Below are 57164 nucleotides of genomic sequence, written 5' to 3'. Positions count from 1 at the left end.
CCGGCCAGCAGCTCGCTCTCCTGGGCCAGCTGGGAGGCGGCCTGGGACATCTCGAGCGCCGAGTCGTTGATGCCGCTGACGTTGCGGTTCATGTCTTCCGCCACCATGCTCTGCTGCTCCGCCGCCGTGGCTATCTGGGTCGCCATGTCGCTCACGTGCTGGATGTGGTTGACGATGAGGGAGAGATCCTGCCTCGCCTTCTCGGACTGGCCGACGCTGCTCTCCGCCAGCTTGCGGCTGGCATCCATGGCGCTGGCGGCGGTCACCGCCCGCTGCTGCAACTGGGTGATGGTGCTTTGGATCTCCTCGGTGGAGTGGCGGGTGCGGCTGGCCAGCTGGCGCACCTCGTCGGCCACCACGGCGAAGCCGCGACCCTGCTCGCCGGCCCGGGCCGCCTCTATGGCGGCGTTGAGGGCCAGCAGATTGGTCTGATCCGAGATGGCGCTGATGACGGCGGTCACCTCCCCTATCTGCATCACCCCCTCCTTGAGTCGATTGACCTGATGGGTAGCCTGCTCCACCTCGGTGGCGAGCGCCTGGATGCCGTGCACGCTGGCGTGGACGTCTTCGTTGCCGAGCCCGGCCTCGCTGGTGGCGTCCCGGGTGTCGCGGGCGGTGTTCTCGGCGTGGCCCGCCACATCCGAGATGGTGGCGCTCATCTCGTTCATGGCGGTGGCGAGCTGGGCCAGCTGATCCCGCTGGCTGTTGACCGCCTGGTTGGTCTGCTCGGCGGAGGCGGCGATGCGCAGGGCGGCATCCGCCACGTTGCGGGCACCCTGGCTGGCTTCCAGCAGGGCGCGGCGAATGGCGTCTAGCCCCTGATTGGTGCTGGTGGCGACGGCCCCCAGCTCATCCTTGCCATGCACCGGGATGCTCACCACCAGATCCCCGGCAGCCACCTGGGCCATGGCCCCCTTGATCTCGGCGAGCGGCCTGACGATGGAGCGGCTGATGGCCACCCCAAGCCACCCCATCAGCAGGATCACCAGCAGGGTGGCCCCTCCCATCAGCTCATACTGGGACCAGATGGTGGCCTCTATGTCCTGCAGCAGCACGCCCGAGCCCAGGATCCAGCCCCAGGGCTGGTAGCCGGCCACCAGGGACATCTTCTGGGCCGCCTCACCGGAGGGGGAGAGCCACTGGTACTCCAGGCGGCCCTGATGGCCGCCCTTGCCGAGATCCACCATGCGCTGCCAGTGGGATTCGGCGGGCGTCCCGCCCATCTGCTGGCCGACCAGCTCGGGCTTGGCAGGGTGCACCACCACCCGGCGATCCTCGTCCAGCACGAACAGATAGTTGTCCCCATCGAAGCGCATGCTGTCGAGCATGGCCTTGGCTTGCGCCTGGGCCTCTGGGGCGGGCAGGGTGGCGGCCAGGGTATGGATCCGGCTCATGGCGAGATCCAGCACCGCCTGCAATCTGGCTTCCCGCTCACTCATCAGGTTGCGATGCAGGGCACTGGCGGAGATGAGCAGCAGTGCGATGAAGCCGACCAGCGCCACCGAGAGCAGCAGCATCAGTTTGCGACTCACGGCGATATCACCGAGCTTGAACATAGTCTTTTCCTTCTTTCCCGTGCGGATCTGGTGAGGGCCAGTCAGCTGGCTGGCCTTGATTGTTTTGTGTTTAACATTTATTTAACTTTCAAGAGGTTGTGATGGTTGATTGCCAATTGAGTGTGTTGGCAACCAGTATAGCCAGCAGACAGAAACCCTCGCTTTTGGTAGCGTGGTCTGGCGCATCCCGGCGCACCATTTGCCGACTCTATTTGCAGGAAGTGTGAATGAGTTGGCATTTCACCAAAAAGGAGTGGGTGCCCCCGTGGCCGCCCCATAACAAGAGGGAATTTATGAGTTCCATTGCCAGGAATTACTTGAATCAGCTCAACGCCGACTACCTGCGAGTACACAGGCGCAAGGAGGATCTCTTCTGGTCCACCTACATGGGCATCAGCGACGATCAGGCCGGCTTCACCGCCGCCGAGCAGGCCTACAAGGCGTTCTGCGCCGATCCTGCTCGTCTGCCGGTGCTGCGGGAGATGCTTGCCCAGGCCGAGGAAGAAGAGCTCAAGCGCGGTCTGGGAGGCTGGATAGCCTTCTTCGAATGCAACGTCATCGAAGATCCGGCCGCCGCCGCCCTGATGGACGAGCTGGTGGCCGCCGAGGCGGATCTGTTCGCCCGCCGCAAGGGGCTCAAGCTCACCCTGCTGGACGAGCAGGGCCAACAAGTGGCCGGCAGCCTGCCCGCCGCCAGCACGGCGCTGGCCGCAAGTAGCGACGAGCAGGTGCGCCAGAGTGCGCTCGCCATGTTCCACACCCTGGAGCAGTGGGTGGTCGGCAACGGTTTTCTCGAGGTGGTGGCCCTGCGCAACCGCTTCGCCCGGGCCATGGGCTATCGGGACTACTTCGACTACAAGGTGCACAAGAACGAGCAGATGAGCCCGGAGCAGCTGTTCGCCGTGCTCGACGACTTCATCGCCCGCACCGAGCAGCGGGTGCACCAGAGCCTGGCGGAGCTGAAAGCCGCCAAGGGGGAGGCCGCGCTGCTGCCCCACAACCTGCGCTACAGCGTGAGCGGCGACGTGACCCGCCAGCTCGACCCCTATGTTCCCTTCTCCCGGGCGCTGAAGGATTGGGTCCAGAGCTTCCGCCGCCTCGGCATCCAGTATCGCGGCGCCACCCTGACCCTGGATCTGCTGACCCGGGAGGGAAAATACGAGAACGGCTTCTGCCATGGCCCGGTGCCAAGCTTCTGGCAGGAGGGGGAGTGGGTGCCGGCGGTGGTCAACTTCACCAGCCTGGCGGATCCTGCCCAGGTGGGCAGCGGCTGGAGCGGTCTCAACACCCTGTTCCACGAGGGGGGCCATGCGGCGCACTTTGCCAACGTCACCGGCAACGCCCCCTGCTTCTCCCAGGAGTTTCCGCCTACCTCCATGGCCTATGCCGAGACCCAGTCGATGTTCTGCGACAGCCTGCTGGACGACGCCGACTGGCTCAAGGGCTACGCCAGGAACGCGGTGGGGGAGGCGATCCCCGACGAGCTCATCAAGGGGATGATAGAGGCGCGCCAGCCGTTTCGGGCCTTCAACGAGCGCCAGATAGCGCTGGTGGCCTACTTCGAGCGGGATCTCTATGCCATGGCCGAGAGCGAGCGCACTCCAGAGGCGGTGCTGGCGCTGGCCCGCCGCTGGGAGCGCCAGATCCTGGGGGTGGAGAGTCCGCGTCCGCTGCTGGCCATTCCGCACCTGCTGAATCAGGAGTCGGCCTGCGCCTATCACGGCTACCTGCTGGCGCTGATGGCGGTGGAGCAGACCCGTGCCTACTTCCTGGGGCGCGACGGCTACCTCACCGACAACCCGCGCATCGGGCCGGATCTGGCCGCCCACTACTGGGGGCCGGGCAACGGCATGACCCACGATGAGACGCTGCGCAGCCTCACTGGGGAAGGCTTCAGCGCCGCTCCCCTGGCCGAGGCGTGCAACCAGAGCGTGGCGCAGGCGTGGGCGACGGCCGCAGCCTGCATGACGGCGGCGAGCCAGCGCCCGCCGGCAGGGGAGGGGACGCCCCTCGACGCCCACATCCGGGTGATGCACGGCGCCGAGCTGATAGCCGACAACCTCGAGTCGGAGACCCGCATGCTGGCCGACTTCGAGGTCTGGATCCGCCAGCATTATCAGCGCGAGCCCGCCGCCGCCCGGTGAGGCGCGCCTCGACCAGCAAGCCCTGCCCATCGGCAGGGCTTGTTCATTTCAGCGGGAAGCAAGCCTGGCGAGGCGGGACGGGATCTTGGCCGCGGCGCCGAGTCGGGGCGCAAGGTGCGTCTGTTTTTTGCGCCATCTATCTGTTTTGGCTATTAATTATGGTGATGCGCAGAGGCTTTGGCTGAGCGCTGGCGAGGCGGGTCACAGATATGTTTCTCTGGATATATTGAGTATTCACGGCGATCCCATATCATGGCGCTCGCTCGCCGCCAGAGAGTGGCGACATTCAGATGATTAGCTAAATACAAAGCCCTGAAGGCTTGTCGAGGGATGGAAATTGAGAGCCGTATTGTTGTGTTTGCTGGGGCTGTGGCCCGCATTGAGTTTTGCCACCCTGTCCGCCGACATGGTGGTGGTCAAGAAGTCGAGCTATAGCCTGACCCTGATGAAGGATGGCAAGCCGGTCAAGCGCTATTGGGTCGCCCTGGGGCCGGCTCCCAAGGGGCACAAGCTGCAGGAAGGGGATCAGCGTACCCCGGAAGGGCGCTACACCCTCGACTACAAGAAGAGCAATTCCGGCTTCTACAAGGCTATCCACATCAACTACCCGAATCTGGACGACATCAAGCGTGCCAACGAGCTGGGAGTGCGCCCGGGCGGCATGATCATGATCCATGGTCAGCTCAACCGCATGGGGGATCGCAGGGTACAGCCGTCCAACTGGACCAATGGCTGCATCGCCGTGCTCAACCACGAGATGGACGAGATCTGGAACGCCGTCGAGCCTGGCACCCCCATCATCATCGAGCCCTGATCCTCGCCCCTCACGCCCGCTGCCCAGCGGGCGTTTTATTTCCGCCCTGGATGGCGTGACAGCCCATCCCGCGCCGTGCTAGTTTTTCCGGCTCGCGTTGGAAGTCACAAGGATGATCCCATGATGTCAGGAACGAGCCTCCCTGCGCCCGAGCGCACGGGCGTGCTCTGGTGGCGCGCCACCCTGGATATTCTCCCCCTCTCCATTTCCGTGATCCCCTGGGGGATACTGTGCGGCGCCCTGGCGTTGCAGGCGGGCCTGAGCCCGGTGCAGGCCCAGCTGATGTCGCTGCTGGTCTATGCCGGCGCCGCCCAGCTCTCGGCCACCACATTGTTCGGGGCGGGCACCCCCTTGCTGCCCATCATGGGTTCCACCATGGTCATCACCTCCCAGCATCTGCTCTACGGCTTCACCTTCCGCCGGGACGTGCTGCCGCTCTCCCTGCGCTGGCGTGCCAGCCTCGCCTTCTTCCTGACCGACGAGATGTTCGCGGTGGCACTCAAGGACAGGGAGCGCCACGGCGTCTTCAACCCCGCCTATGCCCTGATCGCGGGCTTCGTGTTCTACCTGTTCTGGAACCTGGCGACCCTGCTCGGCATCGCCGCCGGCCAGTACATAGAGGGGCTGGACAAGATGGGGCTGGACTTTGCCATCGCCGCCACCTTCATCGCCATGACCATACCCGCCATGAAGAACCTGCCCATGGTGGCGGCGACTGTGGTGAGCGGCGGCACTGCGCTGCTCACCAAGCCGCTGCTGGCGGAGATCCACATCATCATCTCGGCCCTGGCCGGCATGGTGGTGGGCTATGTATTGCACCGGATGAGGAGATGACCATGGGCTGGCTGATGATAGGCCTGCTGGCCCTGATCACCTTCTTCAACCGCTTCGCCTTCTTCTCGCGGCTGACCCGCTATCAGCCCGGTGCCGAGATGGGGGCCTTCCTCAGCTTCTCGGCCCAGTCGGTGCTGACCGCCATCTGGCTGCCCATCGTCTTCAGCTATGAGCCGGGCAAGGGGCTGGAGTGGGATCCGGATTACCTGGCCGCGACCCTGCTGGTGACGGTGCTGACCCTGCTGCGGCTGCCGACCCTGGTGGTGGTGGTGGTCGGCATGGGGGGCTTCTTCCTGCTGCGCTGGCAGGGGGGACTGGCGGCGCTGCTGCCCTGGTTGGGTTGAGCCGTGATCCCGCCTAACGGATGTCTCTATCAGACATCCGTTATGTTATGAATGTCACTTCAAAAAAGGCCTCTCGAGAGTGAGGATTTAGGGACTGTCCGCCAAGGAGCTCCTCATGTCTTTCACCGAAACCTGTCAGCGCATAGTGCGCGACCCCCTGCTCTCCCCGGCTCAGAAGAGCCATGCCCTGGCGCTCGCCGCCGAGAATGCGCTGCCCTATCCCGCGCTCCCTGCCGAGGTGAGCGAGGCGATGGCGCAAGGGGTGCTGTGCGACATGTTCGAGGGACATGCCCCCTACAAGCCGCGCTATGTGCTGCCGGACTACCAGAAGTTCCTGCGCCAGGGCTCGGCCTGGCTGGAGCTGGCACCGCCGCAGGATTTCGACGAGGCGCTCGATGCCCTGCGCATCCTCTATCACCATGTGCCCTCGGTCACCGGCATGCCGGTCTGGCTGGGGCGCCTCGATCACCTGCTGCTGCCCTTCGTCGGGGAGCTGGATGACGAGACGCTGTATCGCAAGCTGAAAGGCTTCTGGATCTACCTGGACAGGGTGCTGCCGGATGCCTTCATGCACGTCAACATAGGCCCGGATGACAACAGGATCTGCCACCTGATCCTGCGCATCGACGGCGAACTCAGGCAGGTGGCGCCGAACCTCAGCCTGTTTCACGATCCCGCATCGACCCCTGACAGCCTGCTGATGCAGGGGGTGCAGAACATAGCCCTGTGCGGCAAGCCCCACATAGTCAACTACCCGATCCACAGGGAGACCTTCGACGAGCGGGGCTTTGGCATCGTCAGCTGCTACAACGCCCTGCCGCTCGGGGGCGGCGCCAATACCCTGGTGCGCCTCTCCCTCAAGGGGATGGCCGAACAGAGCGCCGACCTCGAGGAGTTCATGACGCGCTGGCTCCCCCACTACTGCGAGCAGGCCTCCCGGCTCATCGAGGCAAGGGCCGCCTTCCTGCACGAAGAGTCCGGCTTCTTCGCCAGCTTCCTGGTGGAAGAGGGCTTGATCGAGGAGGCGCGGTTCGTCCCCATGTTCGGCATCTTTGGCATGGCGGAGGGGGTGAACCTGCTGATGGATAAGGCGGGGCTGCCCGGGCGCTATGGCCACGACGAGGGGGCCAACCAGCTCGGCCATCGCATCTCGGCCCGGCTCTCGGCCTGGGTGACGGCCCGGCCCCAGCCCCACGCCTGGGGCGGGCGTGCCCTGCTGCACTCCCAGGGCGGGCTCAGCCTGGACAAGGGGGTCACCCCCGGGGTGCGCATCCCTTATGGGGATGAGCCGGATCCCGCCAGCCACCTGCTGGCCCTGGCCCCGCACCACGGTTTTTATCACTCCGGGATCAGCGAGATCCTGACCCTGGATCCCACCATACGCCAGAACCCGCAGGCGCTGCTGCAGCTCTGCAAGGGGGCCTTCGCCCTCGGCATGCGCGAATTCAGTGCCAACGTGGCGGACAGCGATCTGGTGCGGGTGACCGGCTACATGATCCGCAAGAGCGACCTGGCCCGCTTCGCCGCCGAAGGGTCGCGGTTGCAGACCACCTGCCTCGGCGCCGAGGCGAGCGAGCTGACCGGGATCCGCCAGCGGGCGCCGCGGGTGCTGGGCCTTGAGGCAAGCCTGTGTGACTACTGAGGATGACAAGGGAAGGCGCACGGCGACGGTCAGTCGCTGGTTGCCCTTTTCCTGCGTGGACGGCCCCGGCAACCGGCTGGTGCTCTTCCTGCAAGGGTGCAACTTTCGCTGCCCTGGCTGCCACAACCCCCACACCATAGGGCGGTGCGATCACTGTGGCGACTGCGTGCCCGGCTGCCCGAGCGGGGCCCTGACGCTGGTCGAGGGCCGCCCTGGCGAGAGCCGAGTGCGCTGGCAGGCGTCGCTCTGCACCCATTGCGATCGCTGCCTGGATGCCTGCCCCCGCAGCGCCAGCCCCAAGACCCACCAGATGTCGGTGGCCGAGGTGCTGATCCTGCTGCGTCGCTACGGCCCGCTGCTCACCGGCATCACAGTCTCCGGCGGCGAGGCGACCACCCAGCTGCCGTTCGTGATCGACCTGTTTGCGGCCATCAAGGCCGCGCCCGACCTAGCCCACCTGAGCTGCCTGCTCGACAGCAACGGATCCCTTGGCGAAACGGGCTGGCAGCGGCTGCTGCCGGTGCTGGACGGCGCCATGATCGATCTCAAGGGGTGGCGCGAGTCGGCGCACCAGGCGCTCACCGGTCAGGGCCGCGAGCGGGTGCTGGCGTCGCTGCAACTGCTTGCGCGGGCGGGCAAGCTGGCGGAATTGCGGCTGCTCCAGGTGCCGGGGCGCACTGATTTCATCGATGCCGATGGCAAGCTGGAGGCGGGCCTGGCCACCTTCTTGCAGACCCTGGGACCCGTGCCCATTCGTCTCAACGGCTTTCGCCATCACGGGGTGCGCGGGGAGGCGACGCTCTGGCAGGAGGCCGCCATGGAGGAGCTTGAAAGGTTGTCCAACGCATTGAAGGTGAAAGGATTTGGCCCTGTTTCCCTGCCGCCGCTGTGACGGGAACCGAATGTTCTGCCTCCTGAGACCCGATATGACGCAACTGTGAAGTCTGTCTATTTGGTGTGCGCAACGTGGCGGCTAGAATGGGAAAACCGCCCACCATCAACAGATACCCATGAGTGAAGCCAACGCCATTTATCGAGTGCAGTTTATTTGTCACAACGAGCGTTACGAGGTCTATGTCAGAGACGTGAATCAGGGCCAGCTGTTTGGCTTCATCGAGATCGCGAACTTCGTGTGGGACAACCACACGGCGCTCATCGTCGATCCCAGCCACGAGAAGCTCAAGAGTGAGTTTGCCGACGTCAACCGCACCCTGATCCCCATGCACCAGGTGCTGCGCATCGATCAGGTGCGCAAGCAGGGGGCTGCTCGCATCACTGAGCTTGGCAACAACGTCGCCTCCTTCCCGAGCCCCATCTACACCAAGAAGCCCTGAGCCGCCCGGCACTCTCAGGCACCCAGCTCCCGGGCGAGCTGCAGGATCCGCTGGCGGAACCAGTGCAGGGCGGGATCTTCCCCCAGAGGGCCGTACCACACCAGGCTGTGGGTCACGGCGCCGTAATCGAAGGGGACGGGCCGGCTTACCAGCCCGGACGGCCTGGCCTGCCCGGCCCAGCCGTCGATGGCGGTGAGGATGAGATCGCTCTGGCGCAGCAGGGCGGCGGCACTGCCAAAGTCCGGCAGGGTGGCACCAATCTGGCGCCTTACCTGGTGCTGGGCCAGGCTCTGCTCGAAGAAGGGGTCGGCCAGCTCGCTGTCGCGAATGACGATATGGCGCCAGCTTAAGTAAGCATCCAGATCCCAGGGCTGATCCTGCGCCGGATGATCCGCGCGCAGCAGGCAGACCAGCTTGTCTTCCCGCAGCGTCTCCCATACCAGGCCCGGCTGGCTGGGCAGGGGCTGGCTCTGATCGTGGGGCAGGATCACGAAGTCGAGCTTGCCCGCCGCCAGCGCCGCCAGTCCCTGCTGATCCTTGTTCCAGATGACGGGCACCAGCCCGGGCACCTCCCGCATCAATTTCCCCAGCACGGGCCCCATGGGCCAGATCATGCTGCTTTCCCGCATCGCCAGATTCAGCTCCCCCTGCCAGCTGGCGGGGTTGAAGCCCTCCGGACTGGTGAGGCCGTTCAGCTCGCTCAGCAGCCGGCGCAGGCTGGGGCCGAGCCGCTCGGCAAAGGGGGTCAGCAACAGCTGGTTGCCCTGGCGGTAGAGCAGCTGATCCCCCAGCAGCTCCCGCAGCTGGTTGAGGGTCTTGCTGACGGTGGAGGGGGTGGTGCAGAGGCGCTCGGCGCTGCGGGTGACGCTCTGGGTGTCCAGCAGCAGGTGCAGGGTCACCAGATGGCGTCCGCCGAGGCGTGAGAGCGCGATGAGATCCATGAAACCTCCCGGGATGAAGCCCGTGCGGGCGAGGATGAGGGGGGCGTCTGCCCTTCCAGCCGGAGCAAACAAAAAGCCCCGCTTGAGCGGGGCATGGGGATTAACCCTTGAGCACGGCGGCCATGGCGTCCGCCACGTAGTCGACGTTGCGGCTGTTGAGGCCCGCCACGCACATGCGGCCTGAGCGCACCAGATAGACGGCGAACTCTTCGCGCAGGCGGTCCACCTGCTCCGGCGTGAAGCCGGTGTAGCTGAACATGCCGCGCTGGCTGATGAAGTAGCCGAAGTCGCGGCCCGGCACCTTGGCGCTAAGCACCTCGAACAACTTCTGGCGCATGGCCTTGATGCGGGTGCGCATCTCTGTCACCTCCCCGACCCAGAGGGCGTGCAGCTCGGGCTGGCTCATCACGGCCGCGGCTACCTGACCACCGTGAGTGGGGGGGCTGGAGTAGTTGCGGCGCACCGTGGCCTTCATCTGACCCAGCACCCGGCTCGCCTCTTCGGCATCCTGGCAGATCACCGACAGGCCGCCGCAGCGCTCGCCGTAGAAGGAGAGGTTCTTGGAGAAGGAGTTGCTGACGAAGAAGCTGACACCGGCGGCCACCATGGCGCGGATGGCGTAGGCATCCTCTTCCAGCCCGTCGCCGAAGCCCTGATAGGCGATATCCATGAAGGGGATCAGGTTCTTCTCGACCACCAGGGCGATCACCTGGTCCCACTGGGCGCGGGAGAGATCCACCCCGGTCGGGTTGTGACAGCAGGGGTGCAGCAGCACTATGCTCTTCGCCGGCAGGGTGCCGAGGCAGTCGATCATGGCGTCGAACTGCACGCCGCCGGTGGCCGCGTCGTAGTAGGGGTAGTCGTGCACCTTGATGCCGGCCCCCTCGAACATGGCCTTGTGGTTGTCCCAGGTCGGATTGCTGACCCACACCTCGGAGGTCGGGAAGTAGCGCTTGAGCAGATCGGCGCCGATCTTCAGGGCGCCGGAGCCGCCGATGGTCTGGATGGTGGCGATGCGACCCGCCTTGACCGCTTCATGGTTGGCACCAAACAGCAGGTGCTGTACCGCGGTGCGGTAGTTGGCGGCCCCTTCCATCGGCTGATAGGGGCGCGGCGCCGGCGCGGCGGCGCGCTGGGCTTCGGCCTGCTGCACCGAGGGCAGCAGCGGAATGCGGCCCTGCTCGTCGTAATAGAGGCCGATCCCCAGGTTCACCTTCTGCTCGCGGGTGTCTTTGTGGAAGGTCTCGACGAGCGTGAGTATGGGGTCGCCAGCATAGGCATCGACGTGTTCAAACATGGGGGGTCCTTGAAGTTGACTGTCCAATTTTCGCCGGCCCTGGGCCGGGGCCGTTATCATGGCGTAATCTGGAAGTGGCCTCAAGTTGTTCGGCATGGCGGCAAGGATGACAGCTGTTGTCGTAGCAAGCGGGCGGCGTGGTTCCTGCAGAAAAGGCCAGCCATAAAATTAATCCCCCCATTTTGGTCGCTGAGGATGCCTTTTATAGTGTCACTTGGATAACATTATCCTGTATCTGGCGCTCAATCACGACGGTCACCGGGTTGCCCGCATCTTATGCAGGGCCCCCTGAGACAAGTGATTAGTTGCATAATAAACCGAGAATTTTCTGACAACACATTGCAGTGTGCCTGGGTCCCGTTGCGGGGCCCCACCATAACGGGTGACCCATCGCCGATGACTCGACACGTTTCTAATGCCTCTTCCCCCTGGCTGGACTGGCACGGCCTGGGTGGCTGGAATATCTATTTCCTTGCCAAGTTTGCCCTGCTCTGGGCGGGCTACCTCAATTTCCATCCCCTGATCAATCTGGTGTTTGCCACCTTCCTGATCTTCCCCCTGCCCCGGGCTGGGCTGCGGCGCATCCGGCACTGGCTGGCACTGCCTGTCGGGGTGGGGATCTTCTATCACGACACCTGGCTGCCGGGCATGGAGAGCATTCGCGCCCAGGGGGCGCAGGTCTTCTCCTTTACCCTGGATTACTGGCTTGAGCTGCTCGGCCGCTTCATCAACTGGGAGATGGTCGGCGCCGGCTTCGTGATGCTGACCCTCTATCTGTTCATCGCCCAGTGGCTGCGCTTCACCCCCTGGATCCTGCTGGCCCTGCTCTGGCTGTGGCTCTCGCCCCTGGTGGGGGATCCCTTTGCTTCGCAGGCAACCCAGGTCGCCAGCACCGACAAGGGCCGCGAGCCGACGGCTGAGCCTGTGGACAAGAAGGTATCCATGGCGGAGCAGCTGGATCAGAGCGCCCCGCCGACCAACCAGAATCTCAATGCCTACCTCGACAGCTTCTACGCGCAGGAGCGGGACAGGGTCGTGCATTTCCCGCAGCAGTTGCCGGCGGATGCGGCCCCCTTCGACGTGCTCATCATCAACATCTGCTCCCTGGCCTGGAGCGACGTGACGGCCAGCGATCTGATGGCTCACCCCATAGGTCGCCACCTGGACCTGATGTTCAAGCACTTCAACTCGGCCACCTCCTACAGCGGCCCGAGCTCCATCCGGCTGCTGCGGGCCAGTTGCGGACAGACCAGCCACCAGGGGCTCTACACGACAGCGCCCAGCCAGTGCCTGCTGTTCGACAACCTGGCCCAGCTCGGGTTTGAGAAGCAGGTCGCCATGGATCACTCGGGGGCATTCGGCAACTACCTCAAGGATCTGCAGCAGTATGCCAGCCTGGATGTCCCCCTCATGAGCAAGGAGGGGATGCCCCACGATCTCGCCTCCTTCGATGGGGAACCCATCTATCGGGATGATGCCCTGTTCGCCCGCTGGCTGAGTGAGCGGCAGAAGAGCAAGGCCGAACGCAATGTGACCTTCTTCAACCTCATCGCCCTGCACGACGGCAACCGCTACGCGGCCACCCGCCAGATTGCCCCCTACAAGGCGCGACTGCAGACCCTGCTCGATCAACTGGATCAGTTCCTCACCTCGCTGGAGCAGTCTGGTCGCAAGGTGGCGGTGATCCTGGTGCCCGAGCACGGGGCGGCCATCGCCGGCGACAAGATGCAGATGGCCGGTCTGCGGGACATCCCCAGTCCCAGCATCACCCAGGTGCCGGTCGGGGTTGCCCTGATCGGTGCCAAGGGCGGCCATGGAGCGACCAAGGCCATAGATACCCCCAGCAGCTTCCTGGCCATCTCTGAGCTCATCTCGCGCCTGGTCGGCGGCAACACCTTCGGCAGTGCCACCATAGATTGGGACGGGCTGCTCAAGGGGTTGCCCGAGACGCCAGCAGTCTCGGAGAACCAGGGCTCGGTCGTGCTCGAATATCAGGGCAAGTACCACATCAAGCTGGGGGAGGGGGACTGGGTCCCCTATCCCCTATGACACCGGAGGCTGAGATGCAGAGTGAACGGCGACCCGTGACGCCCACCCCCTTCGGTGTGCCGGTCGAAGGCGGCATGATGAGCGATGTGGCCATGGTGCAGCAGGCCTTCGGCGTGAGCCTCTCCTATCAGGACATCGCCTTCAGGGAGCGGCTCGTCGCCTTGCGCGAGCGTTTCCCCCTGCTGGCGGAACTGGAGATGAGGGGGCCTGAATGAATTGCGTTGCCCTGCAAGGGATCCGTGGCGGCGTGGGCACCAGCTCCCTCGTCGCCGGCCTGGCGCTGGCGGCCCGGGAGCAGGGGGCCAGGGTGCTGGCGGTGGATCTGTGCCATGACAACCTGCTTGGCATCCATCTGGGGTTGCCCCATGCCGATGCCAGGGGCTGGAGCCGGCTGGCGGATCCGGCGCGGGAGTGGCGCTCGGCACTCTATCACTATGAGGAGGGGCTGGATCTGCTGCCCCATGGCGGCCAGCCGGGAGCATCCGCAGGGGAGTGGCTGCAGGCCCTCGACGGTTATGATCTGGTGCTGCTGGATCTGCCCCTGGGCCCGGTTCCCGCGCTCCCTTGCCGGCTGCTGACCATAGTCAATGCCGATGCCAACTGCCATGTGCGACTCCATCGCCATGCCTGGGCGGCCGGGGAGCGGCTGCTGGTGACCCAGTTCAGCAGCCGCCGGGCCCTGCAGCAGGATCTGCTGGATCTCTGGCAGGCGGCCGGCCTGCCCCTGCTCGGCCTGCGGCTGCACCGGGACGAGGCGATGGCCGAAGCCATGGCCGCCAAGCAGCCGGTGGGCCGCTATGCCCCCACCAGCCTGATCGCCCACGAGCTGGCCTCCCTGGCCAGCTGGTGTCTGGGCGCCGGGGGCGACGACCCATGCTAGCCCGGCTGTTGACGCCGACGGCGAGCCTCTGGTGCTCCCGGCATTACCAGGGGCTGCGCCGCCAGGGCGGCTCCCGGCTGGGATCCGCCGGTCTGACCCTGGTGTGGCTGCTGGCCTGGACCCTGTTTCCTCTGGAGCGCCATGGCTGGCAGTGGGTGCTGAGCCATGCAGAGGGGCTCTATCCCCACCTGGCCCGGCCCCGGGTCGGGGATCCCCTGCGCATCCTGTTGCAGAGTGTCTGGATCATCGTACGCCGTCCCAGGCCGATACCCCTGCGCTGGCCCACCTCCTGGCAGCGCGCCTGGCTGTGGGGCACCCAGGCCCTCGGCCGCTTCCTGATCCGGCAGGAAGAGAAGGGGCTGGCGGCGGCCAGGGCCACCCCCAGGGAGGCGCGCTGGAAGAGCGTGCTGCTGTGCGCAGTGGCCGGCACCCTCTCCCTGCTCTGCATCACCCAGCCATTCACCCTCGAGGCCCAGCTGGTGTTCGTCATCATGCTGATGGGGATGGCCTTCATCCTGCGCGCCGTGCCGGGCCGCTACCCCATGCTGATGATGATGGTGCTCTCCCTCACCGTCTCCTGCCGCTACATCTGGTGGCGCTACACCTCCACCCTGGACTGGTTCGATCCCGTCAGCCTCACCTGCGGCCTCTTGCTGCTGGCCGCCGAGACCTATGCCTGGATAGTGCTGCTGCTCGGCTACTGGCAGACGGCCTGGCCGCTGAATCGCCCCCCGGCGCCCTTGCCGGCGGACCCGGCACAGTGGCCCAGCGTGGATCTGATGATCCCCACCTACAACGAGGATCTCGCCATCGTCAAGGGCACAGTCTACGCGGCCCTGGCCCTCGACTGGCCCGCCGACAAGCTGACCGTCTGGCTGCTCGATGACGGGGACAGAGCGTCGTTTCGCGCCTTCGCCGAAGAGGCGGGGATCCGCTATGTGGCGCGGCCGACCCACGAGCACGCCAAGGCCGGCAACATCAACTACGCGCTCAGGCAGGCGAGCGGGGATCTGGTCGCCATCTTCGACTGCGATCACCTGCCGACCCGCTCCTTCCTGCAGATGACGGTGGGCTGGTTCTACCGGGATCCCAGGCTGGGGGTGGTGCAGACTCCCCATCACTTCTTCTCCGCCGATCCGTTCGAGCACAACCTGCAGCGGTTTCGCAAGATGCCGAACGAGGGGGCGCTGTTCTACGGCCTGGTGCAGGATGGCAACGACATGTGGGACGCCAGCTTCTTCTGCGGCTCCTGCGCCGTCATCAAGCGCTCTGCCCTGGACGAGATCGGCGGCATCGCGGTGGAGACGGTCACCGAGGATGCCCACACCTCGTTGCGGCTGCACCGCCTTGGCTACACCTCCGCCTATATCCGTATCCCCCTGGCGGCGGGGCTGGCCACCGAGAGTCTCTCCGCCCACATAGGGCAGCGCATCCGCTGGGCGCGCGGCATGGTGCAGATCCTGCGCCTGGACAACCCCCTGTTTGGCAAGGGGCTCAATCTGGGGCAGCGGCTCTGCTACTTCAACGCCATGCTGCACTTCCTGTCGGGCATACCGCGCCTCATCTTCCTGACGGCGCCACTCGCCTTCCTGATCCTGCACGCCTACATCATCTATGCCCCGGCGGCGGCCATCGCCCTCTACATGCTGCCGCACATCTTCCACAGCGCCCTGACCAACTCCCGGTTGCAGGGCAAGGTGCGCCACTCCTTCTGGGGGGAGGTCTACGAGACTGTGCTGGCCTGGTACATAGCCAGGCCGACCACGGTGGCGCTGTTTGCCCCCCACAAGGGCAAGTTCAACGTCACCGCCAAGGGGGGCATGACGGAGGAGGTGTATCTGGATCTGTCGGTCTCCAGGCCCTATCTGATCCTGATCCTGCTCAACCTGTGCGGGCTGGGCTACGGCATCTGGCGCATCTGTACCGGCCCGGCCGACGAGGTGCTGACCCTGATCCTCAGCATGCTGTGGACCCTCTACAACATGACCATACTGGGCGGGGCGCTGGCGGTTGCGTTCGAGCCGCGCCAGGTGCGCACCAACCCCAGGGTGGAGATGGTGATGCCGGCGGCCATCAAGCTGGCCAACGGCCACCTCTATCCCTGCACCGTCAAGGACTACTCCAATGGCGGGGTCGGCGTCCTGCTCGAGGACGCCCTGCCCCTGGCCGACAAGGAGAGGGTCTGGCTGCTGCTGCGCCACGGCCAGCGGGAGCAGGCCTTCGCCGCCAAGGTGCAGCGGGTGTTCGGTCGCAAGCTGGGGCTGGAGCTGGAGCCCATGGAGCAGGCCCAGCACATCGCCTTCATCCAATGCACCTTCGCCCGGGCCGACACCTGGTCCCTGTGGCAGCAGCGCCTGGGCAAGGATCGTCCGCTCCACAGCCTGCTCGACATCACGCTGCTCGGCTGGGGAGCCTACTGGCGCCTGGCGCGCACCTCACCCATCGGCTTTGTTTGTATCCTGCTTGAGAAGCTGGCTCGCTGGCTGCTCTCTTTCGTTCCACGTCGCGTCTCGCCGGATTTCCGGTCCGGGGCTCCGACCACACAGACAGTGAAAGGATGATGAAACCACAACGCTACCTTATCCCTCTCCTGCTGATGACGCAGAGTGCGCTGGCCGCCGAAGCCGGCGGCCCCTTGCCGCCGGTGCCCGCACCGGTGCGCAGTCAGGACCTGAGTTTCGAACAGATGTCCTCCTCTCCGGGCACCCTCTCCCTGCGTGGCAATGCCCCTGACGGTCAGGCGGACTTCACGGTGCGGCGGGACGAGGTGGTCACCCGGGCCAGCCTGGATCTCGACTTCACACCGTCCCCCTCCTTGCTGCCGCTGCTCTCCCAGATCAAGGTCTACCTCAATGACGAGCTGATGGGGGTCACCGCCCTCACCAAGGAGCAGATGGGGGAGCGTACCCATGCCCGCATCGAGCTGGATCCCCGCTACGCCAAGGACTTCAACCGGATCAAGGTGAGCTTCGTCGGCCACTACCAGAAGGTGTGCGAGAACCCGGCGAGCGATACCCTGTGGCTCAACGTCAACCGGGACAGCAAGCTGAGCCTGCAACTGCAGACCCTGCCGGTGCGCAACGAGCTCTCCTTCTTCCCCATGCCGTTCCTCGACGTGCGGGACAATGGCAAGCTGATCCTGCCCATGGTGTTCAGCGGCGCAGTTCCGCTCCTGCAACAGCAGGCGGCAGCCGTGCTGGCCTCCTGGTTCGGCACCAAGGCCCAGTGGCGGGGCCAGCACTTCCCGGTGCTTATCAACCAGCTGCCGGATCGCAACGGGGTGATCTTCGCCACCAACGACGCCCGTCCCGACTTCCTGGTCGACTACCCCAAGGTGAAGGGGCCCACCATCGACATGATCAGCTCCCCGGACAACCCCTATGTGAAGCTGCTGTTGATCCTGGGACGGGATCAGCAGGATCTGCTGACCGCGGCCAAGGGGCTGGCTCAGGGGGAGGTGCTGCTGCGCGGCCAGAGCGTGCTGGTGGACGAGGTGAAGCCGCTGGCCCCGCGCCAGCCTTATGATGCCCCCAACTGGGTGCGGCTCGATCGCAAGATGCGGTTCGACGAGCTGACGGACTATCCGGGCCAGCTGCAGGCGACGGGCAGCCGGCTCTGGCCCATGAGCCTGACGCTGCGGCTGCCGCCGGATCTCTATCTGCTGGGCGCCAACGGCATCAAGGCGGATCTCAAGTACCACAACACGGCACCGATCCAGCGGGATGGCTCCCGCCTGGACGTGGCGGTCAACGGCCAGTTCATGAAGTCGTTCCCGCTCGAGCCGGGTGAGGCCAAGAGCGAGCAGTTGCTCACCCTGCCGCTCTGGTTCGCCGCCGATGACGACGCCACTGTGCTGCGCATGCCCGGGCTCAAGACTACCCAGTCCAACAGCCTGAGCTTCTCGTTTGAATATGCCAGGGAGATGAAGGGGGGCAATGAGAACGGCCGCTGCGATCTGGTGCTGCCCCCCGCCCATCAGGTGCGCATCGACGAGGGCTCCACCATCGACTTCAGCGGCTATCGCCACTTCATCGAGATGCCGAACCTCAAGGCGTTCGCCTATGCGGGCTTCCCGTTCAGCCGGATGGCGGATCTTGCCGACAGCCAGGTGGTCATGCCCGCCAGGGCGCACCCGGCGCAGATCACCACATTGCTCGATGCGGTGGGAGCCATCGGGGCCGAGACCGGTTATCCGGCCCTCTCCCTGCGAGTCCTGGATGACTGGGAGCAGGCCCGCACCGCCGATCTGGATACCCTGCTCATCGGCACCCTGCCCGAGGAGTTTCAGGGGGATCTGGCGCCAGACGCCCTGCTGCAGGCCACCCGCAGCTGGGTCAACGAGCCGACCCGCCAGCATCAGGGGGATCTGCTGCACAGCATGGCCGATCGCCAGCCCCAGGCCAGGGTCGGCATGACGGGCAACCGCGCCATCGCCGTCATCCTGGGCCTGCAGTCGCCGACCCACGAGCAGCGCAGCCTGGTGGCCCTGCTGGCCGACGGTCCGGCCGGGGTCAGGCTGCTCAACGACACCCTGCAAAACGCCACTCTGCGCGGCCAGGTCGCGGGCTCTGTGGCCATCATCCGTGAGTCCGGGGTGAAGAGCCTGGAGGTCGGGGAGCGTTATGAGGTGGGCTATCTGCCCTGGTGGGAGCGAGTCTGGCAGCTGTTTGCCGAGTACCCGCTGCGCCTCGCCGGACTGACGCTGCTCTGCATGCTGGTGCTGGGCTGGGGCCTGCGGGTGCTGCTGGCCGGTGCCAGCCGTAGCCGCCTGAAGGAAGATTAAGAGATGACTCAGATGAAAAAAGCCTGTGGTGCCCTGCTGCTCTGGGCCCTGTGTACCCTGCCTGCCCTGGCGGCCTGTGACTGGCCGGCGTGGCAGCATTTTCGCCAGCACTACATCAGCGAGGAGGGGAGGGTCATAGACCCGGCCGACGGTCGGCGGATCACCACCTCCGAGGGCCAGAGCTACGGCCTCTTCTTCGCCCTGGTCAACAACGACAGGGAGACCTTCGCCCGCCTGCTCGACTGGACCGAGCGGCGGCTCGCCCGGGGGGATCTGACCGGCTTCCTGCCATCCTGGCTGTGGGGCCAGAAGGAGGATGGCAGCTGGGGCGTGCTGGATGAGAACAGCGCGTCCGACTCGGATCTCTGGATAGCCTACAGCCTGCTGGAGGCGGGGCGCCTGTGGGACAACCACAGCTACGAGTCCATCGGCACCCTGCTGCTGCGGCGCATCGCCCGGGAAGAGGTCGCCACCGTCCCCGGTCTGGGCCCGGTGCTGCTGCCCGGCGCCCACGGCTATACGGGGGAGGGGCGCTGGACCCTGAACCCGAGCTACCTGCCGCCCCAGCTGCTGGCCCGCTTCGCGGCGCTGCAGGGGCCCTGGCGCGAGATGCGCGCACAACTGCCGAGGCTGCTGCAGGAGAGCGCCCCCCGTGGTTTTGCCCCCGACTGGGTGGACTGGCAGGGGGAGAAGGGGTGGCAGGTGACGGCCGACAAGGGGCCCCAGGGCAGCTACGACGCCATCCGCGTCTACCTCTGGCTCGGCATGCTGAACGACGAGGATCCCGCCAAGGGGCCCCTGGTGGCGCACTTCACCCCCATGCTGGAGAGCACGGCGGCCCTCGGCGCCGTCCCCGAGCGGGTCGACACCCAGAGTGGTCAGACCCAGGGACGGGGACCGGTCGGCTTTGCCGCCGCCCTGCTGCCCCTCTCCCAGGGGCAGCCGATGCTGGCCAGCCTGCGTGAGCAGGTGAAACAGCATGGCGAGCAGGCCGACGCCTATTACGGCAGCGTCCTGACCCTGTTTGGCGCAGGCTGGGATCAGGGCCGCTATCGCTTCGCCGCGGACGGCACCCTGCAGCCAGGCTGGAGCGAGTCATGCCAAGCAGATTGACCCTGGGTTGCCTGCTCGCCTGCCTGATGAGCGGCAACCTGGCGCTGGGGGCCGTGCAGCCGGTGGACTGGCTGCTCGAGCAGGTCAGGATAGGGGAGGCCAGCGGGCGTGAGGATCTCGTCAGCAACAGTCTCTACTCCCTCTCCCTGGTGGAGCCCAATCACCCGGAGCTGCTGGCGGCCCAGGCGCGCCAGGCCCTGCGTCAGGGCAAGATCAGGGAGGCAAAGGCGCTGCTGGCCCGGCTCGGCAAGCTGGCGCCGGACTCCCCGATTTACCGCCAGGGCATGGCCAATCTCGCCCTGAGCGACTCGGCCCAGCGCCAGCAACTGCAACAGGCGCGGCTGCTGACCAATGCCGGCCGGCTGGAGGAGGCCGAGCGCCTCTATCGCTCCCTGTTTATGGGGGATCTGCCCCCGAATCTCGACGTGGCGGTGGAATATGCCCTGCTGCAGATGCGCATGCCCGCCATGAAGGCGAAGGGCATGGCCTCTCTGGAGAGCCTGAACCGGCAATATCCGGGTGAGCCACGGGTGCGCAGCGGGCTGGCCCGCCACTACCTGGCCGACGGTCGGCGCCAGCAGGCCCTGGGGCTGCTGCGGGAGATGGCGAAGGATGACAACAGCCGCGGGGAGGCGGCGGAGATCTGGCTGGCGGACATCGAGGCCATGCCGGTCGGGCCCCGGAGCATCGACGAGTTGAAGCAATACATAGCCCTCTTCGGTACCGAGATGGAGGCCGACAAGGCCGAGGCGCTGCTCGCCACCCAGGAGGCGCAGTGGGCCTCTCCGGCTTATCGCTCCCGACAGCTGGCACTGGCCCGGACCGCCAGCGGCGGAGCCTCCATAGCCGAGCTGCAGCGGGCCCTTGCCGCCAATCCCGGGGATCCCGACCTCATGGGGGCTCTGGGTCAGGCCTATTCCCGCCACGATCAGCGCGCGCTCGCCATCGCCCAGTTCGAGCGGGTGCTGCGCCATCCCGATGTGACCGACAAGGACAAGTGGGCCAGCCTGCTGGCCACCAACCGCTACTGGCTGCTGGTCAACCAGGGCTCCCAGGCCCTGGAGCAGCAGCAATGGGAGGTGGCGGCGACCCGCTATCGCAGCGCCATCGCCCTGGATGGCAAGGAGCCGGAGGCCTGGCTCGGATTGGGGGACAGCGAGCGGGGCCGTCATCGCGACGGCGAGGCCGAGCTTGCCTATCAGAAGGCCTTCGCCATGCCGGGAGCCCGTGATCGGGCCCTGGCCCGGCTGTTCGATCTCTACAAGGGGCAGGATCCGGCGCGGGCACTGGCCCTGCTGGATCAACACGGCACCCCGGCCATGCAGGCCGAGGGCAAGCGGCTCAGGGCCGAGCTGTTGCAGGAACAGGCCGATCAGCTCGACCAGGCCGGCAAGCTGCCCCAGGCCCTGGCCCAGCGCCAGGAGGCGCTGCGGCTGATGCCGGATGATGTCTGGCTGGCCTACCGGGTGGCCACCACCCAGGCCCGACTCGGGGATGTTGCAGGCGGGGAGCGGCTGCTGCGGGGGCGGTTGGCGGCGCAGCCACAGAACGACAGCCTGCGCTACGCCACTGCCCTCTACCTGTCGGGGCAGGATCAGTCGCCCCAGGCCCGCGCCATGCTGGCCGAGGTGCCGGCCACGCGCTGGTCGGCGGACATGCAGGCGCTGGATCGCCGCCTCGCCCGTGGCGAGCTGCTGGCCAACGCCAGGCAATTGCACCAGCAGGGGGATGAGGCGGGCGCCGAACGCCTGCTGCAGCCGTTGCAGCCCGATGACGAGGTGACCCTGATGCTGGCCGAATGGGCCGCGGAGCGCGGGGACGTCGCCGGGGCCGAGCGCCATTACCGCGCTGTGCTGGCGCACACCCCCCAGCACCCCGAGGCCAGGCTCGGCATGGCCGAACTGGCGCAGACCAGGGGAAATCCGGCAGAGGCTCGCCACTGGCTGCCGGCCTGGCCGGTCAGCCCCTTGCCCCTGGAGGAGTTCAACTACTACCGCCGGGTGGCAAACCTCTATCAGGCGCTGGGGGAGGGGGAGACGGCGCAGGCCATCTTCACCGGCTACGAGCCCCTGGTGTCGACGCAGCCCGCCTCCCAGCAGACGGCCCTGTTCTGGCGGGACGCCGCCCGTCAGCGCTTCGCCAACGGCGACGCCGAGGGCGCCCTGGCGCGGGATCGCAAGGGACTGGTGGCGGCGGGCCTGGCCCCCGGGGAGGATCTGGATGGGGGTGCCCTGACCGTGCTCGCCCGCAGCCGCGACGGCGAGGAGTGGCTGGCCTCCGGGCTGCGCGGGGATCTGGACAGTCACTATCGGCAGAGCCAGACCACAGTCTCCCTCGACAGCGACTACTGGGGATCCAGCGGCACCGGCGGCGTCTCCGATCTGCGGGCCCTGACCCAGATGATGCAACTGGACACCCCCCTGGCCGGCGGCACCGCCTTTGGCCGCCTCGAGCTGGTGGACATGGATGCGGGCCAGCTGCCGGCCTCCCCCTACCGGGAGGAGTTCGGCACCTGCGCCGCCCGCGACTGCCGGGGAGGGGAGCATCAGCAGAGCCGGGGCACCACACTGGCGGCGGGCTGGCACAAGGGGGCCTGGGCCTTCGATCTCGGCACCACGCCCCTCGGCTTCGAGGTGGTGGACTGGGTCGGCGGCGCGACGGTGACGGGAGACTGGCGCGAGCTGGGGTGGGGGCTCACCCTCTCCCGGCGCCCCGTCAGCAGCTCGCTGCTCTCCTATGCGGGCACTGTGGATCCGGGGACCGGCATCCGCTGGGGTGGGGTGAGAGCGAACGGGGTCCGCCTCGATCTCAGCCATGATCTCGGGGGCGCCGTCGGCTTCTGGGGCAGCGCCCAGCAACACCTGCTGACGGGCAAGAACGTGCCGGACAACTGGCGCACCCGGCTCATGGGGGGTGGCTACTACAAGCTCATCAACGAGACGAACCGCCGGGCCAGCGTGGGGCTGAGCAGCATGCTGTGGCATTACCAGCAGGATCTGAGCGGCTATACCCTGGGGCAGGGGGGCTATTACAGTCCGCAAGGGTACTTCTCTATCTCGGTGCCGGTCAGCTACCGGCAGCGCACCCCCGACTGGTCATGGGAGCTGGGAGGCTCGGGATCCTGGTCCCGCTCCCGCACCGAGGACAGCCGTCGCTACCCCCTGGAAGGCCTGCTGCCCGCCGGTTTGCCGGACAGGAACGAGCCGGTGCAGGGGGGCAGCAGCAGCGGCTTCGGCTATACCCTGAATGCCGTGGTGGAGCACCGCCTGACCGAGCACTGGCGCATCGGCGGGCGGATCGACATCCAGCAGGCGGATGACTATGCCCCCAGCCATGCCACCCTCTTCCTGCGCTACACCTTCAAGCCCTGGCAGGGGGATCTCGACATGCCGCCAAGGCCGTTGACCCCCTACGCGGACTTCGACTGACTCCTGCGCCCGGCTTGCCCGGGCGCCCTTATTTCAGGTAGGAGCGCAGCACCCTCACCACCTGGTCCAGATCCTCCAGCCGCTCGGCCGGGGTCGCCTCCGGTGCCCCCAGGTGCTCGCGCATATGACCTTCCAGCACCTCCAGCATCAGGCCGTTGACGGCGCCGCGGATGGCGGTTCCCATCCCGGCACAGGCGATCCGCGAGCGGCTCGCCATCCACGAGGAGCTGGTGCATCTGACCATAGAGATAGCGCAGGGATGAGGCCGGGCCCCGGGGCCCGGCCTCAGTGTGGCGGGCGCTCGTGTTCCCCCTTGGCCTGATCCTGCCAGAGGGAGCCCAGCATCAGCTTGAGCAGCAACCCCGGGGGGTCATCCAGCAGTCGACCGGGTTCCAGCAGCAGGTGGCCGTCGGCGCGAAAGCCCAGGCTGGCGTGGGTCTGTCCCTCGTCATCCAGGATCTGGATGATGCCGACCAGGGTTCCCCGCTCACCGGGCTGACAGCGCAGCCGCAGCTCGCGGGGCTCGCCCAGCAGGGTGAAGGCCCGGCAGAGGGGCGGCGTCTCTTCATAATCGGGCCAGCTGAAGAAGTGATACTGTTCGGCGAGTCCCCCGGCCTGCTGGCAGAACTGGTGGAACAGCTGGGCAATTCCCTGATACTCCTGATCCAGCCGCTTTGCCTGCTCCTCGATCCGTTTCATAGGCCATGGCTCCTTGCTATCCATTTGATCGGAAATTGATTTTTCCGGCATGAACCCCTCTCTTTGCTGGTATGGGCCCAAAGCGGGGGCGAGTCTGTGAGCGCGATCCAATTTTCGTTATGAAAACGTTATCTTGTTGAATCGGGTTGGTTTTTTTTGCCCGGTCGCTCACATTTACAACAATCTCCGCTGATTAATATGGCATCGCTCGGCTACGACCGGGTACCTCGAGTATCGAGACCAACTACAGCGGGAATTATAAAAAAATGGATATGAAAAAGACCAAGGTGGCGCTGGTAACAGCCTCACTGCTCGCGCTTTTGTCAGGCTGTAACGACAACAGTTCTTCACCCTCCACCCCTCCCACCCCCCAGGATGAGCCCGTCGCGCGCCTTCCCAATGTCCAGCCCCCGGCCGAGCTGCTGGTGGCCGGCCCCGACCAGGCCGTGGTCGCCCTGGTGGATACCCAGAGCAGCGCGGCGCGCGGGATCACGGGTCCCTTCGCCAGTCACAGCCTGCACCTGTGGAACAACGACGCCTGCGGCGCAACGTCGGAGGGCGGACTCAACACAGGCTGGGATGACGCCAGCAAGACCCCGGCGGCGGCGGACAGCTTCGGCCCGGCCTGGGTGGTGCCGCTGGCCAAGATGGAGGGCTGCATCAACTTCATCGCCCGCAACGGCGATCTGGCGAACCTGACCGGCAGCGACATGAAGGTGGTCTTCAGCGATCACCCGGATCGCACCGTGGCAATCGTCGCGGGCAAGAACGAGATCTTCGGCAGCCGGGCCGAGGCCTTCACCGCCGCCTTCGGCGTGGCGGGGGCCAGTGCCCACCTGATCGACGGCAACACCCTGATCTGGCAAGGGGGCAAGGACAAGCCCTATGTGCGCCTCTACTACACAGAGTCCGGCACCATCACCGCCAACAGTGAAGGTGTATTCGATTTCCCCTACCTCAAGCTGACCCCGACCAGCCTCAGTGCCGAGCAGCAGGCCAAGTACCCGCACCTCAAGGATGCCGCCGCCTTCGCCCTGCCCGCCGGGAAAGATCTCAAGCCCCTGCTCAAGGGGGAGCTGGTAGCCATCGGCACCGATGCGGACGGCATCCTGCAGGGGGCCACCCTGGTGCAGAGCGCCGGTGCCCTCGATGCCCTCTACGCCGAGGCTGCCACCAAGCTGGCCTACGGCGCCGTGGTGGAGGGGGGCAATGTCAACTTCCGGCTCTGGGCACCGACCGCAAGGTCGGTCAAGCTGGCGCTCTTCGACGAGCAGCACAACTCCCTCGGCGAGCGCGCCATGACACAGGACGAGGCCAGCGGCAGCTGGAGCCTGCAGGGGGGCAGTGACCTGGTGGGCAAGTACTATCGCTATGTCGTCGAGGTCTATCATCCGGTCAGTCGCAAGCTGGAATCCTACCAGGTGACCGATCCCTACTCCCTGAGCCTGGCCATGAACTCCGAGTTCAGTCAGGTGGTGGATCTCGATGATCCTGCCCTCAAACCAGAGGGCTGGGACAGCCTCAAGGCCCCCCACAGCCAGGCCAATCCCGCCGACATCACCATCTATGAGGCCCATGTCCGGGATCTGACCGGCAACGACGACTCCACCCCGGCCGAGCACCGCGGCAAGTTCCTGGGGCTGACCGACAGCGACAGCGTCCCCGTCACCCACCTGAAATCCCTGGCCAAGAGCGGTGTCAGTCACCTGCACCTGCTGCCGGTGTTCGACATCGCCACCGTCAACGAGGATCCGGCCAAGGTGGCGAACATAAGCGACGACTTCAGCAAGCTGTGCGAGGTCAATGACGAGGTCAAGAGCTCCAGGTTTGCCAGCCACTGCGGTGGCGGCCAGACCATAGCGTCCGTGCTGGAAGATCTGCAGGCAAGCGACAGCAAGGAGAACCCGGTGGTGCAGGAGCTGTACGGCTATCTGCGCGGCGTCGACTCCTTCAACTGGGGCTATGACCCCTACCACTACACAGCGCCGGAAGGCTCCTACGCCACCAATGCGGAGGGGACGGTCCGGATCAAGGAGTTCCGCGAGATGGTCAAGGCCATCAAGCAGAACATCGGCATGAACGTGGTGATGGACGTGGTCTACAACCACACCAACGAGGCTGGCCTGGGCCCCAAATCCGTGCTCGACAAGATAGTGCCCTGGTACTACCAGCGCCTCAATCCGGAGACCGGCTCGGTGGAGAACTCCACCTGCTGCTCCAACACGGCGCCTGAACACGCCATGTTCGCCAAGCTGATGGATGACTCCCTGGTCACCTGGGCGCGGGACTACAAGATCGATGCCTTCCGCTTCGATCTCATGGGTCACCACCCGAAAGATCAGATGGTGCAGGCCCTGGCCGAGGTGAAGAAGGTCAATCCGGACATGTACTTCTACGGCGAGGGGTGGAACTTCGGCGAAGTGCAGGATGACAAGCGCTTCGTGCAGGCGACCCAGAAGCACCTGGCCGGCACCGGCATCGGCTCCTTCTCCGACCGGCTGCGGGATGCGGTGCGCGGCGGCAGCCCGTTCGACGTCGGCGACGCCATCCGCAAGACCCAGGGCTTCGGCAACGGCGCCCTGGTGGATGCCAACGAGGTGGACGGCGTCGATCTCGCCACCGCCCTGCATCAGTCCGACCTGGTGCGCCTCGGCATGGCGGGCAACCTCAAGGAGTTCGTGCTGACCGACAAGGACGGCGTGCCGAAGAAGGGGTCCGACATCGACTACAACGGTCAACCGGCGGGCTATGCCCAGGATCCGACCGAAGTGCAGAACTACGTCGACAAGCACGACAACCAGACCCTGTTCGACAACCTGGTCTACAAGGCGCCAGCAGGAGCCGATCTGGTGCGGATGCAGGGGGTGTCGCTGGCCACCGCCATGCTGGGTCAGGGGATCCCCTTCACCCACGCCGGGGTCGAACTGCTGCGCTCCAAGTCCATGGAGCGGGACAGCTACGACTCCGGTGACTGGTACAACAGGGTCGATTACAGCCTGGGGGACAACAACTTCGACAAGGGCTTGCCGCGCAAGGACAAGGACGAGGCCAACTACGCGCTGATCGAGCAGGTGCTCGACCAGCATGCCAAGCCGGGCTCGGCCGAGATGGCGCAGATGGTGAGCTTCTACCAGGAGCTCTCCGAGCTGCGTCAATCCTCCCGTCTGCTGCGTCTTGGCAGCGGGTCTGAGGTGATCAAGCGCGTCGACTTCCGCAACACCGGGCCTGAGCAGATCCCTGGCCTCATCGTGATGAGCGTGGATGATGGCAGCAAGGCCGGTGCGGATCTGGATCCCGCCATCGACGGCCTGGTGGTGATGATCAACGCCACCAATGCCCCCCAGAGCATCGGCGACTTCCGTGACGGAGACGATCAGCCCATCGATCTCTCCGGCATGGTGCTGAGCGGGAAACATCGCGGGGTCGACAGCATCGCCAGTGGCGCCGCCTACGACAACGGCCAGCTGACGCTGGGAGCCTGGTCTGCCGCCGTCTTCGTCAAGCCGCAGAGTGGCGCCCAGGGCGCGGGCCTGCCGGTGGGCAAGAAGACGGACCTGAGCACATTGCCTCCCTTCGGTGACACCGCTGTCTATCTGAAAGGCTTCCTCGGGGAGTGGGGCGAAGCGAACCCAATGAGCTTCACCAGCAACTTCATGTACGAGTTCACCACCGAAGTGGCAACCGACAAGCTGGGCACGACGGAAGTGAAGATCGCCGACGCCAGCTGGGGGCCGGTCAACTACGGCAGCTGCAACGCCGGTGACAAGCTGGTGGTGGGCACGCCGCTGACCCTTTGCAAGGGGGGAGATACCGGTAATATCGGGCTGGATCTGGCCAAGGCCGGTACCTACAAGTTCGTCTTCACAGCCATGAACAAGGAGAAGCCCACCCTGAGCGTCAGCTACACCGAGCCGGTGCAGAGCTGCAAGGTGCTGGATACGGTGGCGGGCAACCCGCTGGGCTACCCGCTCTATGTTCGCGGCAGCCTGAGCGACTGGAACGCGCAACCGGCTTACCAGTTGAGCTACAAGGGGATGGAGGGCAACCTCGCCATCTATCAGGCCGCCTTCAACTACGCGGGCAGCTTTGACTTCAAGTTTGCCAACGATGACGGCAACTGGAGCAAGCAGTTCTTCGTCAAGGATGCCGGTGGCACCCTGATTGCCCTGGAGCCAGAGCAGTCCTATCCGCTGCAGCACGGCGATGGCGGCATGGGCAACAACAGCATGACCCTGCCCCAGGGTCTGTGGAGCTTCCTGGTCAAGGTCGATCCGACCAAGGCCGCTGGCGAGGTGGGCACCGTCATAGTCCAGGAGTGCACACCCAAGTAAGCCAACCTATCGAGCCCGGGACTGACTCGGCAGCCCAGGGTTGAATTCCACCTCGCCAAGGGTGGGATAAGCCGAGAGAGTAAGCAAAGCGCGACTGCCGACCGGCAGCCGCGCTTTTTCTTTGTCGTGGTGGGCGAGGCAATAAAAAAGCCGCCCTGCTGGGGCGGCTGTTGGTTGTACCGTTAACGGCCGGCTTAGCGCTTGCGCAGCAGGCGCAGGGCGTTGGCGGTGACCAGGGCGGTGGCGCCGGTGTCGGCCAGCACCGCAATCCACAGACCCGTGATGCCGAGCAGGCTGGTGACCAGGAAGATGGCCTTGAGCCCGATCGCCAGGGCAATATTCTGGTGGATGTTGGCGAGCGCTGCGCGGGAGAGCCGGATCATGGCGGCGACCCCGCCGAGCTGGTTGTGGGTCAGGGCCGCGTCGGCTGTCTCCAGCGCCACGTCGGTGCCGCCCCCCATGGCGATGCCGATGCTGGCCCGCTTCATGGCGGGGGCGTCGTTGATGCCATCCCCTATCATGGCCACCTTGCGGCTGCTGGCGAGCAGGCTTATCTCCTCTACCTTGCCTTCCGGCAGCAGGCCGGCGCGCCAGCCCATGCCGAGTTCGGTGGCAATCGCCTCGGCGGCACGCGGGTTGTCCCCGGTCAGCATGATGCTCTGCAGTCCGAGCTGGTTGAGCTCTTGCAGTGCCGCAGCGGCGTCCGGCCGGATCTGATCCCGCAGCGCCAGCAGGGCACTGGGCGTCTCTCCCAGCCGGCAGAGCAGGATCACCGTCTTGCCCTGGTGCTCCAGGGCGGCGATCTGTGCCTCGAGCGCCTCGTCCAGAGAGGAGACCCGACTCGGGGCCAGCAGTTGCCAGAGGGCGCCGTCGATGCGCCCCTCTACTCCCATGCCGGGGAGGGCGCGCAGATCCCGGGCGTTGGCCAGGGTCAGCCCCTGCTCGCTCGCGGCAGCCACCACGGCGCGGGCCAGGGGGTGGTGGGAACCCTGCTCTATGGCGGCGGCCAAGGCCAGCAGTTCGGCTTCCGGTCGGCCATTGAGGCTGACCAGCTCGGTCAGCTGCGGCTTGCCCAGGGTCAGGGTGCCTGTCTTGTCAAAGGCCACGGTATCGATCTGGGCCAGCCGCTCCAGGGCCGCACCGCCCTTGATCAGGGCCCCCTGCCGGGTGGCGGCGGCCAGCGCCGAGGTGACCGCCGCCGGGGTGGAGATCACCAGGGCGCAGGGGCAGCCGATCAGCAGCAGCGCCAGGGCGCGGTAGATCCACTCGTCCCAGCCCTGGCCGAAGGCGAGCGGCGGGACCAGCATCACCAGCAGGGCGACCAGCATCATGGCCGGGGTGTACCAGCGGCTGAAGCGGTCGATGAAGCGCTCTATGGGGGCGCGCTGGCTCTCGGCCTCCTCGATGAGGTGCAGGATGCGGTCGATGGCGTTGTTGCCGGGCTCGGACACCACCTCGAGGCGCAACACCCGATCCGCCGCCAGACTGCCGGCCGGCACCTTGTCCCCCTGACGGCGCTCCACCGGGATGGACTCGCCGGTCAGGGCGCTCTCGTCAAAGGCGCCGAGGGCGTCGAGCAGGCGGGCATCTGCGGGCAGGCGGGCACCGGGGGCGATTTCGATGATGTCGCCGGGGCGCAGCATCTCGGCGGCCACCTCTTCCCGTACGTCACCTTCTGCTGTGGTACGAATGCGCAGCGCCTGGTCGGGCACCAGGGCCATCAGGGCGGTGACCCCGGCGCGGGCACGGCCGGCGGCATAGGCCTCCAGGTGTTCCCCCAGCATGAAGAGCAGCAGCACCATGGCCGCCTCGGCGGTCTCCCCGAGGAAGAGGGCGCCGAGCGCCGCCACCGTCATCAGGGTCTCGATGGCGAAGGGAGAGCCGCTCTTAGTCAATGCCCAGGCCTTGCGGGCGACGGGCCAGAGCCCCCAGAGGGTGGCCAGGGTAAAGAGCGGCTGGCCGAGCTGGACCGGCAGCAGGGCGGCCACCCCCATCAGGGCGGCCAAGGAGAGGGGCTGCCAATACTTGCCAAGGAGCGTCATCAGGGGGCTGAGCCGTTTGTCATCGCGCTCTGTCGCCTGAGTGTTGCCCTTGAGCTGAAAGCCTGCGGCCAGCACGGCGGCGGTGACGGGGTCGGGGGAGAGGCCGGGGGCGAGATCCACCACCAGCTTCTCGGTGGCAAACAGCACGCGAGCCTGGGTGACACCCTCGACACGGTTGACGGCCGTCTCTATCTTGCGGGCGCAGCTGGGGCAGTCCATCCCCAGCACCTGCCAGCTGTGGCGGCGACTGTCACGGGTCGGGGCGGGCAGAGGCCCCTCGGCCGCCGCGCCATGGCCGCGATGATCATGGTCGTGCGAATGGGAGGGCTTGGCTCCGGCGTCATGGCCCCTGGGGGGGTCTTCATCCCCGGGCCCCTCGTCGACCCCGTGCGCCTGGTGATCCTGGGGCGCCGGGCTGGCGCAACAACTGGCAGAGGCGACCTTGTCGCAGCAGTGGCTGTCGTGCCCGTGCTCGTGTTGGTGGGGGGCGGCCTTGCCGATGGCCTTGATGGGGGCGGCATGGGAATGGCTGCAGCAGGATTTGCTCATGATGAGTCCCTCTTGAGTGGATCCCGCCCCTGCGGGATCGCCTATGTCTGAACCCAGTGTAAACCTTGGTGTTAAGTCCAAGGTCAAGCCCTTCTCTTTCCCACCTCGGCGGGGTGGACGAGACAGGGTGGCAACAAATCCCTCTTGTTAGCGGGTGTTTGTCCCCTGCCGCTGGGCCTATACTGGGAACCCTGGATCCCCCATCGATAATCAAGGACCTAACATGAGCAATACCGTCACCCTGCAAGGCAACCCCGTCTCCGTCTCCGGCCACTTCCCCGTTGCCGGCGAGCAGGCCAAGCCCTTCTCCCTGGTAGCTGGCGATCTGTCCGATGCGACCCTGGCGACCTTCGCCGGCAAGCGCAAGATCCTGAACATCTTCCCGAGCGTCGACACCCCGACCTGCGCCACCTCAGTGCGCAAGTTCAACGAGCAGGCCAGCGCCCTGAACAACACTGTGGTGCTGTGCATCTCCGCCGATCTGCCGTTCGCCCAGGCCCGTTTCTGCGGCGCCGAAGGTCTGGACAAGGTGGTGAACCTCTCCACCCTGCGTGGCGTCTCCTTCCTGCAGGACTACGGCGTGGCCTTCTCCTCCGGCCCCCTGGTAGGCCTGGCTGCCCGTGCCATCGTGGTGCTGGATGAGCACGACAAGGTGCTGCACAGCGAGCTGGTGGCCGAAGTCGCCGACGAGCCGAACTACGCCGCCGCCCTGGCCGCCCTGTAAGTTTCGTCTTGCGCTGATTGCCAACGGCCTGCCGATGCAGGCCGTTTTTATTGCGGGCGCAGTGACCCTCAAGGTTGAGGTGATCAGACTCGCTGACCCATATCCCCCTGCTTCTTCTCACCGGCCTTTTACTTATGGGGTCAGGCTGGCTAGACTTCGCCTCCCACTTCTTCCTGCCGCGTAGCCTCATGACCTTTAACGAACTCCACCTCGATCCCGCTCTGCTGGCCGCCTTGCCTGCCGAGCTGCACACCCCGACCCGCATCCAGCAACTCGCCATTCCGGCGGCATTGACGGGCCAGGATCTGCTGGCCCTGGCCCGGACCGGCAGCGGCAAGACACTGGCATTCGGCCTGCCGCTGCTGCAGGGGCTGGACGCGGCATCCGACCGGGTGCAGGGGCTGGTGCTGGTGCCGACCCGGGAGCTGGCGACCCAGGTGAGCGCGGCGCTGCAATGTGTGGCCGAGGCGCTGGGGCTGCGTCTCCTGACCCTGTGCGGCGGGGTGGCTCAGGAGCAGCAACAGGCCGAGCTGGCCCTGGGGCCCCAACTGTTGGTGGCGACCCCGGGGCGACTGCGGGACTTGCTGGCCCAGCGGCTGCTGGGCCTCGGCAAGCTGCGCACCCTGGTGCTGGATGAGGCGGATCGCCTGCTGGAGATGGGCTTCTGGCCCGATATCCAGTGGCTGATGAATGCCATGCCGACCGAGCGGCAGACCCTGCTGTTCTCTGCCACCCTGCCCCCCGAGCTCGAGGCCATGGCCATCGGCCTGCTGGACGCGCCGGTGCGGGTGGAGGCGGATCCTCGCAACAGCGTGGCCGACGACATCGAGGAGCGGCTCCATCTGGTTAACAAGAGCAGCAAGGTGCCTGCGCTCATCAGCCTGCTCAAGGGGCAGGCGTGGTCCCAGGTGCTGGTGTTTATCAGCGCCAGGGACGATGCCGACGCCGTGGCCAGAAAACTCGCCAAGGCGGGGATCGCGGTGGCGGCCCTGCACGGTGAGAAGGATCAAGGGGCGCGGGAGCAGGCGCTTGCCGATTTCAAGGGGGGCAAGGTGCGGGTGCTGGTGGCCACGGATCTGATGGCGCGGGGCATCCACGTGGAGGCGCTGCCGGTGGTGATCAACCTGGATCTGCCTGCCAATGCCCCCGTCTATGTGCACCGCATCGGCCGCACCGCCCGCGCCGGGCAGAAAGGCCTCGCCCTCTCCCTGGTCTGCCACGGGGAGGCCGAGACGCTTGCGGCCATCCGTACCCTGACCGGTCGCGCGCTGCCGCTGGAGGAGCTTGAGGGCTTCCCGGTCACCGACCAGCCTGCGAGCGGGGAGGGCAAGCGGGCCCCCCGGGACAAGCAGGCGAACCGCCGCACCCAGGCCAAGCGCAGCGTCAAGCAGTTCAAGGGCAAGGCCTGACGCAACCTCTCCTCTTCCATGACTCCTGAGCCGACAATGAGCCCGGCTCATGGGGGTCACTCAGCGCTGGGCCTGCTCCTGGCCGAAGAAGTCGCGTCGCCACTGACCGAGCACCGTCGCCCTGTGCTGCTGCCAGCGTGCTGCGCCCATGGTGTCCCGGCTTGCCGCCAACTGCTGCTCCAGCTCGGCCAACTGCTGCTGATAACGGGCTCCCTGCTCCGCTGGCAGCCACAGTGCCAGGTTCATGCTGGCCTCGGCCCGCGCAAGGTGGCGGCTCAGGCTGCCCCGCAACGCATCTTCCCACCCTTGCCCTGAGGGCTCCTGCCAGGTCAGATGGAGCAGCAACAGCATGCTCAGCAGGGCGGCATAGCCGAGAGGCTTGGGCATCATGGGATCCTTGTCGAGGCTCGCCGGGAGCTGGGGAACGGGATCCATTTACCTGGATATTCGTGACAAGAAGATGAAGGGGGTTTGCGGCGCGTCGGGAGGGAAAGGGCAGCGCGTCCGCAGACGCGCCTTGCTACACGGGGGGCAAACTCAGTCGTGGAACTGATTGATCAGGCGGGAGAGGTTTTGCAGCCGCTCCACCAGCAGGGTGATGCCATCGAGGGCCTGCCTGCTGTTGTCGGCGGTGTGGCTGGCCAACTGGTGGATCTGGTGAATGCCCTGATCCAGGGTGCTGGTGACGTCCGCCTGCTGGCTGACGGCCTGGGCTATCTCGTCGCTGGTGTGGGTCACCTGGGCCAGCATCTGGTTGATCTGGTCGAGCACCTCGGCGGTGGCGCCCATGTGCTGCTGGCAGAGGGCCGAGGTCTGGGCCCCCTGGGTCATGCCGTCTGAGAGTTGCCGGGTGCTCTGCTGCAGCGCCCCTATCATGTCGCTGATCTCGCCGGTGGAGCTGCGAGTCTTCTGGGCCAGCGCCCGGATCTCGTCGGCCACCACAGCAAAGCCACGCCCCTGCTCGCCGGCCCGGGCCGCCTCTATGGCCGCATTGAGGGAGAGCAGGTTGGTCTGATCCGCAATCTGCCCGATCACCTCCAGGATGCCGCTGATCTTCTGGCTGTCCTGGGTCAGGCGGGCCAGCACACCCTGACTGGCGTCCAGCTCCTGGTGGAGTCGGTTGACCGAGGCGCGGGTGGTCGCCAGCGCCTGCTGGCCGCTGGCTGACACCTGCTGCACCTCGCTCACCAGGGAGTTGGCCTGATGGGCGTTGTCGGCCACATCGCGGATCGACTGGCTCATCTGGGTGATGGCGGCGGCCAGCTGTTCGCTCTGGGCCCGCTGCTGCTGCAAGTGGGTGTCTATGGTCTGGATATGTCCCCTGTCATCCTCCGCCGCCTGCAGTATCTGCTGGTTGGTGTCGGCGCTGCGCCCCACCACGGCCCTGAGCTCGGCCTTCTTCATGCGCAGCAAGAGCTCGATGGCCGCCAGGCTGTCCTGACGTCTGGCATAGAGCACCTGACAGAGGGGCGTGCCCAGCTCCTCCCCCGCCATGGCCAGCAGCCGGGCCAGCCGCCGTTGCAGATGCCAGCCATGCCCCATCTGGGCCAGCAGGCAGAGCAGGGTGAGGCCACCCCAGGCGGCCTGGCCCGTCATCAGGCTGGCCCCCATGCCGATCAGGGCGGTGCCCGAGAGCAGCAGGCCGAGTTGCCCCGGCTCCAGGGTGAAGCGACTCTGCCAGGGCAGTGCCTTGCCCGCCCGGATCCGGGCATAGAGCCGCTCCGCCCAGGCGATGTCGTGATCCTGCGGGCGGGTGCGTACCGACTGGTATTCGATGATCTGCTGCCGTTCGTTGAGGATGGGGGTGACATAGGCATTGACCCAGTAGAACTGGCCGCTCTTGGCACGGTTCTTCACCAGTCCCATCCAGCTCTTGCCTTGCTGCAGCCGCTGCCACATGTCGGCGAAGGCGGCCCTGGGCATGTCCGGGTGGCGTACCAGGTTGTGGGGGACTCCTTCCATCTCGGTGGCGCTGTAGCCGGCCACGTCGCAGAAGTGCTGGTTGGCATAGGTGATGTGGCTGGCGGGGTCCGTGGTCGAAATCAATGATATGTGATCGGGGAAACGGATCTCCCCTTCTTGCCGGGTAGTGGTCATGTGCGCATCCTGAATGAGCCAAGTAACTGATAAATTTGTTTTTATTGTGTGTTGTCGTTACGGCTTCATTGTAGGGGCGACCCAAGTGGTTATCTTGGCTTGGGTCAATAAATCAACACTATGACGACTGAAAAAAGGAGTAGATGAAGGGTGACGTCGGGGCGGGGTCAACTGCGGGGGGTGAAGTCGTGGATCTCCCCCGTCCGGGGCTTGAAGCGGGGATCCTGGCTCTGGTCGCGGGAGACCCAGGCCATGGCCTGGCAGAAGCTCTCCTGCTTGGCAAACTCGTCACGGGCCTGATCGATGGCTCGCTCGGCGTTGCGCCGCTCCATCTTGCTGGCCTTGCGATCGCTGAACTGTTTCTGCTGGCTCAACATCCATTCGAGGAAGGCCTGGCGGCATTGGCTCTCATCGGCGGCCTTGGCGGGGAGGGCAAACAACAGGGCAAGCAGGAGCAGACAAGGCATAGGGACATCTATCTAACGGGCTGATGGACGAAGAGAGGCGGCATTTTATGCCGGGAACTTGAATGGGTACAGTGGGAAGAGGGGGCCAGCCGGGCTGGCCCCCGAGGGATCAGTGCTTGACGAGGTAGAGCTGGCGGCTGTAGGCCACGTCTTCCGGGTTGTTGATGGGATAGCCCCTGAGCCAGGGCTTGATCAGACGGGCGTTGGTGTACTGGTAGATGGGGGCGATGGGCGCCTCCTCCTGCAATATGGTCTCGGCCTCGTCGAACAGGCGTGCCCGCTCGGCGGGATCCTGGCTGCTGGCCGCCCGGGTCAGCAGGGCGTCGTAACCGGGGTTGGCGAAGCGGGCCATGTTGCCGCTGTGGTGGGAGCCCCACAGACCGAGGAAGGCGGAAGGATCGTTGTAATCGGCGACCCAGGAGGAGCGGATCACCTCGAACTGGCCGCTCTGGCGGCTGTCGAGGTAGGTCTTCCACTCCTGATTGGTGAGCTCGACCCGGGCCCCCAGCTTCTGCTTCCAGAGGTTGGCGATGGCCAGCGCCATCTTCTTGTGAATTTCAGCCGTGTTGTAGAGCAGGGTGAGCTTGAGGGGCTTGTCCGGGCCATAGCCCGCCTCCTTCAGCAGCGCCTTGGCCTTCTCGTCCAGCGCCTGCTGGCTGCTGGTGGAGAGCAGGTTGGGCTTGGGGACGAACCCTGCGGTCACATCCGGGGTGAAGTGGTAGGCGGGTTTTTCCCCTGTGCCCAGCACCTTGTCGGCGATGAGCGCCCGATCGATGGTGTAGGAGAGCGCCTGACGCACCCGCACGTCGTTCAGGGGGGCCCGCTGGGTGTTGAAGGCGTAGTAATAGGTGCCGAGCTGCTCCGGGGTATAGACCTCCCCCGGGATCTGCTTCATCAGCTTGTGGTACTGCTCCTTGGGGAAGGATTCGGTGATGTGTAGATCCCCCGCCAGATAGCGGTTGGTGGCGGCACTCTCCTGATTGATGGGGACGAAGGTGACCCGGGTCAGCACCGTATGGGCGCGATCCCAGTAATAGGGGTTAGGGGTCAGCTCCAGCTTCTCGTTCACCACCCGGTGGCTCAGCACGAAGGCGCCGTTGCCCACCAGCTTGCCCGGCTGGGTCCACTGGTTGCCGTATTGCTCCATGCTGGCCCTGTGCAGGGGGGAGAGGCTGGGGTGGGTCAGCAGGCTCAGGAAGTAGGGCACCGGCTGGGAGAGGGTCACCTGCAGGGTGTGCTCATCCAGGGCTTGCACCCCGAGCGCCTCGGGAGGCAGCTTGCCCTCGACGATCTCGTCCACCTTGTCGAAATGGGCCAGCTGGGCAAACCAGGCGAAGGTGGCCGCCTCCTTGGGATCCACCAGCTTGCGCCAGCCGTAGACGAAATCGCTGGCGCGCACCGGATCCCCGTTGGACCAGCGGGCATCCGGCCTCAGGTGGAAGGTGAATCTCTGGTTCCCCTCGTTATCCCAGCTCGCGGCCACACCGGGCAGCACCTTGCCGTCCGCCCCCTGGGTCAAGAGCCCCTCATAGAGGTCTCTGAGCACTTGCAGCTCGGGCAGACCGACCAGTTTGAGCGGGCTCAGGCTGGTCGGTTCGTCCTTGAGATGACGCACGACGGCCTGTTCGGCGGCGAGTTGGGTGCCGGCCGGCACATCGGCGGCCTGGGCACAGACACAGCCCAGCAGGGCCAGCAGGGGGCTCCATCCTTTCATGGCGAATCCTTCAAATTGTGTGAAGCGAGGAGAAAACTCGGCGAGAATTCATCGCCGGCAGACGGGGAATCATGATATCCCCTTTGCTGGTCAGACCGCCAGAGTGAGTCCCATGATATCCGGGACGACAACCCTATGTACGCCCGCCCCGAGTGCGGGCAAGAGGAGCAAGCGATGAGAGTATGGATGTTATTGGCCTGTGTGCTGAGCCAGGGGGCCTGGGCACTGGCCCCTTGCGAGCAGACCAGCCAGGTGGGGAGCTGGTGCGAGGTGAGCATAGATCAGCTGCATCCGACTCAGGGCGGGGTGGGGCAGTTGCAGGTCGATACCACAATGGCAGAGCTGGCGGACAAGAGCGAGAAGCAGCTCGACAAGCTGATGAAAAAGAAAGAGATACCCGTGGTCATCGCCCCCGATGGCGGCTACTGGCTGGTGGACAGGCATCACCTGACCAAGGCGCTGTGGCAACAGGGGGTGAAGGCGGTGAGGGTCAAGGTGATCGCCCGCTTGCAGGACAGGGCCAGTTTCTGGAGCCAGATGCAGAACAACCACTGGGCCTGGCTCAAGGATGAGCGGGGTCAGCCGCTCACCCCGGAACAACTGCCCGGCCATATCGGCGAGCTGCCGGACTACCCCTACCGCACCCTGGCGGGCCTGCTGCAGGATGCGGGCTACTTCAGCAAGCAGGATCAGGTCTACTTCGTCGAGTTCGCCTGGGCCAGCTGGCTCGGCCAGCAGATGGCCTGGCAGCCGGTCAATGCCGCCAATCTGGCGGATCGCCTCGCCGAGGCCAAGCGCCTGGCCTGCAACAGCAAGGCCAGTGCCTTGCCCGGCTATCCCGGCAAGCAGTGCCGCCTCAACCCGCCACGCAGCGGTAGCTGACGCGGGATCAGGAAGGGGCGCCCAGGCGCCCCTCGTCACTCTCCCTGACCGGCACCTTGCCAGCGGGCGGCGGCCTGTTCCAGCAGGGCGACCTCTCCTTGCTGGATCAGCGGCAGCAGGGCCTGCACCTTGTCATCCGGCCAATCCCACCAGGCGAGCGCCTGCAACCGGGCAATCTCGTCGTCGCCAAAGCGCATCCGCACCACCCTGGCCGGGGTACCCGCCACCATGGCATAGGGCGGCACATCCTGATTGACCAGGGCCCGGGCGGCTATGATGGCGCCATCCCCTATGGTGACCCCCGGCATGATCATGGCCTCCATGCCGATCCAGACGTCATTGCCGATGCGGGTATCACCGGCGGGTCTGTAGCTGCGCTTGAGTGCCGCCACTTCGGCAAACGGATAGGTGCTGATGAAGTCGGTGTTGTGGGTGTGGTTGCCCCCCATGATGATCTTCACCCCGGCGGCGATTTGCACATAGTCGCCGAGATGGAGCCTGTCTATGTGCCAGATGGGGTCCCAGCCGGTGTCGGCTGAGCGGCTCCAGCGGTCGCCGTGCAGGTAGCGCACGGCCTCCTCTTCGAAAGGACCGTCCCAGGCGCCCGAGTAGTAGCTGTGTCGCCCCTTGAGGCAGATGTTGGGATTGGTCACCGTCAGGTGCAGGTACTCGACCTGCGACCAATGCTGGCAGAGGGTCATGGCTGTGTTCCTCGTTGAATGGATAGGTATTGGATGCGCGGATTGGCGCAGCTAATAGATCCAGACCAGCAGGCGGGGCACGCACAGGGTGGAGCAGCCCAGCGCCTGGGATGAACGGGGTCGTTGCATGAGGAGGGGCTCCCGACAGAAGAGGCCAGATGGTAAGGGATGGGGAGGGTTATGCCAAGCAGAGGGGCTCTGCTGGTCAAAACCTGCACAAAGGGTCTGGTTGATATTTATTCTCGATTAGCCATGATACAGGCTCCACTCGTATCTGCAGGAGAGAGGACAATGACGAATCAGAACTGGCAGCGTTACATGCTGGAGGCGGAGAATGCCCTGGGCATGGGGGCACTGGGCACGGCCATCTGCCTCTATCAGCAGGCCCTGGGGGAGGTGTATGAGCTGGCGTCCGGGGATCTGGACGAACTGGCCAGTATGCGGGTTGCCACCTGTCACCGGATGGCCGACTTCTGGCGCGCCATGGAGGAGCCCGCCTATGAGCTGCGCTACCTCAAGCTCGCCTCCGAGCTGGTCACCGCCCTAGTGCCCCAGTGCCCGAACCGGGAGTGCGAGTCCCTCATCAGCGAGCTGGGCTGCTGCCGCGCCGCCCTGCTCTCCTTCTTGAAGCGCCACCCCAACCCCGAGATCGCCAGGTTGATCCAGGTGCAGGACAAGGTGCAGGGCTGCGAGTTGATAGGGCGCTTTCGCCTCAACTAGCGGTTGTGCGCCCGAGCCGCCGTGCGATGCGGCCCTGGGCTTCCTCCCCTTGCAGGGCGAGGGAGAAGGCGCGGGCCTCCAGATCGATGACGAAATGCACCGCCTGTCTGAGCTCCTGCTTGAGCAGCGCCTTGCTCTTTTGCAGTGCCTTGGGCGCCTTGGCCGCGAGCCTCAACCCCTGCTCGCGGGCGAAGGGGAGCAGTTCCTCCACCGCCAGCACCCGGTTGGCGAGCCCTAGCCGCAGCGCCTCCCCGGCGTCTATGGCCTCCGCCAGCAACAGCAGCTCCGCCGCCTTCAGGTGCCCCACGGCGCGGGGCAGCAAGAGGCTTGAGGCAAACTCCGGCACCAGCCCCAGCTCGACGAAGGGCAGTTGCAGCCGGGCGTTCTCCCCCAGATAGACCAGATCGCAGTGCAGCAGCAGGGTGGTGCCTATGCCCACCGCCGGGCCGCCCACGGCGGCGATCACCGGCTTGGGGAAATCGGCCAGGGTGTGGAGGAACTGCAGGATGGGGTCATCCGCTTCCAGATTGCTCTTGCCCATGAAGTCCGCGAGATCATTGCCCGCGGTGAAGCACTCCTGCTGCCCTTGCAGCAACACCACATGCACGCTCTCGTCCTGGGCGGCCTGCTGAAAGGCCTCGGTGAGGGCCAGGTACATCTCGGTGTTGAGGGCATTGCGCTTGTCCGGCCGGTTGAGGGTCAGGAGGAGCAAGCCATCCTGCTGCTCGGCCAGAATTGTGAGGGCCATGTCTGAATCCTTGTGTTCGGGGGCTGCCAAAAGCTTGCCATAGGGGTAAGCTTCGCTTCGTTTAACAACATCATAAAAGGATTTCAACCATGTTTAAACGTGCGTTTTATTCCAGCCTGGCCCTGCTGCTGGCCGCCCCCGCGCTGGCCAAGGTCGAGGCCGTCGACGGTTATGTGCGCCTGCTCCCCCCGGGTTCGCCCAACACGGCGGCCTTCATGGTGCTCAAGAATGACGCGGACAAGCCGGTGACCCTGACTGCTGCTGCCTCCCCTGACGCGGGCCGTGCCGAGCTGCACACCCATCTGCACGAGAATGGCGTCATGAAGATGCGCCAGGTGGAGAACATCGAAATCCCGGCCAGGGGGGAAGCCGTCCTCAAACCCGGCAGCCTCCACATCATGTTGTTCGAGGTGCGGGATCTCTCGGAGGACAGGCCCTTCCCCCTGACCCTGACCCTGGACGATGGTCAGACCCTGAGCCTGAGTCTGCCGGTGAAGCCGGTCGAGCCGATGAAGGGCATGCAGCACTGACATTAATGGACGCTTGTTCAGCTTTTTACTCTAGGTATTCCTTGCTCACCGGGTAAAATGATGGTCTTTCCAGTCCATAATGGAGCTATGTAATGAAGAAGACCCTGATTGCCGGCAGCCTGATTGCCCTGTTCAGCCATGCAGCCATGGCCGCCGATGACTGGCGTTTCGCGGCGGGTGCCGATATGTGGAACTCCCAGGGGAGCGGCCAGGTCAGCGGTGTCGGTGCCGATGGCAGCTATGACGACAACTACAACTGGAGCGGCTACCTGCAACTGGAGCACGGCATCTTCCTGCTGCCGAACGCCAAGTTCGAGATGTCCGATTTCAGCACCAGCGGCGGCTCCTTCAGCAACGATCTGCTGGCCTATGATCTGAGCCTCTATTACCGCCTGATGAACAACGACCTGTTCCAGCTCGATCTGGGTCTGACCGGTCGTCGCTACGATGGCGACTTCAACACCCAGCACTACTCCTACGACAAGGACGTGCTGATGGCTTACACCGGTGGTGAAGTGCGCATCCCGGGTACCGGCTTTGCCGCCTTTGGTGATCTGCGTGTGCAGGATGCGGACAACTATGACTACCGTCTGGGTGGTTCCTACAAGTTCTCCACAGTGCCGCTCAAGATCCGTGCCGGCTGGCGTGAGGCCGAGATGGACTTCGATCGTGTCGACCAGAGCATCGACGGCTGGTTCATCGGTGGCGAATTCACCTTCTAATCTGACGAAGGGTGGCGATGGGCCACCCGGACGTGTTTGACGGGCAAGGGTGAGGAAGGAGAGATAATGGGCCATATCATAGTGACTGGCGCGGGCTCCGGCCTTGGGCGCGCTCTGACAATCGGACTGGTTGAGCGCGGTCATAGGGTCTCCATGATGGGGCGCCGTTATCACAAGTTGCAGGAGCAGGAACAGCGGCTCGGCAGCGCCGTGGTCGGCATCGCCGCCGATCTGTCCCACCACGAAGAGGTGGAGATGGCCTTCGGTGCCGCCGTGGCCTGGGGTGGCTTGCCTTCCCTCGTGATCCACTGTGCCGGTGTCGGGGAATTCGGTCCTGTCGGTGTCTACACCGCCGAGCAGGTGCGCCGGGTGGTGGAGAGCAATCTGGTCTCCACCATACTGGTGGCCCAGCAGACGGTGCGCCTTATCGGCGAACAAGGCGGGGTGCTGGCCAATGTGCTCTCCTCCGCGGCCCAGACCGGCAAGGCCAACGAGAGCCTCTACTGCGCCTCCAAATGGGGGATGCGCGGCTTTCTGGAGTCCCTGCGGGCCGAGCTGAAAGGCTCGCCCCTGCGGCTGGTGAACCTCTACCCGAGCGGGATCCGCAGCGAATTCTGGGACAACTCGGATCACCTGGACCCGAGCGGCTTCATGACACCGGAAGATGCGGCGGCCTACATGCTCGACGCGCTGGAGGCGAGAAGCAGCTGCCATGTGACCGATCTCTTTATCGGTCGCAACGCCTGAGGCGATCTCCTGCCAACAGGCCCCGTCGTTCACGAAAGCAGAAACAAAAAGCGCGCCAATAGGCGCGCTTTTTTCATTCATATGCAGTGGTAAATACTATCGGGTTTGCTTGTCGTTAAGCCGGGTCATGATGATGTATGTCGGCACATATTATTTCCGCGCCGCATATTCCCGCAGGAAGGATGGGATCACCTGTTTTGGCTTCTTGCCCAGGGTCAGCAGCCATTCAAAATCCGGGTCGATAATGCCATATCGACACGCCAGCTCTTCCAACAAGGCGAGCCAGAGGTGGGCCGTCACCTCGGCATCCGCCAGGGCGCGGTGAAACACCCCGTCATTGGGCAGTCGCTTGTATTGCACCAGGGTGCCCAGCTTGTGATCCGGGGCATCGGGAAACAGCCGCCTCGACAGCAGCAGGGAACAGGCGAACTGCCCGCGGTATCGCGCCGGCAGCCACTCTACTTCCGCGTCCAGAAAGCGCTTGTCGAAGGAGGCGTTGTGGGCGACCAGATTGTCATCACCGATAAAGTCGACGAAATCCGCCATCACCTCGTGGCAGGGGGGAGCCTGTTTCAGCATGGCATTGCTGATCCCGGTGTATTGCTCGATGAAGCTGCTGACCTTGAAGCCTGGATTCATCAGCGCAGAGAACCGCTCGCTGATATGGCCATCCTTGATTCTGACGGCACCGATCTCGATGGCTCTATCCCCTTGTCCGGGTGAAAGCCCTGTGGTCTCGAAGTCGAGCACGACAACGGTATTGGCTGAGGCGATGGACATAACTTCTCGGGCAAGCTGGGTAAAGAGCGTCAGTCTAGGAAATCAGCCGTGCCGTGTACAGGGCAATACAGTTATCTCATTGGTTCACGCTGGAGACGCATTTTTGTGCATCATGGCTGAAAGCCATATAAAAAGCCCCGAGTACCGTGGCACTCGGGGCTTTCTTATGAAAAGTGAAAGGTGGTGTCGGCGTTATCAGCGACCCAGCTTGGCCTTGAGCATGGCGATGATGTCTTTGATCGCCACTTCCTGCTTCTCGCCGGTGCGGCGGCACTTGTACTCCACCACGCCGTTGTCCAGGCCGCGATCGCCGATGACGATGGCGTGCGGCACACCGATCAGCTCCATGTCGGCGAACATCACGCCCGGACGCTCCTTGCGGTCGTCGAACAGGACGTCCACACCGGCGGCCTTCAGCTCGGCGTAGAACTGCTGCGCCTGCTCGGTGACGCGCTCGGACTTGTGCATGTTCATCGGCACTATGGCCACTTCGAACGGGGCTATGGCCTCCGGCCAGATGATGCCGTACTGGTCGTTGTTCTGCTCGATGGCGGCGGCCACCAGACGGGAAACCCCGATACCGTAGCAACCCATCTCCATGGTGACGGACTTGCCGCCCTCGTTCAGCACGCTCGCCTTCATGGCTTCGGAGTACTTGGTCCCCAGCTGGAAGATGTGGCCCACTTCGATGCCGCGCTTGAGCAGCAGCTTGCCCTGGCCGCAGGGGCTGGGGTCGCCTTCCACCACGTTGCGCAGGTCGGCAACCTCGTAGGTAGCGATGTCGCGATCCCAGTTGGCTCCGGTCAGGTGGAAGCCGGTCTCGTTGGCGCCGCAAACAAAATCGCTCAGATGGGCGGCGCTGCGATCGACGATGATGCGACCGGCAAAGCCGACCGGACCTATGGAGCCCGCGTCGCAACCGGCGGCCGCTTTAATCTGCTCGTCGTTGGCGAAGGTGAGCGGGTTGGCGACGCCAGCCAGCTTCTCGGCCTTGATTTCGTTCAGCTCGTGGTCGCCACGCAGCACCAGGGCGATAACGGCCTGCTTGCCGTGCTCGTCCGCTTCGGCCAGTACCAGCAGGGTCTTGGCGATGGCGGTCGGCGCCACGTTGAGGAAGGCGGCAACCTCGTCGATGGTGTGAACGGCCGGGGTGGCGACCTTGGTCAGGGCTGCGGTGGCAGCGGCGCGCTCACCGGCTGGTGCCAACGCTTCGGCCATCTCGATGTTGGCGGCGTAATCGGATGTATCGGAGAAGGCGATCAAGTCTTCACCGCTCTCGGCCAGCACCTGGAATTCGTGGGAGCCGGTGCCACCGATGGAGCCGGTGTCGGCCTGCACCGGACGGAAGTTCAGACCCATGCGGGTGAAGGCGGCGCAGTAGGCGGCGTGCATCTTCTCGTAGGTCTCGATCAGCGAGGCCTTGTCGATATGGAAGGAGTAGGCATCCTTCATCAGGAACTCGCGGCCGCGCATCACGCCGAAACGAGGGCGAACCTCGTCGCGGAACTTGGTCTGGATCTGGTAGAGGTTGAGCGGCAACTGCTTGTAGCTGTTCACTTCGTAACGGACCAGGGCGGTGATCACCTCTTCGTGGGTCGGGCCCAGCACGAAGGGACGGTTGTGACGGTCGGTCAGGCGGCACAGCTCGGGGCCGTAGTCATCCCAGCGACCGGACTCCTGCCACAGCTCGGCGGGTTGTACCACCGGCATGGAAACTTCGATGGCACCAGCATTGTTCATCTCTTCGCGAACAATGTTCTCGATCTTTTTCAGTACCCGCAGACCGGTTGGCAGCCAGGCGTACATGCCGGAGGCCAGTTTACGGATCATGCCGGCGCGCAGCATCAGCTGGTGGCTGATGACTTCAGCGTCGGAGGGGGTTTCCTTGAGAGTGGAAAGCAGATATTGGCTGGTACGCATCGCGGTAGACCTTCGCTAGTTCGGGCCCTTGGCCCTGGAAAATTTCAAGTGCGGAATTTTAACAGGCCGAGCCCCGTGGCCCAAGGGCTAAATTCAGCCAGGCAGGGGGGAAGGGCCGCGCTGGCACGGGTCTTGTCCCCCCGGGCAGGGGAGGGGGAGCGGCAGATCGCGGGACAAGCCCTATGCTGGATACTTATCCAGTTATTCTTTATGCTATGACCCAATTTGCAAGAGTCTGCGTGGCGAGGAAGAGAACATGATCGGTCGCTTGAGAGGCGTCATCATCGAGAAACAACCCCCTGAGGTGCTGATCGAAGTGGGGGGCCTGGGCTATGAAGTGCACATGCCCATGAGCTGCTTCTATGATCTGCCTGAGCTTGGGAAGGAAGCTGTCATTCACACCCACTTCGTGGTGCGCGAAGATGCCCAGCTGCTCTATGGCTTCAACCACAAGCAGGAGCGGGCGCTGTTTCGCGAGCTGATCAAGACCAACGGGGTCGGCCCCAAGCTGGCGCTGGCCATCCTCTCCGGCATGACGGCCACCCAGTTCGTGATGAGCGTCGAGCGCGAGGAGATAAGCTCCCTGGTCAAGTTGCCCGGTGTGGGCAAGAAGACCGCCGAGCGGCTGGTGGTGGAGATGAAAGACCGCCTCAAGGGCTGGGTCAGCCACGATCTCTTCTCCCCTGCCGCCATCAGCCTGCCCGCCCAGGAGAGCCAGCTGCGCGCGCCCGATGCCAGCGAAGAGGCGGCCAGCGCCCTGGTGGCGCTCGGTTACAAGCCGCAGCAGGCGAGCCAGATCGTGGCCAAGGTGGCCAGCGAGGGCATGTCGGTGGAAGCCATCATCCGTGAATCCCTGCGCAGCCTGGTGTGAGGATGACAATGAAGCAAGCGGACCATCCCGGGTCACTGGACTGTGACCGCGGGGATGCAGAGCGTGAGGTAGTGCATGATTGAAGCGGATCGTCTCATCTCGGCCGGTGCCGCCCGCGAGGACGAGGTCATCGATAGGGCCATCCGGCCCAGGAAGCTGGCGGATTACACCGGGCAGGATCACGTCTGCGACCAGATGGAGATCTTCATCGAGGCCGCCCGCCAGCGTGGGGAGGCCCTCGATCATCTGCTGATCTTCGGCCCGCCCGGGCTTGGCAAGACCACGCTCGCGAATATCGTGGCCAACGAGATGGGGGTCAATATCAAGACCACCTCGGGCCCGGTGCTGGAGAAGGCCGGCGATCTCGCCGCCCTGCTCACCAACCTCGAACCGAACGATGTATTGTTCATCGACGAAATCCACCGCCTCAGCCCAGTGGTGGAGGAGGTGCTCTATCCGGCCATGGAGGATTACCAGCTCGACATCATGATAGGAGAGGGGCCTGCCGCCCGCTCCATCAAGCTCGATCTCCCTCCCTTCACCCTGATCGGGGCCACCACCCGGGCCGGCTCCCTGACCAGTCCCCTGCGGGATCGTTTCGGCATCGTCCAGCGCCTGGAGTTCTATAACGTCAAGGATCTCACCGACATCGTCTCCCGCAGCGCCCGCTGCCTCGGGCTCGACATGTCGGGGGACGGGGCGCTGGAGGTGGCTCGCCGCTCCCGGGGGACCCCGCGGATTGCTAACCGTCTGTTAAGACGGGTGCGGGATTTCGCCCAGGTGAAATCCGATGGTCGCATTGATGGACCCATAGCGGCCCGTGCCATGGACATGCTGGACGTGGACAATGAGGGGTTCGACTTCATGGACCGCAAGCTATTGTTGGCCGTCATCGACAAGTTTATGGGGGGGCCAGTGGGTCTCGACAACCTGGCCGCCGCCATAGGGGAAGAGAAGGACACCATAGAGGACGTGCTGGAGCCTTATCTGATCCAGCAAGGCTATCTGCAACGTACACCCAGAGGGCGGATCGCGACACCGAGAGCTTATGCGCACTTTGGCCTGCAACGGCCAGATGAGCAGTAAAAGCAGCCTTTTGAACGACAAACCGCCCCAAGGGCGGTTTTTTATTATCCGGGCAAAAAAAAGCCCACGGCGGATGCGGTGGGCAAAGACAATTCAGGATGGATGTTCACAGACAGTGAGTGCGTCTGCAGACCGGTCGGGAAAAAACAAAGGAGCCGTCGCGAGGCCTCAGAGTCGGTTCATTTGATAGAGTTGAACGAACGAAAGCTTGTAGTAACGGATGGTCTTGGCAACAAACTTTTTCATCATTAATCCCAACAAACAGGTTCGAAATGTTCATCGAATACGTACCGGGAACCCGGAATGACCGGCCTGTATCCAGAGGTGTGCCCTCACTGCGAGGCGCATTGTAGGAGCTCTTGCCGGGCCGGACAAACAAGAAAATCTATGTGTTTCGGATTAGATAAATTAATGTATTTGCGAGGTAGCCCTATCCGCATAAACATGTGTTTTTGCTGGTTTTAAATTGATTTCATGATGGCCTGCACCATTCTTGAAATATCGGATTGATAAGGGCGAGCCTGCTCATATCATCTATTTGTTTAACAGAATTGAAACTATTTTGACGAGAGTTAAAATTGATTTAAATCAAGTATTTACGGTTTAATTTTTTTTGTGAGCAAGCTCCCAAAATTAATGGGAAACGGCTTGTAAGTTGCCTTGAAAAGGCATGTATTGATGATGGGTTTACATTGATTTCAATCAAATAAAGATGATATAAAACAGCCATCATTATAGGCGAGAATAGAACTGCAGTTAATGTTTACCAGATGTTAAACATTAGCTTTTTTTGTTCCTCTATATTGCCTTGTTGTTAATGTGGTGGCAGTCGAATCCGGTCAGTCCGCGAGGGGTGATCGACCATTCGGGGACTTCCAATGGAAGCTTTGTCCTTAAAACTTAAAATAGCCGTGCCAATAATCGGTGAGGAAACATCATGATTGCTGAGCATGTGGTAGACCTATCGCGGTTCCAATTCGCTGCGACGGCCCTTTATCACTTCCTGTTTGTACCCCTGACGCTGGGAATGGCCTTCCTCCTGGCGATCATGGAGTCTGTCTATGTGATGACCAACAACACAGTGTACCGGGACATGACCAAGTTCTGGGGCAAGTTGTTTGGTATCAACTTTGCCCTTGGGGTTACCACCGGGCTCACCATGGAGTTTCAGTTCGGTACCAACTGGGCTTATTACTCCCACTATGTCGGCGATATCTTCGGGGCCCCGCTGGCCATCGAAGGCCTGATGGCCTTCTTCCTGGAGTCCACCTTCGTCGGCATGTTCTTCTTCGGTTGGGATCGCCTCAGCAAGCGCCAGCATCTGGCGGCAACCTGGCTGATGGCACTCGGGACCAACCTCTCCGCCCTCTGGATCCTGGTCGCCAACGGCTGGATGCAGAACCCGGTCGGTGCCGAGTTCAACTTCGAATCCATGCGCATGGAGATGGTGAGCTTCGCCGATCTGGTGTTCAACCCGGTGGCGCAGGTCAAGTTCGTCCACACAGTGGCGGCGGGCTACACCACGGGCGCCATGTTCGTGCTGGGCATCTCCTCCTACTACCTGCTGAAGAATCGTGATGTGGCCTTCGCCCGTCGCTCCTTCGCCATCGCGGCCGCATTCGGCATGGCCTCCATCCTCTCCGTGCTGGTGCTGGGTGACGAGTCCGGCTACGAGACCGGGGAAGTGCAGAAGGTGAAGCTGGCTGCTATCGAGGCAGAGTGGAACACCGAGCCGGCCCCCGCATCCTTCACTCTGTTCGGCATTCCGAACCAGGAAGAGATGCGCACCGACTACGCCATCAAGATCCCTTATGCCCTCGGCATCATAGCGACCCGTTCCCTGGACGGTCAGGTAACCGGTCTCAAGGATCTGAAGAGCGAGCATGAAGTGCGCGTGCGCAGCGGCATGACCGCCTACGATCTGCTGACCAAGCTGCAATCCGGCGACAAGTCAGACGAGACCCGTGCTCGTTTCGACGAGGTGAAGCAGGATCTGGGCTACGGTCTGCTGCTCAAGCGTTACACCGCCAACGTGACCGACGCCACCGACGATCAGATCAAGGCCGCCGTGGATGACTCCATCCCGCAGGTGCTGCCGCTGTTCTTCGCCTTCCGCATCATGGTTGCCTGCGGCATGTTGATGCTGGTGCTGATCGGTCTGGCCTTCTATGACAGCACTCGCCACAAGATCGGTGAGCGCAAGTGGTTGCTCAAGGCGCTGCTGTACGGCATCCCGCTGCCCTGGATCGCCATCGAGGCGGGCTGGTTTGTTGCCGAGTACGGTCGCCAGCCCTGGACCATCGCCGAGATGCTGCCGACCTCAGTCTCCGCATCCAATATCCCTGCGTCCGAGATCTGGTTCTCCCTGATCGGGATCTGCCTGTTCTACACCGTACTGCTGATCATCGAGATGTACCTGATGTTCAAGTATGCGCGTCTGGGCCCAAGCAGCCTGAAGACGGGCAAGTACCACTTCGAACAGAGCAAGGCATAAGGAGAGTAACCCATGTTTGATTACGAAATGTTGCGTCTGGTCTGGTGGGTGCTGGTCGGCGTGCTGCTGATCGGCTTCGCCATCACCGACGGCTTCGATATGGGGGTCGGTGCCCTGCTCCCCTTCGTCGGCAAGAAGGATGTGGAGCGTCGGGTGATGCTCAACACCATGGGGCCGCACTGGGAAGGCAACCAGGTCTGGTTGGTCACCGCGGGCGGTGCCCTGTTTGCGGCCTGGCCCATGGTCTATGCGGCGGCCTTCTCCGGCTTCTACATCGCCATGATCCTGACCCTGATGGCGCTCTTCTTCCGTCCGGTCGGCTTCAAGTACCGCTCCCTGCAGGAAGGCGCCCAGTGGCGCACCAGCTGGGACTGGGCGCTGTTCGCCGGTAGTGCCATTCCCCCCGTCATCTTCGGGGTGGCCTTCGGCAACCTGCTGCAAGGGGTTCCCTTCAGCTTCAACCAGTTCCTGATGCTGACCTACCACGGCAACTTCTTCGGCCTGCTCAACCCGTTCGGTCTGCTGGCTGGCCTGGTGAGCCTGTTCATGATAGTGACCCAGGGCGCTGCCTGGCTGATGATGAAGACCGAAGGTGAAGTGCTGGCCCGCTCCCGCACCGCCGCCATGATCTTCTCCCTGCTGACCCTGGTGCTGTTTGCCCTGGCCGGTGTCTGGGTGAGCGGCATGGATGGCTATGTGATCGTGGGCGCCGTCGCCACCGACGCCGTCACCAACCCGCTTCACAAGGAAGTGGTGGTGCAGGCCGGTGCCTGGATGCAGAACTACAACCTCTACCCCTGGATGATTGCCGCCCCCGTGCTGGGTCTGGTGATGAGCCTGCTGACCGCGCTTGCGGCCAAGCTGGGCAAGGGCTGGATGGCGTTCCTGTTCTCCTCCCTGGCCATTGCCGGCATCATACTGACCGCGGGCTTCTCCATGTTCCCGTTCGTGATGCCCTCCAGCCTGGAGCCGTCCCAGAGCCTGACCATGTGGGATGCCACCGCCTCCTTCAACACCCTCAAGGTGATGACGGTAGTCGCAGTCGTCTTCGTACCGACAGTGCTGGCTTACACCATCTGGACCTACATCAAGATGTTTGGCCGGGTGAGCAACAAGCACATCGAAGACAACCAACAATCGCTCTACTAAGAAGGTGCCCTGATATGTGGTATTTCACCTGGATCCTGGGGCTGTTGCTGGCCTGTGCGTTTGGGATCATCAATGCGCTCTGGCTGGAGCACACCGAGAACCTGGATCGTCAGATCGATGAAGACAAGTGACAGGCTCGCCCGGCTGGCCGCTCCCCTGGAGCGCCAGCCATGGCAAGGTCTGATGTTGCTGGCGGCGGCCCTGCTGGGCGTCGCCATCTTGCAGGCACCGAATCTGGTGGCCGCCAACACCAGTGACCACGGTCTCTGGCTGGCCCCCTGGCTGATGTGGGCGGTCTGCTGCGGTGTCATGCACGGACTGGGGTTTCACCCCCGCAGCCTGGTCGGGCGCCTGCTGTTTTTCCCCTGGCTCGCCTTGCCAAGCCTGTTGTACGGGCTCTGGCTGACCAGCGGTTATTACCTGCCATAAACACAGAGGGAGGCCAGACATTTTCTGCCTCCCTCTGCTTTTGTACCCCGCAGTGCGGCCGTGGTTTTGCCCCCGGCGGATGGGCCGTTATTGCCTGCCATAAAAAACAGGGGGAGATGGGATTTCCCTGTCTCCCCCTGCTTCTTTCCTATTCAGCCCTGCGCTATGATAGCCCCCCATCTGACTGTCGAATGGATCACAGATTTTTATGGGGGAAGTCTCTGAGTTTCCGGTACGTGTCTACTACGAAGACACAGACGCCGGAGGCATCGTCTACAACGCCAATTATCTCAAGTTTATGGAACGGGCTCGCACCGAGTTCCTGCGCGCCGGCGACATCGAGCAAGATGTCCTGTTGCAGGCGGGGATCGCCTTCGTGGTGAGTCGCACCGAGATCGATTTCCGCTCCGCGGCCCGCTTCAATGAACTGCTGACCGTATTGACGCAAGTGACTGAAGTGAAACGTGCTTCCATGCGCTTTTCACAGCAGATCCTGGCGGCTGATGGACGACTGATCACCCAGGCCATGGTACAGATTGCCTGTGTCAGTCATCCGCAAATGAAACCTGTTGCAATACCTGAAAAAATCAAGGGAGTGCTGTTAAGTGCACGCTGAAATTTCGTTTATTGGTCTGTTCTGGCAAGCCAGCCTGCTGGTGAAACTGGTCATGATGACCCTGATGGGCATGTCGGTCGTCTCCTGGGCGCTGATCATCCAGCGTTCCAAGGTGATCAAGGCGGCCAACCTCGCCTCGGAGCAGTTTGAAGACAGATTCTGGTCCGGCGTCGACCTCAACCGTCTCTATCAGGAGTCCTCCTCCCGCCGCGATGACATCGAAGGCATGGAAGACATCTTCTATTCCGGTTTCAAGGAGTATGCCCGCCTGCTCAAGGCCGGTGCCCGTGGCCAGGATGCGGTGATGGACGGTACTTACCGCGCCATGCGCGTCTCCCTGTCCCGTGCGGTGGACGAGCTGGAATCCAACCTGCCAGTGCTGGCGACCGTCGGTTCCATCAGCCCCTATATCGGCCTGTTTGGTACCGTATGGGGCATCATGAACGCCTTTATCGCCCTGGGCCAGGTGCAGCAGGCGACCCTGCAGATGGTGGCACCGGGCATCGCGGAGGCGCTGATCGCCACCGCCATGGGTCTGTTCGCGGCCATTCCCGCGGTTATTTTCTATAACAGATTCACCAACAAGGTGGAGAAGCTGGAGAACGCCTACGCCAACTTCATGGACGAGTTCACCACCATACTGAACCGTCAGATTGCACAGCAGCAGGGTGACAAGTAAATGCAAACCTATCAGCGGATCCGGCGCAAGAAGGTCGCCGAGATCAACGTGGTGCCCTATATCGACGTCATGCTGGTGCTGCTCATCATCTTCATGGCGGTGACGCCGGTGATCACGCAAGGGGTCAAGGTGGACCTGCCCCAGGCGGAGTCCGAGCAACTGCCCGAGGACGCCAAGCCCCCCTTCATCGTCAGCGTCAACACCGAGGGTGAGTACGTCATCAAGGCCGGTGAGGCGGATGACGAGCCAGTGCCAAGCGGCACGCCCGAGGCGATGCAGCAATACATCACCGAGAAGGCCATGGGCTATCTGGCCATCAACCAGAACGCTCCCGTGGTGGTGGCGGGTGACAAGTCCGTGCGTTACGAAGAGGTGATCCTGCTGATGGTGGCCCTCAAGAAAGCCGGTGTGCCTCAGGTTGGCCTGATGACGGATCCGGTGAACTGACGGAGATGGATGTGAAGCGTGGTATTTCCGGTTATCTCGTCGCGTCGCTGCTGCTGCATCTGATCATCGGCATCATACTGCTGGTCGGGGTCGACTTCAGCAAGCCCAAGCGCCCCGAGTCGAAGGGACAGATCGTCAATGCAGTGATGCTGGACAGCGAGTTCCTGGAGCAACAGGCACAGCAGATCCAGCAGCAGAAAGCTCAGCCCAAGGCTGCCCAGCAGCAGAAAGAGAAGGACAAGGAAGACGCCGATCAGGCCCGGCGCGAGCTGGCGAAGGAGCAGGAGCGTCTGCGCATCGCCGAGACCAAGCGCAAGGAGGCCGAGGAGGCCACCCGCAAGGCCGAGACCGAGAAGCAGAAGAAGGTAGCCGAGCAGAAGCAGGCGGAAGAGCAGGCCCAGAAGGCCGAGGAGGCCCGCAAGCTGGAGGCGCAGAAGACCAAGCAGGCCGAAGCCAAGCGCCAGGAAGAGGAACTCGCCAAGGCGCTGGCGCTCAAGAAAAAGAAAGAAGAGCTGGAGAAGAAGCAGGCCGAAGAGAAAGCCAAGGCGAAGGCGGATGCGGCCAAGAAGGCTGAAGCCGACAAGAAGGCCAAGGCCGAGGCAGAGAAGAAAGCCAAGGCGGAAGCCGAGAAGAAGGCCAAGGCTGAGGCAGAGAAAAAGGCTGCAGATGAAGCCGCCAAGAAGGCAAAAGCTGACGCAGAGAAGAAGGCGAAGGCCGAGGCTGACAAGAAGGCCAAGATAGAGGCGGAGCGCAAACGCAAGGCGGCCGAGGAGGCCAAGCTGCAGAAAGAGATGGAAGCCATGATGCAGCAGCAGCTGGAGGCTGAAGCCAGTTCCCGCAGTCAGGCCGCATCGGCTGCCGCCAAGGGGGAGGTCGACAAGTACGCCGCCCTCATCAAGGCAACGGTCGAGCGCTACATGATTTTGGATCCCACCATGCGGGGCAAAACCTGTACTATCGGTGTCAAATTGGCCAGTACCGGCTTCGTCATCTCGGTGGACAACGGCCAGGGTGACCCGGCGGTCTGCCGCTCCGGCAAGGCGGCTGTGCTGAAGGCGAATCAGTTGCCGGTGCCGAAGGATCCGGCGGCGTTCGAGATGTTGAAGGAGTTTAACCTCAAGTTAGAACCTAGCATCTAGACGTGATAAAACGGGGTCATTGACCGTGGTTGGCAGCATCTGCTGATAAAGGAATTTCACCTCTCATTTTTATTGGAACAGAGTATTTAAGCCATGATAAGAAAAGTGTTTTTTGCTTTGGTTGGCTGCCTTCTGCTAGGCCAGAGCGCTCAGGCGGCCTTGGACATCGTCATCACCGGCGGTATTGACAGTGCGCGCCCCATCGCCATCGCCCCCTTCAAGTGGGAAGGCAATGGTCAACTGCCACAGGATATCGCAGAGGTGGTCTCCAACGACCTGATGCGCAGCGGCAAGTTCAAGCCGCTGGCCCGTGGCCAGATGCCGCAGACCCCGAGCACCAGCGGCGAGATCAACTTCGCTCCCTGGGCGTCCCAGGGTGTGGAGGCCGTGGTGGTCGGTTCCATCGCGGCGGTCGGTGATGGCACCTACAAGATCAACTTCGAGCTGGTCGACGTGCTGAAGGGCCAGCTGGCCAAGACCCAGGGCGGCGAAGCGAATGGCTACATCCTCGACAGCCGCATGGCGACCATACCGGGTGCCCAGATGCGCCAGTTCGCCCACCGCATCTCCGACATCGTCTATGAGCGTCTGACCGGTGAGCGTGGTGCCTTCCTGACCCGTCTGGCCTATGTCTCCGTCCAGCAGGGCACCCAGTTCCCGTACCAGCTGCGGATCTCAGATTACGATGGCTACAACGAGAAGACCCTGCTGCGCTCCCGCGAGCCGCTGATGTCACCGGCCTGGTCGCCGGATGGCAGCAAGCTGGCCTATGTGAGCTTCGAGAACCAGAAGTCCGAGATCTATGTGCAGGACATCTATACCCAGCAACGCAGCCTGATCACCAGTTTCCGCGGCATCAACGGTGCCCCCGAGTGGTCACCAGATGGTCGCCGTTTGGCTATTGTTTTGTCCAAAGATGGGCAGCCTGATCTCTATGTCGTTGATGTTGCTAGCAAGCAACTCACTCGAGTCACAAATAACCGTACCATAGACACCGAACCCTCCTGGATGCCGGACGGTCAAACTTTGCTGTTCACCTCTGAACGTGGTGGCAAACCCCAGATTTATAGCGTAAATTTGGCGACTGGCGTCACTCGCCGGATGACCTGGGAAGGGGATTCCAACCAGGGGGCATCCATCACGCCGGACGGCAAGTCCATGGTGATGGTGACCCGGGTTCAGGGACAATATCGCATCGCTCGCCAGGATATGGAGAACGGAGCCATGTTGGTACTGACCCAGAGTGCTCTGGACGAGTCGCCAAGTGTGGCACCCAATGGCAGCATGATCATTTATGCCACCATCTATCAGGGTCGTAAGAGTCTTGCGTTGGTGTCGACCGATGGTCGCTTCAAGGCAGTGCTTCCGACCAGTAGCGGTGAAATTCGTGCACCAGCTTGGTCGCCCTTCTTGAATTGATAAAAAAATCGATTGTTTTTTGTTTTGTTATAAAGGTTTAAGGAAATAGCATGCAACTCAATAAACTGCTCAAGGGTCTGGCCATCGCACTGCCACTGTTCACCCTGGCTGCCTGTAGTTCTTCTTCCGACTCCGACGCCGCTGGCGCCGAGTCTGGCATGACCGACGGCATGGGCGGTGTACAAACCGGTGGCGCCAACGGCATGTTGTCCCCGGAAGAGCAGATGCGTCAGAAGTTCGAAGCTCTGCAGCGCGATAACGTGATCTACTTCCCGTACGATGGTTACGACATTCAGGGTCAGTACGCCGACCTGCTGGATGCCCATGCCAGCTACCTGCGTGAGCGTCCGAGCGTCAAGGTATTGATCGAAGGCCACGCCGATGAGCGCGGTACTCCGGAATACAACATCGCCCTGGGTGAGCGTCGTGCCAAGGCCGTTGCCAAGTATCTGCAAACCCTGGGTGTGCAGGCCGAGCAGCTCTCCATCGTCAGCTATGGCGAAGAGAAGCCGCTGGATCTGTCCCACACCGAGGACGCCTTTGCCAAAAACCGCCGTGCGGTCCTGGTTTACTAAGGTTTGAACCGAACGAAGTTCGTTTATATGCAAGCGGCCATTTCGATGGCCGTTTTATTTGCACTAAACGCCAAGGTTTGATCCGAATGAAATCTGTATAAGCGAGCGACTATGGCGCTGGCCGTTTTATTTGCACTAAACGCTAAGGTTTGATCCGAATGAAATCTGTGTACAAGCAAGCTGTTGTTGCGCTGGCCGTATTGGTTGCTCTGAATGCGCATGCGGCGGCTCCTGTCAGCGATCTGGGCGGTGACTCGGGTGGTGGGGTTGTCCTTAGCGGCAACAACGGCGCTATCGTGCCTACCGGTAGCCTGGAAGACAGGGTCGCCCTGCTGGAGCGCACCCTGAATGCCCGTCTGCGCCTGCAGGCCGAGCTGCAGCAACAGGTGGACTCCCTGCAAGGGGAGGTCTCCGAACTGCGTGGTCAGCTGGAGCAGCAGACCTACCAGATGGAGCAGTCGCAAGAGCGTCAGCGCCAGCTCTATCAGGAGCTCGACAAGGTGGCCAACAGCCAGCCTGCCGCCGCAGCGCCCGCGACCCCGGCAGCTGGCGCCACGACACCCGCCGCCGCGGCCAACTACTCGACCAATCAGGACGAGAATCAGGCCTATGACGCCGCCGTGAACATGGTGCTCAAGGAGAAGAACTACGACAAGGCCATTCCTGCCTTCGAAGGGTTCATCAAGCAGTTCCCGAGCTCCAGCTATGTTCCCAATGCGCACTACTGGCTTGGCCAGCTGATGTTCAACAAGGGTGACAGAGCCGGTGCCGCCAGCCAGTTCTCCACTGTGGCGAACAAGTACAGCAAGTCGCCCAAGCGGGCCGATGCCCTGCTGAAGCTGGGCATGCTGGCGCAGCTCGACGGCAAGAAAGCGGAAGCCAAGGCCTTTTATGAGCAGGTGATCAAGGGCTATCCCAATACCTCGCCGGCCCAGTTGGCCAAGCAGAGCCTCGGCAAGCTGTAACATTGCTGCATGTCACTGTTTTCGTAACAGTCTTGTAAATACGGCTCTGCTTTGTATGCGCAGTGAACAAACAGATTTAATTTAAGATTTTTCTATTGCGCCAGGATGATAAATCCGTAATATAGGCCGCCGTCAGAGCCGGTGCAGCAGTGCGCTCGGAACTGGTCGTGGTGAGGGTCGTTAGCTCAGTCGGTAGAGCAGTTGACTTTTAATCAATTGGTCGCTGGTTCGAATCCAGCACGACCCACCATTTCTTCACAACGAGTGAAGACAGCATTCCCAGGTCGTTTAGCTCAGCTGGGAGAGCACCTCCCTTACAAGGAGGGGGTCACTGGTTCGAGCCCAGTAACGACC

The 57164-nt window shown here is 63.7% G+C and carries 48 protein-coding genes, 2 tRNA genes and 1 pseudogene (1 of these 51 running past the window's edge); 37 read left to right on the top strand and 14 right to left on the bottom strand.

What is annotated here, in order from left to right; translation table 11 throughout:
* On the bottom strand, window positions 1–1556 hold the 5' portion of the coding sequence (locus HB860_RS21280; RefSeq protein WP_247627878.1) for a methyl-accepting chemotaxis protein. Its footprint begins 130 nt before the window's first position; only the first 1556 of its 1686 coding nucleotides appear in the window; it begins with the start codon at window positions 1554–1556; its stop codon lies beyond the left edge, outside the window.
* A 293-nt stretch (window positions 1557–1849) separates the two neighbouring features.
* Between HB860_RS21280 and HB860_RS21275 the strand changes: the two genes are divergently transcribed.
* From HB860_RS21275 to HB860_RS21245, 7 genes are all read left to right on the top strand, one after another.
* Window positions 1850–3700, top strand: coding sequence for a M3 family metallopeptidase (locus tag HB860_RS21275; RefSeq protein WP_247627877.1), 1851 nt, complete (start codon window positions 1850–1852; stop codon window positions 3698–3700).
* A 337-nt stretch (window positions 3701–4037) separates the two neighbouring features.
* Window positions 4038–4514: a L,D-transpeptidase family protein gene (locus HB860_RS21270; RefSeq protein WP_041206757.1), complete on the top strand. Its 477-nt coding sequence runs from the start codon at window positions 4038–4040 to the stop codon at window positions 4512–4514.
* A gap of 120 nt (window positions 4515–4634) precedes the next feature.
* Window positions 4635–5348 (top strand): AzlC family ABC transporter permease, encoded by a 714-nt coding sequence (locus tag HB860_RS21265; RefSeq protein WP_139439611.1) that lies wholly within the window; start codon window positions 4635–4637, stop codon window positions 5346–5348.
* Window positions 5349–5350: 2 nt separating this feature from the next.
* Window positions 5351–5692 (top strand): AzlD domain-containing protein, encoded by a 342-nt coding sequence (locus HB860_RS21260; RefSeq protein ID WP_139439610.1) that lies wholly within the window; start codon window positions 5351–5353, stop codon window positions 5690–5692.
* Window positions 5693–5807: 115 nt separating this feature from the next.
* Window positions 5808–7334, top strand: coding sequence for a YjjI family glycine radical enzyme (locus HB860_RS21255; RefSeq protein WP_247627876.1), 1527 nt, complete (start codon window positions 5808–5810; stop codon window positions 7332–7334).
* A complete protein-coding gene (locus tag HB860_RS21250) occupies window positions 7324–8226 on the top strand; it encodes a YjjW family glycine radical enzyme activase (RefSeq protein ID WP_247627875.1) in 903 nt (300 codons plus the stop codon). The genes HB860_RS21255 and HB860_RS21250 overlap by 11 nt, the downstream gene beginning before the upstream one ends.
* Window positions 8227–8344: 118 nt before the next feature.
* The gene (locus HB860_RS21245) at window positions 8345–8668 is read left to right on the top strand and encodes a DUF1820 family protein (protein WP_139439607.1); all 324 of its coding nucleotides are present in this window, start codon (window positions 8345–8347) and stop codon (window positions 8666–8668) included.
* A 14-nt stretch (window positions 8669–8682) separates the two neighbouring features.
* Here HB860_RS21245 and HB860_RS21240 read toward each other — a convergent pair whose 3' ends face one another.
* Complete coding sequence (locus HB860_RS21240; RefSeq protein WP_247627874.1) at window positions 8683–9609, bottom strand: LysR family transcriptional regulator; 927 nt, start codon at window positions 9607–9609, stop codon at window positions 8683–8685.
* 100 nt (window positions 9610–9709) lie between these two features.
* The gene (locus HB860_RS21235) at window positions 9710–10906 is read right to left on the bottom strand and encodes an aromatic amino acid transaminase (protein WP_139439605.1); all 1197 of its coding nucleotides are present in this window, start codon (window positions 10904–10906) and stop codon (window positions 9710–9712) included.
* A gap of 396 nt (window positions 10907–11302) precedes the next feature.
* Here HB860_RS21235 and bcsG point away from each other — a divergent pair, with 396 nt between their 5' ends.
* The 7 genes from bcsG to bcsC are packed head-to-tail and all read left to right on the top strand — an operon-like array spanning window position 11303 to window position 23159.
* The gene (gene bcsG / locus HB860_RS21230; RefSeq protein ID WP_247627873.1) at window positions 11303–12955 is read left to right on the top strand and encodes a cellulose biosynthesis protein BcsG; all 1653 of its coding nucleotides are present in this window, start codon (window positions 11303–11305) and stop codon (window positions 12953–12955) included.
* A gap of 14 nt (window positions 12956–12969) precedes the next feature.
* Window positions 12970–13170: a cellulose biosynthesis protein BcsR gene (bcsR, locus tag HB860_RS21225; protein WP_041998134.1), complete on the top strand. Its 201-nt coding sequence runs from the start codon at window positions 12970–12972 to the stop codon at window positions 13168–13170.
* On the top strand, window positions 13167–13835 hold the full coding sequence (gene bcsQ / locus HB860_RS21220) for a cellulose biosynthesis protein BcsQ (protein WP_247627872.1): 669 nt from the start codon (window positions 13167–13169) through the stop codon (window positions 13833–13835). The genes bcsR and bcsQ overlap by 4 nt, the downstream gene beginning before the upstream one ends.
* Window positions 13829–16396, top strand: a complete 2568-nt coding sequence (bcsA, locus tag HB860_RS21215) for a UDP-forming cellulose synthase catalytic subunit (protein WP_247627871.1) — start codon at window positions 13829–13831, stop codon at window positions 16394–16396. Before bcsQ ends, bcsA begins: the two co-directional genes overlap by 7 nt.
* Window positions 16396–18618 (top strand): cellulose biosynthesis cyclic di-GMP-binding regulatory protein BcsB, encoded by a 2223-nt coding sequence (gene bcsB, locus HB860_RS21210; protein ID WP_247627870.1) that lies wholly within the window; start codon window positions 16396–16398, stop codon window positions 18616–18618. The genes bcsA and bcsB overlap by 1 nt, the downstream gene beginning before the upstream one ends.
* A gap of 3 nt (window positions 18619–18621) precedes the next feature.
* Complete coding sequence (gene bcsZ, locus HB860_RS21205; RefSeq protein WP_247627869.1) at window positions 18622–19731, top strand: cellulose synthase complex periplasmic endoglucanase BcsZ; 1110 nt, start codon at window positions 18622–18624, stop codon at window positions 19729–19731.
* Window positions 19716–23159, top strand: coding sequence for a cellulose synthase complex outer membrane protein BcsC (gene bcsC, locus HB860_RS21200; RefSeq protein WP_247627868.1), 3444 nt, complete (start codon window positions 19716–19718; stop codon window positions 23157–23159). The genes bcsZ and bcsC overlap by 16 nt, the downstream gene beginning before the upstream one ends.
* Window positions 23160–23187: 28 nt before the next feature.
* On the opposite strand, the pseudogene HB860_RS21195 reads toward bcsC, so the two are convergent.
* Together HB860_RS21195 and HB860_RS21190 are read right to left on the bottom strand one after the other, a co-directional pair.
* A pseudogene (locus tag HB860_RS21195) lies at window positions 23188–23334 on the bottom strand (metal-sensing transcriptional repressor); the annotation flags it as partial.
* 110 nt (window positions 23335–23444) lie between these two features.
* A complete protein-coding gene (locus HB860_RS21190; RefSeq protein WP_247627867.1) occupies window positions 23445–23858 on the bottom strand; it encodes a hypothetical protein in 414 nt (137 codons plus the stop codon).
* A gap of 266 nt (window positions 23859–24124) precedes the next feature.
* Here HB860_RS21190 and pulA point away from each other — a divergent pair, with 266 nt between their 5' ends.
* On the top strand, window positions 24125–28189 hold the full coding sequence (pulA, locus tag HB860_RS21185) for a pullulanase-type alpha-1,6-glucosidase (protein WP_247627866.1): 4065 nt from the start codon (window positions 24125–24127) through the stop codon (window positions 28187–28189).
* A 194-nt stretch (window positions 28190–28383) separates the two neighbouring features.
* Here pulA and HB860_RS21180 read toward each other — a convergent pair whose 3' ends face one another.
* Window positions 28384–30780 carry a zinc/cadmium/mercury/lead-transporting ATPase gene (locus tag HB860_RS21180; protein ID WP_247627865.1) on the bottom strand — a complete coding sequence of 799 codons (2397 nt, stop codon included), beginning with the start codon at window positions 30778–30780 and terminating at the stop codon, window positions 28384–28386.
* Window positions 30781–31003: 223 nt separating this feature from the next.
* On the opposite strand from HB860_RS21180, the gene tpx reads away from it, so the two are divergent.
* Together tpx and HB860_RS21170 are read left to right on the top strand one after the other, a co-directional pair.
* Window positions 31004–31504, top strand: coding sequence for a thiol peroxidase (gene tpx, locus HB860_RS21175; RefSeq protein WP_025325781.1), 501 nt, complete (start codon window positions 31004–31006; stop codon window positions 31502–31504).
* A gap of 188 nt (window positions 31505–31692) precedes the next feature.
* On the top strand, window positions 31693–32913 hold the full coding sequence (locus tag HB860_RS21170; RefSeq protein ID WP_247627864.1) for a DEAD/DEAH box helicase: 1221 nt from the start codon (window positions 31693–31695) through the stop codon (window positions 32911–32913).
* A 60-nt stretch (window positions 32914–32973) separates the two neighbouring features.
* On the opposite strand, the gene HB860_RS21165 is transcribed toward HB860_RS21170, so the two are convergent.
* The 4 genes from HB860_RS21165 to HB860_RS21150 form a co-directional block, all read right to left on the bottom strand.
* Window positions 32974–33300: a hypothetical protein gene (locus HB860_RS21165; protein WP_247627863.1), complete on the bottom strand. Its 327-nt coding sequence runs from the start codon at window positions 33298–33300 to the stop codon at window positions 32974–32976.
* Between the two features lie 150 nt (window positions 33301–33450).
* Window positions 33451–35010 carry a methyl-accepting chemotaxis protein gene (locus HB860_RS21160; protein ID WP_247627862.1) on the bottom strand — a complete coding sequence of 520 codons (1560 nt, stop codon included), beginning with the start codon at window positions 35008–35010 and terminating at the stop codon, window positions 33451–33453.
* Window positions 35011–35177: 167 nt separating this feature from the next.
* Window positions 35178–35477, bottom strand: coding sequence for a hypothetical protein (locus HB860_RS21155; RefSeq protein ID WP_139439058.1), 300 nt, complete (start codon window positions 35475–35477; stop codon window positions 35178–35180).
* 109 nt (window positions 35478–35586) lie between these two features.
* Complete coding sequence (locus HB860_RS21150; RefSeq protein ID WP_247627861.1) at window positions 35587–37191, bottom strand: peptide ABC transporter substrate-binding protein; 1605 nt, start codon at window positions 37189–37191, stop codon at window positions 35587–35589.
* Between the two features lie 174 nt (window positions 37192–37365).
* Here HB860_RS21150 and HB860_RS21145 point away from each other — a divergent pair, with 174 nt between their 5' ends.
* Window positions 37366–38073 (top strand): ParB-like protein, encoded by a 708-nt coding sequence (locus tag HB860_RS21145; protein WP_247627860.1) that lies wholly within the window; start codon window positions 37366–37368, stop codon window positions 38071–38073.
* Between the two features lie 35 nt (window positions 38074–38108).
* Here the strand turns inward: HB860_RS21145 and HB860_RS21140 are convergent, their stop codons facing one another.
* Window positions 38109–38774, bottom strand: coding sequence for a CatB-related O-acetyltransferase (locus HB860_RS21140; protein WP_247627859.1), 666 nt, complete (start codon window positions 38772–38774; stop codon window positions 38109–38111).
* 291 nt (window positions 38775–39065) lie between these two features.
* Here HB860_RS21140 and HB860_RS21135 point away from each other — a divergent pair, with 291 nt between their 5' ends.
* On the top strand, window positions 39066–39494 hold the full coding sequence (locus HB860_RS21135; protein ID WP_106884927.1) for a DUF2753 family protein: 429 nt from the start codon (window positions 39066–39068) through the stop codon (window positions 39492–39494).
* Here the strand turns inward: HB860_RS21135 and HB860_RS21130 are convergent.
* Window positions 39487–40242, bottom strand: a complete 756-nt coding sequence (locus tag HB860_RS21130; protein ID WP_247627858.1) for an enoyl-CoA hydratase-related protein — start codon at window positions 40240–40242, stop codon at window positions 39487–39489. The genes HB860_RS21135 and HB860_RS21130 overlap by 8 nt on opposite strands.
* 89 nt (window positions 40243–40331) lie before the next feature.
* Here HB860_RS21130 and HB860_RS21125 point away from each other — a divergent pair, with 89 nt between their 5' ends.
* From HB860_RS21125 to HB860_RS21115, 3 genes are all read left to right on the top strand, one after another.
* A complete protein-coding gene (locus tag HB860_RS21125; RefSeq protein WP_247627857.1) occupies window positions 40332–40772 on the top strand; it encodes a copper chaperone PCu(A)C in 441 nt (146 codons plus the stop codon).
* A 92-nt stretch (window positions 40773–40864) separates the two neighbouring features.
* Entirely contained in the window at window positions 40865–41494 is a 630-nt protein-coding gene (locus tag HB860_RS21120; protein WP_139439071.1) for a TIGR04219 family outer membrane beta-barrel protein, read from the top strand.
* 66 nt (window positions 41495–41560) lie between these two features.
* Window positions 41561–42241: an SDR family oxidoreductase gene (locus tag HB860_RS21115; protein ID WP_247627856.1), complete on the top strand. Its 681-nt coding sequence runs from the start codon at window positions 41561–41563 to the stop codon at window positions 42239–42241.
* Window positions 42242–42391: 150 nt separating this feature from the next.
* On the opposite strand, the gene HB860_RS21110 is transcribed toward HB860_RS21115, so the two are convergent.
* The gene (locus tag HB860_RS21110) at window positions 42392–43021 is read right to left on the bottom strand and encodes a 3'-5' exonuclease (RefSeq protein ID WP_247627855.1); all 630 of its coding nucleotides are present in this window, start codon (window positions 43019–43021) and stop codon (window positions 42392–42394) included.
* Window positions 43022–43216: 195 nt separating this feature from the next.
* A complete protein-coding gene (locus HB860_RS21105) occupies window positions 43217–44941 on the bottom strand; it encodes a proline--tRNA ligase (RefSeq protein ID WP_247627854.1) in 1725 nt (574 codons plus the stop codon).
* A gap of 256 nt (window positions 44942–45197) precedes the next feature.
* On the opposite strand from HB860_RS21105, the gene ruvA reads away from it, so the two are divergent.
* The 15 genes from ruvA to HB860_RS21030 all read left to right on the top strand — a co-directional run bounded on the left by ruvA (window position 45198) and on the right by HB860_RS21030 (window position 57164).
* Window positions 45198–45812: a Holliday junction branch migration protein RuvA gene (ruvA, locus tag HB860_RS21100; protein ID WP_043128860.1), complete on the top strand. Its 615-nt coding sequence runs from the start codon at window positions 45198–45200 to the stop codon at window positions 45810–45812.
* Window positions 45813–45887: 75 nt separating this feature from the next.
* Window positions 45888–46898: a Holliday junction branch migration DNA helicase RuvB gene (gene ruvB / locus HB860_RS21095; protein ID WP_043128861.1), complete on the top strand. Its 1011-nt coding sequence runs from the start codon at window positions 45888–45890 to the stop codon at window positions 46896–46898.
* Window positions 46899–47835: 937 nt separating this feature from the next.
* The gene (cydA, locus tag HB860_RS21090) at window positions 47836–49392 is read left to right on the top strand and encodes a cytochrome ubiquinol oxidase subunit I (RefSeq protein ID WP_139439078.1); all 1557 of its coding nucleotides are present in this window, start codon (window positions 47836–47838) and stop codon (window positions 49390–49392) included.
* Between the two features lie 12 nt (window positions 49393–49404).
* Window positions 49405–50541 (top strand): cytochrome d ubiquinol oxidase subunit II, encoded by a 1137-nt coding sequence (cydB, locus tag HB860_RS21085; RefSeq protein ID WP_042650005.1) that lies wholly within the window; start codon window positions 49405–49407, stop codon window positions 50539–50541.
* 14 nt (window positions 50542–50555) lie between these two features.
* Window positions 50556–50672: a cytochrome bd-I oxidase subunit CydX gene (gene cydX, locus HB860_RS21080; protein ID WP_005331536.1), complete on the top strand. Its 117-nt coding sequence runs from the start codon at window positions 50556–50558 to the stop codon at window positions 50670–50672.
* Window positions 50659–50970, top strand: coding sequence for a cyd operon YbgE family protein (locus tag HB860_RS21075; RefSeq protein WP_111913291.1), 312 nt, complete (start codon window positions 50659–50661; stop codon window positions 50968–50970). The genes cydX and HB860_RS21075 overlap by 14 nt, the downstream gene beginning before the upstream one ends.
* A 208-nt stretch (window positions 50971–51178) precedes the next feature.
* On the top strand, window positions 51179–51586 hold the full coding sequence (gene ybgC, locus HB860_RS21070; RefSeq protein ID WP_005331541.1) for a tol-pal system-associated acyl-CoA thioesterase: 408 nt from the start codon (window positions 51179–51181) through the stop codon (window positions 51584–51586).
* Window positions 51576–52265: a protein TolQ gene (gene tolQ / locus HB860_RS21065; RefSeq protein WP_025325802.1), complete on the top strand. Its 690-nt coding sequence runs from the start codon at window positions 51576–51578 to the stop codon at window positions 52263–52265. The genes ybgC and tolQ overlap by 11 nt, the downstream gene beginning before the upstream one ends.
* A complete protein-coding gene (gene tolR, locus HB860_RS21060; RefSeq protein WP_005331545.1) occupies window positions 52266–52712 on the top strand; it encodes a protein TolR in 447 nt (148 codons plus the stop codon).
* 5 nt (window positions 52713–52717) lie between these two features.
* Entirely contained in the window at window positions 52718–53851 is a 1134-nt protein-coding gene (gene tolA, locus HB860_RS21055; protein ID WP_139439080.1) for a cell envelope integrity protein TolA, read from the top strand.
* A 93-nt stretch (window positions 53852–53944) separates the two neighbouring features.
* Complete coding sequence (gene tolB, locus HB860_RS21050) at window positions 53945–55270, top strand: Tol-Pal system beta propeller repeat protein TolB (RefSeq protein ID WP_025325804.1); 1326 nt, start codon at window positions 53945–53947, stop codon at window positions 55268–55270.
* A gap of 50 nt (window positions 55271–55320) precedes the next feature.
* Window positions 55321–55845, top strand: coding sequence for a peptidoglycan-associated lipoprotein Pal (pal, locus tag HB860_RS21045; RefSeq protein ID WP_005331552.1), 525 nt, complete (start codon window positions 55321–55323; stop codon window positions 55843–55845).
* 158 nt (window positions 55846–56003) lie between these two features.
* Window positions 56004–56810: a tol-pal system protein YbgF gene (gene ybgF, locus HB860_RS21040; protein WP_162519289.1), complete on the top strand. Its 807-nt coding sequence runs from the start codon at window positions 56004–56006 to the stop codon at window positions 56808–56810.
* Window positions 56811–56984: 174 nt separating this feature from the next.
* Window positions 56985–57060 (top strand) — tRNA-Lys (locus HB860_RS21035).
* A 32-nt stretch (window positions 57061–57092) separates the two neighbouring features.
* A tRNA-Val gene (locus tag HB860_RS21030) sits at window positions 57093–57164 on the top strand.

This window comes from Aeromonas genomosp. paramedia, from assembly GCF_023093515.1.
Lineage (GTDB): Bacteria > Pseudomonadota > Gammaproteobacteria > Enterobacterales > Aeromonadaceae > Aeromonas.
This window is presented reverse-complemented; position numbering and strand designations above follow the sequence as displayed.

Excerpts from the sequence above, each read along its gene's own strand:
- ruvB (WP_043128861.1), top strand. The coding sequence starts at position 45,888 with ATGATTGAAGCGGATCGTCTCATCTCGGCCGGTGCCGCCCGCGAGGAC.
- HB860_RS21110 (WP_247627855.1), bottom strand. The coding sequence starts at position 43,021 with ATGTCCATCGCCTCAGCCAATACCGTTGTCGTGCTCGACTTCGAGACC.
- ruvA (WP_043128860.1), top strand. The coding sequence starts at position 45,198 with ATGATCGGTCGCTTGAGAGGCGTCATCATCGAGAAACAACCCCCTGAG.
- HB860_RS21165 (WP_247627863.1), bottom strand. The coding sequence starts at position 33,300 with ATGCCCAAGCCTCTCGGCTATGCCGCCCTGCTGAGCATGCTGTTGCTG.
- bcsZ (WP_247627869.1), top strand. The coding sequence starts at position 18,622 with ATGACTCAGATGAAAAAAGCCTGTGGTGCCCTGCTGCTCTGGGCCCTG.
- HB860_RS21125 (WP_247627857.1), top strand. The coding sequence starts at position 40,332 with ATGTTTAAACGTGCGTTTTATTCCAGCCTGGCCCTGCTGCTGGCCGCC.
- HB860_RS21150 (WP_247627861.1), bottom strand. The coding sequence starts at position 37,191 with ATGAAAGGATGGAGCCCCCTGCTGGCCCTGCTGGGCTGTGTCTGTGCC.
- HB860_RS21130 (WP_247627858.1), bottom strand. The coding sequence starts at position 40,242 with ATGGCCCTCACAATTCTGGCCGAGCAGCAGGATGGCTTGCTCCTCCTG.
- HB860_RS21245 (WP_139439607.1), top strand. The coding sequence starts at position 8,345 with ATGAGTGAAGCCAACGCCATTTATCGAGTGCAGTTTATTTGTCACAAC.
- HB860_RS21145 (WP_247627860.1), top strand. The coding sequence starts at position 37,366 with ATGAGAGTATGGATGTTATTGGCCTGTGTGCTGAGCCAGGGGGCCTGG.
- HB860_RS21255 (WP_247627876.1), top strand. The coding sequence starts at position 5,808 with ATGTCTTTCACCGAAACCTGTCAGCGCATAGTGCGCGACCCCCTGCTC.
- bcsQ (WP_247627872.1), top strand. The coding sequence starts at position 13,167 with ATGAATTGCGTTGCCCTGCAAGGGATCCGTGGCGGCGTGGGCACCAGC.
- HB860_RS21160 (WP_247627862.1), bottom strand. The coding sequence starts at position 35,010 with ATGACCACTACCCGGCAAGAAGGGGAGATCCGTTTCCCCGATCACATA.
- HB860_RS21120 (WP_139439071.1), top strand. The coding sequence starts at position 40,865 with ATGAAGAAGACCCTGATTGCCGGCAGCCTGATTGCCCTGTTCAGCCAT.
- pulA (WP_247627866.1), top strand. The coding sequence starts at position 24,125 with ATGGATATGAAAAAGACCAAGGTGGCGCTGGTAACAGCCTCACTGCTC.
- bcsB (WP_247627870.1), top strand. The coding sequence starts at position 16,396 with ATGAAACCACAACGCTACCTTATCCCTCTCCTGCTGATGACGCAGAGT.
- HB860_RS21180 (WP_247627865.1), bottom strand. The coding sequence starts at position 30,780 with ATGAGCAAATCCTGCTGCAGCCATTCCCATGCCGCCCCCATCAAGGCC.
- bcsR (WP_041998134.1), top strand. The coding sequence starts at position 12,970 with ATGCAGAGTGAACGGCGACCCGTGACGCCCACCCCCTTCGGTGTGCCG.
- tolR (WP_005331545.1), top strand. The coding sequence starts at position 52,266 with ATGCAAACCTATCAGCGGATCCGGCGCAAGAAGGTCGCCGAGATCAAC.
- HB860_RS21155 (WP_139439058.1), bottom strand. The coding sequence starts at position 35,477 with ATGCCTTGTCTGCTCCTGCTTGCCCTGTTGTTTGCCCTCCCCGCCAAG.
- ybgF (WP_162519289.1), top strand. The coding sequence starts at position 56,004 with ATGAAATCTGTGTACAAGCAAGCTGTTGTTGCGCTGGCCGTATTGGTT.
- HB860_RS21105 (WP_247627854.1), bottom strand. The coding sequence starts at position 44,941 with ATGCGTACCAGCCAATATCTGCTTTCCACTCTCAAGGAAACCCCCTCC.
- pal (WP_005331552.1), top strand. The coding sequence starts at position 55,321 with ATGCAACTCAATAAACTGCTCAAGGGTCTGGCCATCGCACTGCCACTG.
- tolB (WP_025325804.1), top strand. The coding sequence starts at position 53,945 with ATGATAAGAAAAGTGTTTTTTGCTTTGGTTGGCTGCCTTCTGCTAGGC.
- HB860_RS21265 (WP_139439611.1), top strand. The coding sequence starts at position 4,635 with ATGATGTCAGGAACGAGCCTCCCTGCGCCCGAGCGCACGGGCGTGCTC.
- bcsC (WP_247627868.1), top strand. The coding sequence starts at position 19,716 with ATGCCAAGCAGATTGACCCTGGGTTGCCTGCTCGCCTGCCTGATGAGC.
- HB860_RS21075 (WP_111913291.1), top strand. The coding sequence starts at position 50,659 with ATGAAGACAAGTGACAGGCTCGCCCGGCTGGCCGCTCCCCTGGAGCGC.
- bcsA (WP_247627871.1), top strand. The coding sequence starts at position 13,829 with ATGCTAGCCCGGCTGTTGACGCCGACGGCGAGCCTCTGGTGCTCCCGG.
- tpx (WP_025325781.1), top strand. The coding sequence starts at position 31,004 with ATGAGCAATACCGTCACCCTGCAAGGCAACCCCGTCTCCGTCTCCGGC.
- cydX (WP_005331536.1), top strand. The coding sequence starts at position 50,556 with ATGTGGTATTTCACCTGGATCCTGGGGCTGTTGCTGGCCTGTGCGTTT.
- bcsG (WP_247627873.1), top strand. The coding sequence starts at position 11,303 with ATGACTCGACACGTTTCTAATGCCTCTTCCCCCTGGCTGGACTGGCAC.
- HB860_RS21260 (WP_139439610.1), top strand. The coding sequence starts at position 5,351 with ATGGGCTGGCTGATGATAGGCCTGCTGGCCCTGATCACCTTCTTCAAC.
- HB860_RS21170 (WP_247627864.1), top strand. The coding sequence starts at position 31,693 with ATGACCTTTAACGAACTCCACCTCGATCCCGCTCTGCTGGCCGCCTTG.
- cydB (WP_042650005.1), top strand. The coding sequence starts at position 49,405 with ATGTTTGATTACGAAATGTTGCGTCTGGTCTGGTGGGTGCTGGTCGGC.
- HB860_RS21190 (WP_247627867.1), bottom strand. The coding sequence starts at position 23,858 with ATGAAACGGATCGAGGAGCAGGCAAAGCGGCTGGATCAGGAGTATCAG.
- HB860_RS21115 (WP_247627856.1), top strand. The coding sequence starts at position 41,561 with ATGGGCCATATCATAGTGACTGGCGCGGGCTCCGGCCTTGGGCGCGCT.
- HB860_RS21140 (WP_247627859.1), bottom strand. The coding sequence starts at position 38,774 with ATGACCCTCTGCCAGCATTGGTCGCAGGTCGAGTACCTGCACCTGACG.
- HB860_RS21235 (WP_139439605.1), bottom strand. The coding sequence starts at position 10,906 with ATGTTTGAACACGTCGATGCCTATGCTGGCGACCCCATACTCACGCTC.
- HB860_RS21275 (WP_247627877.1), top strand. The coding sequence starts at position 1,850 with ATGAGTTCCATTGCCAGGAATTACTTGAATCAGCTCAACGCCGACTAC.
- HB860_RS21240 (WP_247627874.1), bottom strand. The coding sequence starts at position 9,609 with ATGGATCTCATCGCGCTCTCACGCCTCGGCGGACGCCATCTGGTGACC.
- cydA (WP_139439078.1), top strand. The coding sequence starts at position 47,836 with ATGATTGCTGAGCATGTGGTAGACCTATCGCGGTTCCAATTCGCTGCG.
- tolA (WP_139439080.1), top strand. The coding sequence starts at position 52,718 with ATGGATGTGAAGCGTGGTATTTCCGGTTATCTCGTCGCGTCGCTGCTG.
- ybgC (WP_005331541.1), top strand. The coding sequence starts at position 51,179 with ATGGGGGAAGTCTCTGAGTTTCCGGTACGTGTCTACTACGAAGACACA.
- HB860_RS21135 (WP_106884927.1), top strand. The coding sequence starts at position 39,066 with ATGACGAATCAGAACTGGCAGCGTTACATGCTGGAGGCGGAGAATGCC.